Below are 55,226 nucleotides of genomic sequence, written 5' to 3'. Positions count from 1 at the left end.
GGCGCAGCGCCTGGTCCACCACGGCGTCGAGGTCGTCGCCGAGGCGGCCGGTCAGCCATTGCTGGGCGAGTTCGGCCATCGCCCCGGTGTACATCGCCGCGCCGACCCGCGCGGCCACCGGGTCGGTACCGGGCTGCAGCCGCCAGCCCTCGGTGAGCACTAGTTCCAGGAGCAGGTCGACGGCCGCCTCCCGGCGGGCGGCCAGTACCGGGTTGGCCCGCGCGTCGGTGAACAGCACCCGGCCGCGGCGCGGATCGGCCGACCCGAATCCCAGCACCGCGGCGATGCCCGCGCGGGTGCGGTCGCGCAGCGAGTCACCGGCGCGCGCCATCGCGGCCTCGACGTCGGCGGTGAGTTGTTCGCTCACCTTGTCGTACACGGCGCCGAGCAGATCATCGACGTCGCCGAAGCTCTCGTAGAAGTAGCGGGTGTTCAGCCCGCACTCGCGGCACACCGAGCGCACCGACACGGCCGCCTCACCGCCGTCGCCGAACAGCCGGAACGCCGCGTCGATCAGCAGGCCGCGACGCTCGGCGCGCCGGTCGGTCAGCGGCACACCGGCCCAGCGGGTGGGGCTCGACATCGGACCAGCGTACGACCGATCGGGCGAATCTGGTCACAACCGTGGCCAGAGGCTATTCTGGTCACACACGTGACCAGACCCGGAGGGCCGACCATGGACCTGCTGCCCCAACAGATCGTCGAGAACCGGCTCAAGCGCCAGTTCAACCAGGACGTCCGCAGGCATTTCTTCCGCGGAATGGAGTTCGCCGGACCGGCGGGCGATCCCGGCTGGTTCGGTCCCGGCAGCGCGGTGTGGCACGTGCACTCCCACCTCGAGGCGATGATCTTCGGCCTGCAGTGCGCCGCGTACATGGAGCGGCTCGACCCGTCGATCTACTGGATGGGGATGCACCACTCCCGGCTGGTCAAGCGCGACGCCGACGGGGTGGCGCGTCCCGAGATCGACCCGAAGGGCGCCTCGGTGCGCCTCGGCCACTCGGTGGCCTTCTTCATCGGCACCGCCTACGGCTCCACCGACACCGCAGAACGACTCGCCACCACCGTGCGGTCCATGCACCACACCATCAAGGGGGTCCGGCCCGACGGTCTCGCCTACGACGCCGACGACCCCGACTGGCTGCGCTGGAACTACGCCACCGTGGTCTGGGGCATCGCCACCGCCCACGAGCTCTACCACCCGAACCCGTTGCGCGGCAGGACGATCGACCGCTACTACGGCGAATTCGTGCGCGTCGGCCACGCCCTCGGCGGCACCGACCTGCCGTCGACCAAGGCCGAGACGCTCGACTGCCTGAAGTCCTACCTGCCCCGGCTCGCGGTCACCCACGGCACGGCACTGGCCACCGGCCCGAATTTGCCGATGCCGCAGAGCGCGCTGAACTGGGCGGTGCGCGACACCATGCCGCGGTGGGGGAAGGAGCTGATCCAGCACCGCGACCCGCACCCCGTCGAACGCGCCGCGCGGCGCGCCATGGTGTGGATGGTGATCAACGGCCTGCACACCGCCGCAGGCCCGGCGCCGGAGTTCGAACAGGCGCAGGAACGGGTCGCCGGCGGCGTCGATCCCGCGCTGGCGCCCCACACCGAGCCGGCCTACGTGCCGGGCAGCGACCCGCTGCGCAGCCGCGCCGAGGTCGAGCGCACCTTCGCCTGAGCTGTGACCCGCTGCACACGCTTTTTCGCCTGCCCGCCGATTTTGAGACACTGGCCGTTATGAGTGTCACGCGAAAGACCCAGCACCGCGAGGTCGCCAAGCTGGACCGGGTGCCGCTGCCCATGGAGGCCGCCCGCGTCGGCGTCACCGGTTGGCAGATCACCCGCACCGGCGCACGCGTCGTCAGCAAGCTGGCGGGTCGCGGTTCCCTGCAGGAGAAGATCGTCAAGCAGATCCCTCAGACGTTCGCCGACCTCGGGCCCACCTACGTCAAGTTCGGCCAGATCATCGCGTCGAGCCCCGGCGCGTTCGGCGAACCGCTGTCCCGGGAGTTCCGCAGCCTGCTCGACCGGGTGCCCCCGGCGAACGCCGAACAGGTGGCCACGCTGCTGCGCGAGGAACTCGGCGGCGACCCGGCCACGCTGTTCAAGTCCTTCGACACCACCCCGTTCGCCTCGGCCTCGATCGCCCAGGTGCACTACGCCACGCTGCACACCGGCGAGGAGGTCGTCGTCAAGGTCCAGCGGCCCGGCATCCGCCGCCGCGTCGCCGCCGACCTGCAGATCCTCAAGCGTGGCGCCCGCCTGGTCGAGTTCGCCAAGCTCGGTCAGCGGCTCAGCGCGCAGGACGTCGTCGCCGACTTCGCCGACAACCTCGCCGAGGAGCTCGACTTCCGGCTGGAGGCGCAGTCGATGGACGCGTGGGTGTCGCACATGCACGCCTCGCCGCTGGGCGAGAACATCCGGGTGCCCCAGGTGTACTGGGACCTCACCAGCGAGCGGGTGCTGACCATGGAACGGGTCACCGGCGTGCGCATCGACGACGCCGCGGCGATCCGCAAGAAGGGCTTCGACGGCACCGAGCTGGTCAAGGCCCTGATGTTCAGCCTCTTCGAGGGCGGCCTCAAGCACGGGCTGTTCCACGGGGACCTGCACGCAGGCAATCTCTTCGTCGACGACGACGGCAAGATCGTGTTCCTCGACTTCGGCATCATGGGCCGCATCGACCCGCGGACCCGCTGGCTGCTGCGCGAGCTCGTCTACGCGCTGCTGGTCACCAAGGACCACGCCGCCGCGGGCAAGATCGTCGTGCTGATGGGCGCCGTCGGCACCATGAAGCCCGAGGCGGAGGCCGCCAAGGACCTGGAGAAGCTCGCCACGCCGCTGACCATGAAGTCGCTCGGCGACATGAGCTACGCGGAGATCGGCAAGCAGCTGTCGACGCTGGCCGACGCCTACGACGTGAAACTGCCCCGTGAGCTGGTGCTGATCGGCAAGCAGTTCCTCTACGTCGAGCGCTACATGAAGCTGCTGGCACCGAAGTGGCAGATGATGAGCGACCCGCAGCTGACCGGGTATTTCGCCAACTTCATGGTCGACATCAGCCGCGAGCACAAAGAGAAGGCTGCCGACGAGCGCTTGCGCGAGGAGCCGACGACCGAAGGGGTCGAGGCGTAGTGGAGATCAGGTCCGGTAAGGCTGCCGTCGGCGGGCAGGAGCGAAGTGACTCGGGGATCAGTTCAGGTGAGCTGGAGATCTATTACGAGGACATGGGCGACCCGAACGATCCCGCCGTCCTGCTGATCATGGGCCTGGGCGCGCAGCTGATCTTCTGGCGCGAGGGGTTCTGCCAGAAGCTCGTCGACCAGGGTCTGCGGGTGATCCGGTTCGACAACCGCGACGTCGGGCTGTCCAGCCACCTCGACGGCCGGCGGACCAAGGGTTCGCAGGTCGGCAACATGGTGCGGTCGTTCCTGGGATTCCGCAGCCCGTCGGTCTACACGCTCGAGGACATGGCCGACGACGCCGCGGCACTCCTGGACCACCTGGACATCGACCGTGCGCACATCGTGGGCGGCTCGATGGGCGGCATGATCGCGCAGATCTTCGCCGCCCGGCATGCGGAGCGCACCAGGACGTTGGCCGTCATCTTCTCCAGCAACAATCAGGCGTGCCTGCCGCCGCCCGGGCCGCAGCAGCTGCTCGCGGTGATCACCGGCCCCTCGCCGAACTCCCCGCGCGACGTCATCATCGAGAACTCGATCCGTGTCAGCAAGATCATCGGCAGCCCTGGTTACCGCTCCTCCGACGAGGATCTGCGCGCCGACGCCGTCGCGTTCTACGACCGCGCGTTCTACCCGCAGGGCATCGCGCGGCAGTTCAACGCGATCACCGGCAGCGGCAGCCTGCGCCACTACGACCGGCAGATCACCGCGCCCACGGTCGTCATGCACGGCAAGGCCGACAAGCTGATGCGCCCGTACGGCGGCAAGGCCATCGCGCGGGCCATTCCGGGTGCCCGCCTGGTGCTGTTCGACGGCATGGGCCACGAGCTCCCGAAAGAGCTGTGGGACGACGTGGTGGGCGAGTTGAAGACCACCTTCGCCGAGAGTCCCTGACCAGCGGCGGCGCTTCTCGATTCGGCCCGCGACGGACCGATCGGATACGATTCCCTGTCGAGTGCAAGGGGTTGTTGCACCGTCATCGACGACGCCGGCAAACCCCAGAACGGCCAGAAAGGCACCACCATGTCCCCAGCGGGCAAACTGAAGCCGCACTTCGAGGACGTCCAGGCGCACTATGACCTGTCCGACGACTTCTTCCGGCTTTTCCTCGACCCGAGCCAGATGTACAGCTGCGCGTACTTCGAACGCGACGACATGACGCTCGAGCAGGCACAGCACGCCAAGGTGGATCTCGCGCTGGGCAAACTCGGCCTGCAGCCAGGCATGACGCTGCTCGACGTGGGCTGCGGCTGGGGCTACACGATGATGCGCGCCGTCGAGAAGTACGACGTCAACGTCATCGGCCTGACACTGAGCAAAAACCAGCACGCGCACGTCGAGCGGATCTTCGCCGAGTCCGACAGCCCGCGCACCAAGCAGGTGCTGCTGCAGGGCTGGGAGGACTTCGACCAGCCGGTGGACCGGATCGTGTCGATCGGCGCATTCGAGCACTTCGGCAAGGACCGCTGGGACGACTTCTTCACCAGGGCATACAGCGTGCTGCCCGACGACGGTGTGATGCTGCTGCACACGATCACCGCGCTGACCATCCCGCAGATGGTGGAACGCAAGATCCCGCTGACCTTCTCGGTCGCCCGGTTCATCAAGTTCATCCTCACCGAGATCTTCCCCGGCGGTTACCTGCCGACCATCGAACTCGTGGGCGAGCACGGCCAGAAGGCCGGCTTCGACCTGACCCGCACGCAGTCGCTGCAGCCGCACTACGCCAGGACGCTGGACTGCTGGGCCGAGGCGCTGCAGGCCCACCGGGACGAGGCGATCGCGATCCAGTCCGAAGAGGTCTACGACCGCTACATGCATTACCTCACCGGCTGCGCGGACGCGTTCCGGAAGGGTTACACCGACGTTTGCCAGTTCACGTTGGAGAAATGATCTCAAACAGCCAGCAAACTCCTGATTGCTAGCTGGTCGGCGGCTCCAGACACCGGGTCGTCGCCGGGTGTGCGACACGCTGTAGGTTCGCCAGTCGACGCCCGGAATCGGGAGTAGCGTGCGGTCACAACGCGACCGACGCGGGAGCAATGCAGACGACCTGTCGCGAGGAAGGCCACGCACGAACCATGCCTGAGAACACGAACACCGATACCGAGCTGCGGCCGCACTTCGAGGACATCCAGGCCCACTACGACCTGTCCGACGACTTCTTCGGCGTCTTCCAGGACCCCACACGCAAGTACAGCTGCGCGTACTTCACGGGTCCCGAGGTGTCGCTGTCCGAGGCGCAGATCAACAACGTCGACCAGCACCTCGACCGGCTGGACCTCAAGCCGGGAATGACGCTGCTGGAGGTGGGCTGCGGCTGGGGGCTGACGCTGCAGCGGGCGATGGAGAAGTACGACGTCAACGTCATCGGCCTGACCCTGAGCAAGAACCAGCAGGCCTACTGCGACCAGCTGCTGGGCAAGCTCGACACCAACCGGACCTTCGACGTCCGCCTGCAGGGCTGGGAGCAGTTCCACAGCCCGGTCGACCGCATCGTGTCGATCGAGGCCTTCGAGCACTTCGGGTTCGAGCGCTATGACGACTACTTCAAGACGTGTTTCGACATCATGCCCGACGACGGCCGGATGACGATCCAGAGCAGCGTCGGCTACCACCCCGACGACCTGCAGGCCCGTGGGAAGAAACTGACCTTCGAGCTGGCCCGCTACGTGAAGTTCATCCTCACCGAGATCTTCCCGGGCGGCCGGCTTCCGAGCACCCCGATGATGATCGAGCACGGCGAGAAGGCCGGCTTCGTCGTGCCCGAGGCGCTGTCGCTGCGCAACCACTACATCAAGACGCTCGGCATCTGGGCCGCCAAACTGGAGCAGCACAAGGACGAGGCCATCGCGGCGACCGACGAGGAGAACTACCTCCGCTACATGAAGTATCTGCGCGGCGCGCAGTACTACTTCGTCGACGAGAGCATCGACGTCAGCCTGGTGACCTACCTCAAGCCCGGCGCCGTGGCCTGACCCGGCCCGTCACCGCGAAATCCCCCGACCGATGTCGGGGGATTTTTGCGTGATGTGTCGGATCCCGGCGCGGGCGTTCGTCGACACAGTAGAGAGTGGAACCAGAAGGGTTGCACTCGCTACCGGAAAGGTCGTCACCGATGCACTACTTCACCCTGCTGCTGGGACCAGAGGCCACCGAGGAGCCCGACGCCGAGACCCAGGCCGCCATCATGGCCGCCTACACCGACTTCCACGCGAGCGCAGGTGCGGCGATCAAGGCGGGCGACGCGCTCGCAGGATCGGCCACGACGGTCCGCATCACCGGCGGACCCGATCACCCGGTGGTCACCGACGGTCCGTTCGCCGAGGGCGCGGAAGTGGCCGGCGGCTACTACGTGTTCGAGGCCGACAACCTCGACGATGCGCTGGGCATCGCCCGCCGGATCCCGGCCTGCCAGGAAGGCGCCGTCGAGGTGTGGCCGATGGTCGGCTGGGAGGCGCCCACCGAGCGCATCGGCAGCGACTGGTTCGCGCTGCTGCTGGAACCGGCGGACCAGCCGTGCACGCCCGGCACCGAGGAGTGGGAGAGCGGCGAGTGCAGGCACGCGGATTTCGGGCGGAACGCCGGTGAGCACATCCTCGGTGGGGCGCCGCTGCACCCGCCGAGCACGGCGACCACGGTGCGTGTGCGCGACGGCGAGGTGCTGCTGACCGACGGTCCGTACGCCGAGGGTGCCGAGGTGGCCAGCGGGTTCTACCTGCTGCGGGCCACCGATCGCGACGAGGCCGTCAAGATCGCTTCGATGATCCCCGCCACCACCGTCCATCTGCACCGCCTGGTCGGCGTCTCCGACCTCTGACACTGCATGACCGACCTGGACGGCGTCTTCCGGCGGGAATGGGGCCCTGCCGTCGCCGCGCTCGCGCGGTGGTCGGGAGACCTCGGCATCGCCGAGGACGCCGTCCAGGAGGCCTGCGCGGAGGCATTGCGGAGGTGGCCGGACGACGGCGTGCCCGACAACGCCGGGGCGTGGCTGACCACCGTGGCCCGCAACCGGGTGCTCGACCGGCTCCGCCGCGAATCGGCCCGCTCGGGGAAGGAGTTCGCCGCGGTGGTCGATGAGATGAACACCCGGTCGGACGCTCCTGCGCACCGGGTGCGCGACGACGAACTGCGGATGATGTTCACCTGTGCGCACCCGGCGCTGGACCGGCTGTCGCAACTGGCGCTGACGCTGCGGCTGATCTCGGGCCTCACGGTCGCCGAGATCGCCCGCGCCCTGTTGCAGTCCGAGGCCGCCGTCGGTCAGCGAATCACGCGTGCCAAGAACAAGATTCGCAGCGCGAACATCCCGCTGCGGGTGCCGCCTGCCGAACTGCTGGCCGAGCGCACCCCGCACGTACTGGCCTGCATCTACTCGGTGTTCACCGAGGGCTACTGGTCGACGGCGGGGCCGTCGGCGATCCGCGACGAACTCTGCGGCGAGGGTGTCCGCCTGGCCGCCGAGGTGTGCGACCTGATGCCCGCCGAGCGCGACGCCCAGGCGCTGGCCGCGCTGACGCTGCTGCACGATTCGCGGCGCCGCACCCGGGTGGACGCGGCGGGCGCGCTGGTGCCACTCGAGGAGCAGGACCGCAGCCGGTGGAACCGCGGCCAGATCGCGGCGGGTTTGGAGCGGCTGCGCCGCGCGGCCGGATCCGGCGGGCAGTATCTGCCGCAGGCGGTGATCGCCGGCCTGCACGCGACCGCGCCGACGTGGGAGCAGACCGACTGGGTGACGATCTGCACGGCCTACGACCGGTTGCTCGCCGTCGGCGACTCACCGGTGGTGCGGGCCAACCGCGCGCTGGCCATCGGCTTCCGGGACGGCTTCGCCGCGGGTCTCGCCGAACTGGACGCGGTGGCCGCCGATCCCCGGTGGACCCGCTCGAACACCCTCGCCGTGATCCGCGCCGACCTGCTGCGCCGGTGCGGGCGGACCGACGAGGCGCTGCACTGGTACCGCGCCGCGCTCGCCGCGAATGGCTCCGAGCCGGCACGGGCTTTCCTGCGCCGCCGCGTCGCCGAGTGCGGCGGCTGATGTTCTCGGCTTGACCAGCACGCCGGGGTGACGGACGGTATGAAGGCAGCACGCGATCGAGAAGGAGAATCATGGGCAGCACCATCCGCAAGGCGGTGATCCCCGCCGCCGGTCTCGGGTCCCGGCTGCTTCCGCTGACCAAGGCGATCCCCAAGGAGATGTTGCCCGTAGGCGACAAGCCGGTCATCGAGCACACGGTCCGCGAACTCGTCAGTTCCGGCATCACCGACATCACCATCGTGGTGTCGGGCGGGAAGTCGTTGATCCAGGACCATTTCCGGCCCAACCCGGCGCTGGTGGAGCAGTTGCGCAACGACGGCAAGACCGCCTACGCCGACGCCGTCGAGGAGGTCGGGCAGCTCTCGGCCGCCGGCCACATCACCTACCTCGACCAGCACGGGCCCTACGGCAACGGCACCCCGGTGCTCAACGCCGCGCGCGCGTTCGGCGACGAGCCGATCCTGGTGCTGTGGCCCGACGACGTGTTCGTCGCCGAGGTGCCGCGCGCCCAGCAGCTGATGCGGGCCTACGCGCAGACGTCGTGCCCGGTGCTGGCGTTGCTGCCGATGGCCGCCGAGGATTCACAGCGCTACGGCGTGCCGATCGTCAAGGAGGACCTCGACGACGGCCTGCTGCGGATCACCGGCCTGGTCGAGAAGCCCAAGCCCGAGGATGCGCCGTCTGAGTACGCCGCCATCGGCGGGTACGTCATCACTCCCGGCGTCATCGACGAATTGCGCCAGCAGACCAAGCGCTGGTACGAGCACCGGACCGGCGAGGTCTACCTGACCGACGCGATCAACGCCTACGCCAAGGACCGCGCGGTCTACGGGCAGGTCATCCAGGGCAGCTGGTATGACACCGGCAACCCGGGCGATTACCTGGTGGCCCAGTTCGCCTCCGCGCTCGCGCACCCGACCTACGGGCCGCTGCTGCGCGGGCTCGCCGAAGGCAACTAGCAGTTCTCTGCCGACAAGACGCAAATTGCCCCGACACGCCGAGCGTGCGGGGCAATTTGCGTCTTGTCGCGAGTGGGGCCTACGCCTCCGGGCCGATGGTCGGCTCCGGCTGGCGCCTACGCCTCCGCGAAGTTGCGGGTGACGCCCGGGTCGACCTGGATGCCGGGTCCGGTCGTCGTCGAGACGACGATCTTCCTCAGGTAGCGGCCCTTGGACGCCGACGGCTTGGCGCGCAGGATCTCGTCGAGCGCGGCGCCGTAGTTCTCGGCCAGCGACTTCTCGTCGAAGGACGCCTTGCCGATCACGAAGTGCAGGTTCGCCTGCTTGTCGACGCGGAAGTTGATCTTGCCGCCCTTGATGTCCTGCACGGCCTTGGTGACGTCGGGCGTCACGGTGCCGGTCTTGGGGTTGGGCATCAGGCCACGCGGGCCGAGCACGCGGGCGATGCGGCCGACCTTGGCCATCTGGTCGGGCGTGGCGATCGCCGCGTCGAAGTCGAGGAAGCCGCCCTGGATCTTCTCGATCAGGTCGTCGCTGCCCACCACGTCGGCGCCGGCGGCGATGGCCTGCTCGGCCTTCTCGCCGACCGCGAACACGGCGACGCGGGCGGTCTTGCCGGTGCCGTGCGGCAGGTTGACGGTGCCGCGCACCATCTGGTCGGCCTTACGCGGGTCGACGCCCAGCCGGATGGCCACCTCGACGGTGGCGTCCTGCTTCTTCGACGACGTCTCCTTGGCCAGCTTCGCGGCCTCGATCGGCGAATACAGCTTCTCGCGGTCGATCTTCTCCGCGGCTTCGCGGTATGCCTTGCTGTTCTTGCTCATTGGTGTCTCCTTGATTCAGAGGTCGTGGTTCACGAGCCGATGCCAGCTCTCCCACGCTTTCCTGCGTTGAGATTGCGCTCAGGGCGGAGCTCTCTCGAACTTTTGCGCCCTCAGTGCAGAATCAACGTCGAACTACTCGACGGTGATTCCCATCGACCGGGCGGTGCCGGCGATGATCTTGGCGGCCTGGTCGACGTCGTTGGCGTTGAGGTCGGCCTTCTTCGTCTCGGCGATCTCGCGCACCTGATCCCAGGTCACCTTGGCGACCTTGGTCTTGTGCGGCTCGGCCGAGCCCTTCTGCACACCGGCGGCCTTGAGCAGCAGCTTGGCGGCGGGCGGGGTCTTCAGCGCGAACGTGAAGCTGCGGTCCTCGTAGACGGTGATCTCCACGGGGATGACGTTGCCGCGCTGGCTCTCCGTCGCGGCGTTGTACGCCTTGCAGAACTCCATGATGTTGACGCCGTGCTGGCCGAGCGCAGGACCGACGGGCGGGGCGGGGTTGGCCTGCCCGGCCTGGATCTGCAGCTTGATCAGCCCGGTGACCTTCTTCTTCGGGGGCATGACTGTGCTGTCCTTTTCTTCTCTTCTGTGTGGTTCTTAGATCTTGGCGACCTGGGTGAAGGTCAGTTCGACGGGTGTCTCGCGGCCGAAGATGGACACCAGCACCTTGAGCTTCTGCTGTTCGGCGTTGACCTCGCTGATCGACGCGGGCAGCGTCGCGAAGGGGCCGTCCATCACGGTGACCGATTCGCCGACCTCGAAGTCGACCAGGATCTCGGGCCGCTCCATCGTGGCCTCCGACGAGGACGCACCCGCACCTGCGGTGGCCTTGCCGGGCTTCTTGGCCGCGGCGGGCGGCAGCAGGAACTTGACCACGTCGTTGAGCGACAGCGGCGAGGGCCGCGAGGTGGCGCCGACGAAGCCGGTGACACCGGGGGTGTTGCGCACCGCGCCCCACGACTCGTCGTTGAGCTCCATGCGCACCAGGATGTAGCCCGGCAGCACCTTGCGGTTGACCTGCTTGCGCTGGCCGTTCTTGATCTCGGTGACCTCTTCGGTGGGCACCTCGACCTGGAAGATGTAGTCGCCGACGTCGAGGTTCTGCACGCGCGTCTCGAGGTTGGCCTTCACCTTGTTCTCGTAGCCGGCGTAGGAGTGGATGACATACCAGTCGCCCGGCTGCAGCCGCAGCTCCTTCTTCAGCGCGACGGCCGGGTCCTCGTCCTCCTCGGGCTCCGCGGGAGCGGCTTCCTCGGCGGCGGGAACCTCTTCCGCGGTCGTGTCCTCTACAGCCTCGGCGGCGGTGGTCTGCTCGAGAGACTCGGCGGCCTCGTCTGCGATCACGGTCGCCGGGTCCGCAGCTTCGACGCGCGCCTCGGACACAGCCGAGGGCGTATCGCCTTCGAAGCTCGTCACGGTTGTCTTTCCTCTCTCGTACTTCAGTTCTTCGTGCCGGCGCGCGGCCCGGTCAGTCGGCGCCGAACACCAGTCCGATAAGCCGGCCGAGGCCGTAGTCCGCACCGGAGATCAGCGCGACCATGAACACCAGGAAGACCAGCACCACCGAGGTGTAGCTGACCATCTGCTTGCGGTTCGGCCAGATGACCTTGCGCAGCTCGGCGACGACCTGCTTCAGGTAGTTGAGGACGTAGAGGAAGGGGTTGCGTGAGCCACCCGGTTCCTTCTTCTTCCTGACGGTCTTCTTGCCGGGGCCGTTGCCGTCCTTGAGGTCGCCGGCGTCGGTCTCCGGAGCGGTGTCGGTGTCGGCGCCGTCGACGTCGCCGACCGGTCGCCGTGAACGCTTCCCGGTGGGCCGCAGCGGCCTGGTGGCCACCGCAGTCTGGCCGCGGGTGTCTGCGCTCTTCCCGCTGTCGTCGCCGGCGTCAAGGCCGGCGCCTGCGCCGTCGTCAGGGGAGCCGGCACTGTCGCGCTCGTCGCTCACCGCTCACTCCTCTTGTCCGGGTTGTCATCGAGGTGCACACCTACCAGTGTCCACACTTGTCGAGTATTCAGTTGAGCAGGGGCGACAGGACTTGAACCTGCAACCTGCGGTTTTGGAGACCGCTGCTCTGCCAGTTGAGCTACGCCCCTTCAGGCGACGACAGGGTTGACGTCGTCATCACCGTCCTGACCTGCGGGGCTCACACAATTTGCGCGCTCCCCGTTCGGTCGATCTGATACCGACGGACAGCGCGCTGGACTGGGAAAACCCCGAAGTCCGAGTGTAGCGTGCCGCCGGTCGCACTTACTAATCCGCTGTCGGCTCGGTGTCGGCCGTGCGAACCACCTGCCCGGTCTCCGGATCCCACTTCACGGAGATCGAGTTGTCGCCCTCGTGACCCATCAGCGTGGTGAACGACTCCTGGACGACCGCGCCGGTGGGGTCGGTCAGCACGTTGCGGGTGGTGACGATGTCGGCGCCGAACCGCTCGTCCACCGACACGACGTAGAGCTTCCCGCGCAACGCGTCGCCGGCCACGATCGGCCGGTGGAACAGGAACTTCTGGTCCACCTGGACGATCTGCATGGTCTCCATGCCGAGGTCGTTGTTCTGGAAGAAGTGCCGCTGGATCATCACCGCGAAGATCGACATGAAGGTCGGCGGCGCGATGAGCGCGTCGTGGCCGAGCTCGGCGGCCGCGGCCTCATCGTGCGAGGCCGGGTCGTCGGCCTTCACGGCGCCGGCGTACTGCCGGATCTGCTCGCGGCCGACGACGAAGGTGTCCGGGTACTCCCAGATCACTCCGCGGATGTCCTGTTTGAGTGCCATGACCGATACCGCCTACGCCAGCGTCGCCGTGGCGATGGCGCGGCCGAAGATCTTCTTGCCGCCGGACGTGGCCGAGAGTGCGATGGTCACCGACTTCGACTCGGGCTCAACGGATTTCACCCTTCCGCTGAAGGTGATCTCGGCACCCTTACCGTCGTTGGGCACCGGCACCACGGCGGTGAACCGCACGTTGTACTCCTTGACGGCCGCGGGGTCGCCGACCCACGAGGTGACGTAGCCGCCGCCCAGGCCCATCGTCAGCATGCCGTGCGCGATCGCGACGTCCAGCCCGACCTGCTTGGCGATCTCGTCGTCCCAGTGGATCGGGTTCAGGTCACCGGACACGCCGGCGTAGTTGACGAGGTCCCCGCGGGTCAGCGGGATCACCTTCTCCGGGAGTTGATCGCCGACGCTGACCGAACTGAACTCACGCAGTGCCATTGCTGAAGCCACTCTCTCCGTCTTCTTCGCTACGCCCCGCCAGGGTGGTGTAGCTCTCCTGAACGATGTCACCGTTGTCGTTGGTGATGATGTTCCTGGTGGTGATGATGTCGGTGCCGTGCGCTTTGCGGATCGAGTCGATGTACACGTCGCAGTAGAGCGTGTCGCCGGCCATGATGGGCCTGACGAACTTGAGCACCTGGTCGACCTGGACGATCTGGGCGTCGGTGATGCCGATCCCCGCGGCGGCGAACATGGCCGACTGCGCCTGGTAGCCGAACACCGAGATGAAGGTCAGCGGTGCGGGCAACGTGTCGTGGCCGAGGTCCGCGGCGGCCTTCTCGTCGAAGAAGGCGGGGTCCTCGTTCTTGACGGCGACGGCGTACTCGCGGATCTTCTCCCGGCCGACCACATAGGAGTCGGGGTACCGGAAATGGGTCCCGACGTAGTCGTCCAAGAAAGACACGAGTATTGAACCTACCTAGTGCGACTCACCGATGACGAATCAGTGAATCGGTCAGCGCGATTCCTTGTGTGCACGGTGGGTGCCACAGTTCGGGCAGAACTTCTTGATCTCCAGCCGATCGGGATCGTTGCGGCGGTTCTTCTTGGTGATGTAGTTGCGGTGCTTGCACACCTCGCAGGCCAAGGTGATCTTGGGCCGTACGTCGGTACTTGAGGCCACGTCAGTTGTCCTTCGTCGAAACGTCTCGTACTTGCTTGTAGCGGTGGGGGGGCTCGATCCCCCGACCTCACGATTATGAGTCGTGCGCTCTAACCAGCTGAGCTACACCGCCATCCGGCGAACCGGTCGACTGTCTGGCTCGCCCGGTGTCCACCGAGCCCCCTAACGGAATCGAACCGTTGACCTTTTCCTTACCATGGAAACGCTCTACCGACTGAGCTAAGGGGGCCTGTCCCCGGCAGTGAACAGCGTCGTGCCGCGGGCCTTAAAGAGAGTACAGTCTGGCCCGCGTCGTCGCCAAACCGCTGGTCACCGCCCGTCGTGAGGTCGGCTTTCCAGCCACCCTAATCTTGAGCGATGGGATCCGACCGGCTCTACTTCCGCCAGCTGCTGTCCGGGCGTGACTTCGCCGAGGGCGACATGATCGCGACGCAGATGCGCAACTTCGCCTACCTGATCGGTGACCGTGAGACCGGTGACTGCGTGGTCGTCGACCCCGCGTACGCCGCAGGCGACCTGGTCGACGCGCTCGAAGCCGACGGCATGCACCTGTCCGGGGTGCTGGTGACTCACCACCACCCCGACCATGTCGGCGGCACGATGATGGGCTTCACGCTCAAGGGCCTGGCCGAACTGATGGAACGGGTCAGCGTCCCGGTGCACGTCAACACCCACGAGGCGGACTGGGTCTCGCGCGTCACCGGCATCCCGAAGTCGGACCTCACCGCACACGAGCACGGCGACAAGGTGGGCGTCGGCGCCGTCGAGATCGAACTGCTGCACACCCCGGGCCACACGCCGGGCAGCCAGTGCTTCCTGCTCGACGGCCGCCTGGTCGCCGGCGACACCCTGGTCCTCGACGGCTGTGGCCGCACCGACTTCCCCGGGGGCAACGCCGACGACATGTTCCGTAGCCTGCAGGCACTCGCCGGGTTGTCCGGTGATCCCGTCGTGTTCCCCGGCCACTGGTACTCGGAGGAGCCCAGCGCGCCGCTGTCGGACGTCAAGCGGAGCAACTACGTCTACCGGGCGAGCGACCTCGACCAGTGGCGCATGCTGATGGGCGGCTGACGCCGGTCACCCCGCCGTCAGGCCCGGCGGGCCGGCTCCTCCCCGCCTCTTCTGATCGCCGCAACGCGACGCGTCCACGGCTGGTCGGCAAAACATGTCCGGCGCCGCTGCGCGGCGTGGCGCCTGCCGCGCCGCCGACCAATTCGGGGTCGCCGCCAGGTGCCCGCGGCCGGTATGGCACAGCGGTGCCGAACAGATTCGACAGCGAACTCCGCGGAACCGTCGCGGCCGTCCTGTGCTTGCGCTCGCAACGACGCTGGGCGGACCTCGATTTCGCGAGATCTCCCGGAATCCACCGTGGATACCGTGGTCGAGAGACTTGTCATCGCAAGAATCCGTAGATGAAAGCGAAGAAGTAGTGCAATACACGTGACACGGCGTGCTGGAGCGGGGCAAACTATTTGTCAGCAACGAAGACGCTAGGTCCGGGGGATCGACGTGAAGAACATCGTGCTCTGCTTCGACCACGCTCAGGAGCAGCTGCAACTGCGTGACGCCAGCAACGCCCGGGCGCTGTTCCGGCTGCTCGACGCCACGAGCGGCCAGCTCAACTGGTACCACCCGGGCACCGTCGCCGCGTCGACGCGCATCGGCGAGCGGCTGAGCCCCCGGCAACGGCGCCGACACGTCGCCGAGCAGGCCCGGGCAACCGTCGTGGAGGCCTACGAGTTCCTGGCAGGCACCTACGAACCCGGCGACGACGTCTACCTCTTCGGCGCGGGCCGAGGCGCCTCGTGCGCCCGCGAACTCGTCCGGCTGCTGGACGTGCTCGGCCTGCCCGAACACCATCACGAGGACCTGCTCGACTACCTGTTGGCCGCCTTCGCGCTGCCGCGCACCCGGCGCACCGGCGAGGAATGGCAGCGGGTGCGCGCGCTGGCCGCCGGGCTCGCCGGCGGTTCGGAGGTCGCGGTGCCGGTGCGCTTCGTCGGGCTCTTCGACATGGTCCGCGTGCCAGGCGTGGCAGCGACGACGGGGCCGCTGACCAACGTGGCCGCCGGCAGGCACGCCGTCGCGATCGACGGTGGACTGTCGGGCGAGCGCATCGACTCGCCCGGGGTCGACGAGGTGTGGTTCCGCGGCGCGCACTGCGACGTCGCGGGCGTGCAGGGCGCCTGCTGGCCGCTGGCCGACATCGCGCTCGACTGGGTGCTCGACGGCGCTGTGCATGCCGGCCTCGCGGTGCGGGACGGCGGACGCCATCGCGTCCCGGCACCCTGCGTCGCTGATCCTCTGGCGGGCAGCGCACACATGCTCTCACTGCGGCGGGTGCCGCTGGATGCGGACGTGCACGCCAGCGTCGAGGTCTACCTGCGATCGCATCCGCAGTACTGGCGCCGCCTGCCCGCCCGCCTCGCATGGGCGGATCGCGAATGGTTGGCGCGCGGTGAACGGCTCATGCCGATGGCGGCGCCGGCAGCCGCACCGGGGAAGGCCGCGGCCCCGGAGCCGGTCGACGCCGAACTCCTGACCGCCTGAGCCGCCCGTGGACCGGCGGTCGCCGGCTGGACAAACCGCACATCCGGGTCACTGCCGGGGTAACGTGATCATGACTCTCGGCCGTCGTTCAGCAACGGTTTGACCGGTTGCTGTGTTGGTGGCAGCGAAGCTGTATGGTCCGGGGCGTCGATGACGAACACCTGGGGGCACGGTGGAATGGATTGAGAACCGTTGGCGGGACCTCACCGGTCTCGGGTCCGCGGGCTGGCTGACCATCGCCGCGTGGGCCGCACTGGTGCTCGGCGTCGTCGCGCTCGTCTACCTGCACCGTCAGCTCCGGCAGCACCACCAGCGCAAGGCCGACCAGGTCAGGCCCCATGTCGCGGTGTTCATGGAGCAGCACCCCGCCGACTGGCACATCATCGAACTCGTCGTGCGCAACTTCGGCCAGACCGCCGCCCACGACGTCCGGTTCGAGTTCACCCACCCGCCCACCGTCGCCAAGTACGAGGAACGCTACGACGAGTCGCTGCCGGAGATCGTCGAACTGCAACTGCCCAGCGAACTGACAGTGCTCGCCCCCGGCCAGGAATGGCGAACGGTGTGGGACTCGGCTCGCGACCGGGCGGAGTTCGGCGGCTCGATCCGCTCCCGCTTCGACGGTGTGGTGACCTACCACGACCGCGCGCGGCCGGAGGGCGCCGACAAGGGCCGCGCCTGGCGCCGCAGACGCGAATTCCAGAACCGGGTGGTGCTGGACTGGGCGACGCTGCAGCCGGTGCCGCGACTGGAACTGATGACGACGCACGACCTGGCCCGCCAGGAACGGCAGAAGCTCGAACTGCTGCGCAGCGTGCTCAACTACCTGCACTACGCGTCGAAGGAAACCAGGGCCGACGTGCTGCGCGCCGAGATCGAACGCGTCAACCGCGCCGCGCAGGAGAACCAGGACCGGTGGCGCAACAAGCAGCTCGACGAGACCACGGTGCTGGACTTCCCGTGGATCGACCGGGACGGCGCGGCGGCGCGCGACAGGACACATGTCAACGACAGGGCACCTGTGAACGGCGGCGCACACGACCACGACGGGGCACCGGCGCATGACGGCGTGATGGTGCCCGCGCGCGATGCGGCCGGTCGCCACCACCGCAACGGCGGGTAGCCGGCTACTTCCAGACGGCGCCGATGCCGACCTCCCAGAGGCTCAGCGAGGGCACTCCTCGCCGGCTACGTGGGTTGCGGCGCTTGGTCGTCTCGCGCTCGGCCGCCTCGGCCTGACTGCGCTTCCGGTGTGATCGCATATTCCGGACGCTATGGCCGCGAGCCTCGACCGCCACGCGTAAGGAACTACCCCACCCGAGGTCAGGGCGCCCTGGCCTTTCGTAACATCGTTACGTAACATGCGTCCGATGACTACCGTGAACTACGACCTCAGCGATTCGGTGTCGACGATCGTCATGGACGACGGCAAGGCGAACGTGCTGTCGCCGGCGATGCAGCAGAACCTGAACGAGGCATTCGACCGCGCCGAGCAGGACGACTCGAAGGCCGTCGTGCTCGCGGGCAACCACAAGCTGTTCAGCGGCGGCTTCGACCTCGCCGTGTTCGCATCCGGCGACGCGCAGGCCGCCCTCGACATGCTGGCGGGCGGCTTCGAGCTGGCGGTGCGCTGCCTCACCTTCCCCAAGCCGGTGATCATGGCCGCGACCGGGCCGGCCATCGCGATGGGCTCGTTCCTGCTGCTGTCCGGCGACCACCGGATCGGATCCCCGCGCACGCGGTGCCAGGCCAACGAGGTGGCGATCGGCATGGTGCTGCCGATCGCGGCGATCGAACTGATGCGGCTGCGGTTGACCCGCGCGGCCTTCCAGCGCGGGATCTCGATGGCTGCGACCTTCGCCGGCGACGCGGCGATCGCGGGCGGCTGGCTCGACGAGATCGTCGAGCAGGACCAGGTGCTGCCCCGCGCCAGGGAGGTCGCGACCGAGGCGGCGGCGACGCTGCACCTGAAGGCCCACCTGGCCAGCAAGCTCAAGGCCCGCGAGGACGCGCTCGCCGCGGTCCGGGCCGGCATCGACGGGTTGGCCGCCGAGTTCGGCGGGTGAGTCGTGCCGAGGGCGAAGCAGCGCACGCCCGAACTGCGTGACCACCTGCTCGCGGTCGCCGTCGCGACGCTGAACGAGGAGGGCTTCACGCGGTTCACCACCCGCCGCGTCGCCGAACGCGCAGGCACGTCGGTGCCCGCGGTGTACGAACTCTTCACGGACAAGGCGGGACTCGTCCGGGCGATGTTCTTCGAAGGCTTCCGCGTGCTGGGCGCCGAACTGGCGAAGGTCCCGCCGAGCGTCGAACCGCTGGCCGACATCGAGCGGCTGGTGCCGGTGTTCCGGCTGTTCTGCCGGGCCTACCCGCGGCTGGCGCAGGTGATGTTCTCCCGGCCGTTCGCCGACTTCGAGCCAGGGCCCGACGAACTCGCCGCGGGCGCGTCGGTGCGCCACGAGTTCGTCGGCCGGATCCAGCGCGCGGTCGACGCCGGACTGCTCGCCGGCGACCCGACCGACATCGCGCACGTGCTGCTCGCCCTCGCGCAGGGCCTCGCCGTCCAGGAGGCCGGCCGCTGGCTCGGCCCGGCACCGTCGATCGAACGGCGGTGGCGGCTCGGGGTGCGCTCGCTGCTGGCCGGCTTCGCGGCCTAGCTCATTTCGCGCACGCTCGCGCCCACGCGTCAGCCGTCGACGGTCACCCGGATCAGCGCCCGCCGGCTGTGGCCGCGCCGGATCAGCCGCTCGATCCCCGTCACCACTCGGTACCCGAGTCCGTACTTGCGCCGGAACAGGCCCTCGACGCGCCGGACCTCGGCGGGGTCCTCGACCACTTCGCCGCGTCCGGCGACGGTCTGTTCGCCCGGGCTGACCTTGCCGCTCCGGCTGCAGGCCGCCATGGTGACGCGGGCGTCGCGGCGGAGCCGCTTGACCTTCCACGAGTCGGCCGGGGTCCAGAACACCAGCTGTCCGCCGTCGGTGACGAGCCACAGCGGCGTCGCCACCGCGTCCCCGTTGCGCTTGAACGTCGTCAGCGAGACGAACTTCTCCGCGCCGAGGCGGTCGAGGTGCTGGGCCATGGCGGCCATCGTAGGTGCGCGGATGAGAGGCCCTCGCCGTCGAGACTGCGCGCACGGTCGTCAAGCGCGCGGCTTCGCAGCCCTGCGCGCAGTTTCGGCGATCGGTCAGGCGGCCTTCGGGTGGTCGGCGTCGGCCTGCTTCGACAGCCAGAGGCGCTCGACGCGCAGCACCCGCCGGTGCTCCAGCGCGATGAGGCCGCCCCCGGCCGTCACCGCGGCGCCGGTGACCAATGCGAGCGGCAGCACCCACTGGGTGTTGCCGTAGGCGGCCGACGCCACGATCGCGGCCAGACCGACGACGCCGAGGGCGATCAACACCAGTCCGGGGAACCAGAGGGTGTCGATCATCGATTCGCCGGCATGGGGCTGACAGGTACGGGAATGATCCGCAGGATCCTGATGCGCATTTTTCATCGCATCTCCCTTCGAGAGATGTGATCCAGGTTACACCGCTACTCACAAGAGCCGAGGGTGCTCGCGGCGCACGACGGACATCGACCCGGCTGACATGATGAAACCGTGACCGACATCCGCGGCCGGTTGTGGCGGCAGGGCGAACCGCAGGACGGTTTCGAGTTCTCCGCCCTGTCGGACTACCTCGCCGACGAGGACATATTGGTCTGGGTGGACGTCTACGAACCCGATCATGACGACCTCGCGAAGCTCGCCGAGGAGCTGGGCCTCAATTCGTGGGCGGTGGAGGACGCTGTCGCCGAATCCGAGCGCACCAAGGCCAACGTCTATCCCAGCCACACCTTCTTCACGGTGTACGCGGTGTCGCGTGCCGAGCCCGACGACGACAGTGCCTCGACGCTGCAGACCCATCGCATCTCGGGTTTCGTGCTGCCCCGCGCGATGGTCACCATTCGGCTGCCCCCGGAGATCGACATCGACGCCGTCTCACTGCGGTTCGACGAGCTCGGCGGGCAGCAGCACGGCGTCGGCGCGCTCGTGCACGGGCTGCTCGACGTCGTGGTCGACGGGCACTTCGCCGCGGTGCAGGCGCTCGACGACGGCATCGAATCGCTCGAGGACGAGCTCTTCGACGAGGAAGGGCCGCGCCGTGGACTGCAGCAGCGGACGTTCCGGCTTCGTAAAGACCTGGTGGAACTGCGCCGCGTCGTGCTGCCCATGCGCGAGGTCGTCAACTCGATCCAGCACCGCAGGATCGACGCGAAGACCAGCCCCGAACTCGACCCGCTCTACGCCGACCTCTACGACCACGTGTTGCGGGCGTCGGAGTGGACGGAGTCGTTGCGCGACATGGTCACCACGGTGTTCGAGACGAATCTGTCCCTGCAGGACGCCCGCCTCAACGCGGTGATGAAGAAGCTGACCAGCTGGGCGGCGATCATCGCGGTACCGACCGCCATCACCGGGTTCTACGGTCAGAACGTGCAGTATCCGGGCATCGAGACGGTGCAGGGTTTCGTCGTCAGTTCGGCGATCATCGTAGTGCTGGTTTGCGTGCTTTACGTGATGTTCAAGCGGCGGGACTGGCTGTAGTTCACTACCCGTCGATGTGGGCGTGCGCGCGAACCAGCCCGGCCGCCTGCTGGTAGTCCTCGTCGGCGTTGAGGCTGAGCACGCCGACCGCCTCGCCGTCCGCCTCGTACCAGACGGTGAACCCATCGCGGTGGTCGACCAGCCGGCTGTGCTGGTAGCTGGTCCCCCAGCCACGGTACTTCAACGTGGAAGTGCCTATGGTGCAGGAGAATTCGGGCAAGTCGTCCCATGAGCGGGGATATCCGGCCGCGGTCTCGCCGGCGATCATGCCCTGCCGGGCGGCGTCGCGCCAGTGTTCGGCGGCGACGTGCCTGCGGGCGTCGACGTTGTAGGCCAGCGCGACGTCGCCCGCGGCGTACACATCCGAGGCCGAGGTGTGCATGTGCTCGTCGGTGACGATACGACCGCGGTCGGTGCGCAAGCCCGCCTCGACGGCCAGGCTGATGTCGGGCCGCACGCCGGTGGCCGCGACGACGACGTCGCCGTCGACGGCCTCACCGGTCGCCAAGGTGACGCCGCGGTCGTCGATCTCGGCCACCTCGGCGGAGCCGATGAACCGGACACCGTTGTCGGACAGGATCTTCGCGACACGTTCCCCGGCGTCCACGCCGAAGCGCCGCAGCAGGGGCACCGGTTCGCCGGCGACGACTGTGGTGGCGATGCCGTCGCTCGCCAGGCAGGCCGCCGCCTCACAACCGATCAGGCCGCCGCCGATCACCACTGCCGACCGGGCGCTCAGTGCCGCCATCCGCAGCGCCACGGCGTCGGCGAACGATCGCAGGTGCAGGGCGTTCCCGGCGCCGGGCACGTCGAGTGGCACCGGGCTCGAGCCGCAGGCCAGGACGCAGTGCCAGTACGGATAGCGCCGGCCGCCGCGGGTGACCACCTCGCGGTTGTCGACGTCGAGGCGCTCGACGGTGATACCGAGCACGAGGTCCAGATCGTGGCGGGCGAACCAGTCGGCCGGCCTCAGGTCGATATCTGAGCGGCGGCCGCAGAGGAATTCCTTGCTCAGCGGCGGCTTCTCATAGGGCATCGCCGGGTCGGCGGTGAGGATCGTGACGGGCACGCGGGGATGGCGGGCGCGAAAGGCCGAGGCGGCGTTGAGTCCGGCCGGACCACTTCCGACGGCGATCAACCCTGATGCCCGCACCACGTCGGAGTACCCGCGGCGGGCTTTGCTACGCATCGAGTTCCGCGAACGTCATTTCTGCAGCGGCGGCCGCGCCGGTGGTTGAGGCGTCGTAGCGGCCCTCCTGCGGCGCGAGCCCCGGCTTCTCTCGATAAATATGTATGTGCTATGCATATTAAATGGCTCAGTCGCGCTACGACCACCTCGACGAGCTGCTGACGCGCATCCACGTGGTTCGCCAGCGGCCGGAATGGCGCCGCCTGCTGCTCAGCGACGCCGACCCGGTGTCGGTGTCGAGCCTGCGGGTGCTGCGCGCCGTCGAACAACGCGACCTCGCGGGTCAGCCCGCATCGATCGGTGACATCGCCGACTACCTGGCCGTTGAGCACTCCACCGCGAGCCGCACCGTCGCATCCGTGGTCGCGGCCGGCCTGTTGACCAAAACCGTTGCCGCTGAAGATCAACGTCGATCCTCCCTGGCGCTGACCGACGTCGGCCGCAAAGCCCTCGCTCAGGTCACCGACCGCAGGCGCGAACTGGTCACCGATGTCATCGCGCACTGGCCCGACGACGACGTCGACGCGCTCGTGGGGCTGCTGGACCGGCTCGCGGTCGACTTCGAGGGCCGGGTGCGTCGATGACGGCCGAAGCCACCGCCGCCGCTCCCCCGCAACCACGCCGCGCACTGCGGCTGATGTTCGACCCGACGTTCGGGACGCTGTTCTGGGGCAAGATGTTCGCCGTCGTCGCCGTATACATCCACGGGATGGTGTCGGCCATCGTCATCTACCAGGCGACCGGATCGGCGCTGATGGTCGGACTGGTCGGCGTGGTGCAGTTCGGCCCCCAGCTGATCCTGAGCCCGACCAGCGGCAAGTGGGCCGACCTCGGCGATCCGGCCAAGCAGATCCTGTGGGGGCGGGTGATGTGTGTGCTCGGTTCCGGGTCGACCGCCCTCTGGTACGCCCTCGACCCCGGGCTGACGGGCAACGCCGCGGCGGTGCCGATCCTGGCCGGCACTCTGCTGGTGGGCATCGGATTCGTGATCGGCGGGCCCGCCATGCAGTCGATCGTGCCGAGGCTCATCCGCGACGGCGAACTGTCCACCGCGATGGCGCTGAACAGCTTTCCGATGACGGTGGGACGGGTCTTCGGGCCGGTCATCGGCGCGTATCTGGCGGCGCACCTCGGCGCGGCGACGGGCTTCGCGGTCAGCGCCGGACTGCACTTCGTCTTCGCCCTGTTGCTGCTCCTGGTGCACTTCCCCAAGCCGCCGAAGCGGCTGGCGGGCACCGATTACCGGGTCCGCGCGGCGGTGAAGTACGTGTGGCGGGACCGCCCGCTGTTCCTCGCACTGGTGGCCGTGTCGGCGGTCGGGTTCGCGGCCGATCCGTCGATCACCCTCACCCCGTCGCTGGCCGCCGAACTCGGAGGCGGCACCCAACTCGTCGGCCTGCTCTCAGCGGCCTTCGGGGTCGGCGCCGCGGTCGGGATGGCCGCGCTGGCGATCCTGCAGAACCGTGTCGCGTCGGCGCCGGTGTCCTCGCTCGGCCTGTGGCTGATGGCGGCAGGCACCGCGATGCTCGCGGTCGAGGTGAACACCGCCGTCGCTCTGGCAGGGTTCACCATCGCAGGTGTCGGATTCGGCTGCGCGATGACGGGTCTGAGCACGGTGGTGCAGGAGCGCGCGCCCGAGGAGTTGCGCGGCCGGATCATGGCGCTCTGGCTCGTCGGATTCATCGGCTCGCGCCCGCTGGCCGCGGCACTGCTCGGCGGTACCGCCGACGCCGCGAACGTCTACGTCGCGTTCATCGTCACCGCCGTGGTGACCGTGGTCGTCGCGCTGCTGTGCCGGCCCAAGGCGTTGAGCGGCCCGCTGCCCGGGCTCTGAACGCCTGCACTACCGGAGGACGATCGGATCCTCGATCAACTTCATCCGGATGGGTGTCACGGGATCGAGATAAGAGGCGTCGGGCCGCATATCACCGTGGTTGACGGTCCAGCCGCGGCAGGTTCGGTCGATTGCAATCGGATACACCGTCACCTTGTCGGCGCCGACGTGGATCCGCAGGAAGTTCTTGTGGCCCTCGTAGCGGAACGCCGAGAACGTCTCGGTGGCGTGGCTTTTGAGTGCGAAGAACGCGGCCAGCAGGTACGCGCCGAACACCACCGTCCCCACCACAGCGCCCAGCACGAAGACGACGGCGTAGGCGAGAATCCCCCCGCCCTGCGCGATCTGCAGCGCGGTCCAGGCGACACCGGCCTGCGCGCACATGTGTGCGCCGGTGTGGAGCGCTCCGACCGTGAACCGCAACAGGTATCGCAGTGGTTCCCACTTCATGGCGGGGGCATCGAAGAACGCGGACAGCAACAACCACAGCATCAGGATGAGGATGACGCTCGTGACGTCACGGTCGACCAGCAGCGCGACGAAAGACGTGGCGCCGGCCACCCCGGATGCCGACCCAGTCAACCAGAACAGCGCCAGGTAGAGCACTCCGATCAGGGCGGCGAACGAGGGGTTGTACCAGCCGAGCAACAGCGCGCGAAGGGCAAGCAGGCGAGATCTTCCCTTGCCCGGGTAGCACGTGCCCAATGTCAGTTGCTCTTTTCCACAGAGCTTCAGCGACTCGTTGCCGCCGGAGGAACGGGGCTCGGGCACGCGCACATGGTCGCTCAGCGTGTTGGTGGACGAGAGGAACGCACCACCGCCACCCGCGGTGATCCTCGCCCGGTCGGCGCCGCCGAGCGCCGGAGCGTCGTACCGCGCGTAATGGTGCTTGTCGCCGGAGAGCATGAGCACGGTGACCACCCGGTCGGGCACGAGATGCTTCTCGACGTACGCGAGATTGTCGTAGGCGTTTGCTTCGCGCGGGACGTCGGCCCAGCTGGGTTTCGCCGTGCACAGGATCAACCGGTCGCCGTCGGCCATCTGCTTCGCCACGGTCTGGAAGTATTCGATCTGCGCTGCGTCCAGGTAGGCGCCTGACTGGATGTCGATGCCCCACAGCCAGAACCGGCCGGGCAGGCGTTCGGCGAAATAACTGCGGGTCTGCGCCCGCTCACGACCGCCGACCCAGCCCTTCTGTGCGAACACCCGCATGAAGCCCGTCAGCCCGTCGTACCAGTCGTGGTTGCCGGGAATGGCCACGATGCGTGGCGCTTTCCCGGCACACCACGGCAGCGCCGCCTCGTAGGGCCCGCGGAACCGGTCCTCGTACTCCTGGGCGGTCGCATAGGGATACACCTGGTCGCCGCCGAGCACCAACAGGTCGGCGCGGGGCAACTCGTGCCCGGAGACGGTGATCTCCGGCTGGGAAAGGCACCAGGCCACCGTGTAGGTGGGGTTGAAACCGTCGGCGGTGTCGGCGACGAAGTCCACCCACATGTCCTTGTCCGTGCTCTTCTCCGGCGGAATCCTCGGCGGAAGAGACTGCTGCAGCTCGCGCTTGTCGAGGTACTCGCCGAGGACCACCGACAGGATCACCTTGATACCGGACCTTGCGAGCGTCGAGGGGCTGAACCACCGCACCGGTCTCCGCGGCTGGAATTCCAGCTCTTCGAGGTTCTCTGGCCGACGCGGTGGGGTTCCGTTACGCTCCGCGGTCTCCGGTGTCGCATTGGCACTGGTGGTTTCACGATCAGTCACTGACATCTCCCGATCACCTCCCTGTGTCGGACGCTACCCGGATCGGCGCGGTGATCTCGGGTAACGCAGTACCCCACCTCGCGCGGGTAGTCGACTACTCGTGACCAGGACAGCATCGGAGCTGACGCTCGGGGAATGACGCAATCTCCGACCACGCCGGCCGCCACGGGTGATCCGGCCGGCCTGCGTGACGACATGCGCTCCGAGTACGGCAAGCTGATCGAGATCGTCAACGGTTTCGACCAGAGGCTGCTGACGATCAAGGGCTGGGGCGTGACGTTGAGCCTTGCCAGCCTGGGACTGGCGTTCCAGCAGGGCCACGCCGGCCTGTTCCTGGTCGCCTCGACCAGCGGCTTGGCGTTCTGGGCGCTCGAAGCCTCCACGAAGAGCCATCAGGTGCACTACTACCTGCGCATGCGCGACATCGAGATTGCCTGCTACGAACTCTTCGGCGTGGCCACACCGGAGGGCACCACCACCTCCTCGCCCCTGATCGACTGGTCCTGGTCGCTCTCCGAGCGCCAGCGAAAGAGCGGGCAGCGTGACCGCGCGGCCCCGCCGAGACTCTCTGTCCCCGGACGGAATCCGTGGTTCCACGTCCACGTGATGCTGCCGCATCTCGTCGCCGTCATCCTCGGCGCTGTGCTGTTCGTCCTCGAGCTGCGGGGCGTGATCAACGATTGGTGACGGAGACGCTCGGCATTGCGGCAGCCCAGGCGGCGTGGCCCTGATACCTGTGATCCGCAGCGGCCGTGCGGTACCCGTCGAGCAGATCGACGTACCGGGCATCGTCGCCGCGTGCCCGTGCGATCAGCGCACGACACCGCAGCACGACGGTGTGCCGCATTGCCAGCCCGGCGTGCCTCGGACCTGCCTCCAGGCGGTCGACGGCGATCTCCGCCTCCCGGAGGTCGGCCTCGGTGCCACGGGACACGAGGGTCTCGACCAGGATCCGGGTGGTGGGATTGCACCATCCCACGACACCGGTCCGGAACACGTCGTCGAACGCAGCGCGCATCACGGTGAGCGCTCCGTCGACATCGCCGGCCCTGGCCCATTCACGTGCCCGGAACACGTCGATGACCGGGAGTTCGGTGAGGGTGTAGCTGCCCTCCACACACATCTGCCGGACGTCACCGAGCACCTCGAAACCGCGTTGCCGCTCGATGGCGTCGTCCCGGTTGACCAGTGCGAATCCGAGCGAGCACTTGACCATCGCCAGGCCGAAGTCGTCCCCGGTGCGCTGCACGATCTGCAGTGCCTCGTCGATGTCGTGGAGCACCTTGTCGGTCGGCAGGAGCACGCCGGCGACGATGGTGGCCAGGTAGTTGTATCCGATGACGATCGAATGGGACAGCGCATCGGCTTCCCGCGCGATCTCCAGCGCATGGTCGAAATCATCGCGCCACTGCGGATCCCCCTGGCCCCACCGGGCGAATCCGCGGGCGGCCATCGCGGTGGCGAGTGGCGAGCCGATCACGATGTTGCCCCTGGTCGGGTCGCCTTCGGCGAGGTCGATCACCGTGTCGGCCCACCGGATGAGGTCGCTCAGCTCGTCGGTCTCCGCCTTGGTCTGGATGGCGGCGAAGGACAGTCCGACCGTTAGGTTCGGATCGCCGATCGAGTCGATCACCGCCATGTACTCCGCGACGAGTGCGGAGGCGTCCCTCAGCTGTGCGCGATTGGCATGTTCCATCACCAGGCCCGCCATGCCCATGGCGAGGGACGCCTTGTCATCGTCCTTCTCACACAGCTGCCGCAGTTCGTCGAACGGGACGCCGAAGATGCTGACGTGCACCCGCCACGCGGTCAGACACAGCAGGGTTCGCGGCGCGATCTGCATCGACGTCCGCGCCGGGTCGTCGGCCGGCAGCGCATCGGCTGCCGCGCAGGCGCTTTCCCAGCTGAGGCGGGCGGCGAGGATATCCCGGTTGAGCGACCACCACCCGGCCCGCATGTGCCAGCCGTAGGCCGCATGCAGATCACCCGCCGCCTCGAGATGCTCAGCGACGACTGCCGCGTTCTTGTCCAGCGACTCCGGCCAGCGGCGCTCGATCGCCGCCGCGAGCCGGCGGTGCAGATCGGCGCGACCGGACTTCAGCTGCGACTCGTAGGCCACCGCCCGGATCAGCGGATGGTGAAAGACGTACTCCTCCGGTTGCGTGAACTGGACCTGCTCGAGGAGTTCGGCCGACAACAGGTCGGCCACCTCCGGCTCGGCGATCAGGTCGGCGAGAAGCAGTGTGCTGAATCGCAATCCGATCACCGCGGCAGCGCTGAGGGTCTGCTTGGCGGCCGGATCCAGGCGGTCGATCCTGGCGGCGATGGTGGTCTGCAGGGTGGCCGGTACGCTCACCTCCGCGGCGTCCTCGACGGACCGGTACGCCCCGCGCTGACCGTGCAAAACGTCGCGCTCGATGAAGTCCCGCACGATCTCTTGGGCGAAGAACGGGTTGCCGCTGGAGCGCGAGACGATGGCGCGCTGCAGGCCCTGCACCGACGGATCCACGCCGAGGAGATCCGTGATCAGCACTGAGATCTCCGAATCGTGAAGCGGTAGAAGGGAGATGATCTGCGCACCAGCTATCGAAGTGATGCGCCCGCGGTACTCCGGCCGGTAGGTCACCAGGACGAGCGTGGGCGTCCGGGGCACCACCGCCAGGAAATCGGCCAGCATCGAATCGCTGACGTCGTCGATCCAGTGCACGTCCTCGATGACGTACACCGCGGGGCGCGACCGCTTCAGTTGTGACGCGTTCACGAGCGCGGTGAGTCGACGGCGGCGGGCACCTGGGTCGATCTTGGGCAGTTCGACGGCGGGGTCGGCGATTCCGAGCAGATCGTCGAACAGCAGGAGGTCCTGCTCGTCGGCGTCGGGCGCGCGGGCGCGCAGTTGCAGCCTGGCCGCCTGATCGTCGAGTTCGGTCAGGGCGAACGCCGACCGCAACAGGCGGGTGACGAGATGGAACGGGACATCGCCGGCATGCGAATCGCAGAATCCCCAGAAGACGTCCACGCCCCGCTCCGCAGCGGACGCCGCGGCCTCGCGCACCAGCCTGCTCTTGCCGATTCCCGGTGGTCCGACCACACACGCGACGCTGCCCTGCCCCTGCACGGCACGGTCGAGCAGGCCGTCCATGGCGCCGACCTCCCAGTGCCTGCCGACGAACTTCGACTCCACCCGGGTGGTCGGTCGGCGGTCGGGGTCGATGCGGTCGAGGCGTCGTGCCGGCACCGGTTCGTCGACGTTCTTGACGTGCACCAGTTCCGGTGGACCGAGCACCGCCGCGTGCTCCACCAGCCGGGCGGTGGACTCGCTGATCATCACCCCGCCGGGTGGCGCCGCCGCCTCCATCCGCTGAGCCATGCCGACGTGCCGGCCGACGGCGGTATAGGTCAGCAGGTCCGATCCGAACCTGCCCGCGATCACCTGTCCGGAGTTCAGGCCGACGCGGATCTGGAGACGGACGTCGTCGCGCTGTTCGGTCTCCTCGGACAATCGGCTCGCCGCTCGCTGGATGTCCTGGGCGGCCAGGCACGCCCGTAGCGCGTGGTCCTCCATGGCGATGGGCGCACCGAACAGCGCCATCAGACCGTCGCCGGTGAACTTGTCGACCGTCCCGCCGTAGCGCTGCACCACGTGCCCGGCCCGGTCGACGAGTTGGGTCAGGACTTCACGCAGCCGCTCGGCGCCGAGCTGGTCGGCCATCTGCATCGATCTGACGAGGTCGAGGAAGAGGACTGTCACGTGCTTGTACTCGGCCACGTCCGGCGTGCGGGCAACAGCCGATCCGCAGGCGTCGCAGAAGCGAGCCGACGCTCGAAGTTCCGTGCCGCACCTGTGGCACGCAGTCGCCGTCATTCGGTTACCCGTCGTCTCGGCAGTTCGAGTACCGCGCCCGGTCAGGATATGCCCTGCCGGCCGCTGCGAGGGGTGATTGTGCCGGCCAGCGGTCTCACATCGTTGCCAGCGCTGCATCACACGTGCGTTCGGCGAGTGCCGATATCGTCATGGCCGGATGGAAGCCGATCGACGCAGGCACCACCGACCCGTCGGCGATGAAGAGTCCGGGATAGGAGTGCACTTCGCCGGCAGCGTTCACGACACCGGTGGTGGGGCTGTCCGACATCCGGCAGCCGCCGAGCGGGTGCACGGTGACGGTGCGGCGGAACGCATTCCAGAAGATCAGCGGTGCGAAGGTGCCGCCGTAGTAGTCGGTGAGGCTGTGCATCGCCTGTTGCTGCCGTTCGATGAGTTCGGCGTTCTCGGTCCCGTAGTCCCACGTCATGTCGAGACCGCGCGTCGTCAGATGCAGCCGGCCGTTGGCGTTGTCGCGGCCGATCCCGAACAGATTGGTCGACCGGCGCCAGTCCAACCTGCCGGGCGCCAAGTACTTCAGCGGCCTGGACAGTAGGCCGTGGGCGAACATCTGCGGCACCGCCCACGGCAGCAGTCGCCACAGCAGCGGCGCGAACGGCCGCAGGATGCGCGCCGAGGGCTGGCCGAGATTCGCCAGCGCCTTCATCACGGCCTCGTTGAACGTCGGTGCCGCCAGGGTGAACTCGGGCGCCTGGTCGAAGAAGTGCATCACCGACGTGACGTCCGGGCCGAAGTTCGGCGACAGGTCGACATCGGCCCGGTGGATGGACCCGAGGAAGTCACCGTTCGCCGAGAATCCCTGCCCAAGAGCGTGACTGAGCAACGGCAGCGTCTTGTCGACATCACGGCACCGCAGCAGCAGTTCGGTGGTGCCCAGTGTGCCCGCCGCCAGGACCACCCGCCGCGCGACCGTGACCTCTTGGGTTCCCGTGACGACGTCGCGATGGGTGACGGCGTAGCCGTCGGTCACCGCGCGCAGTCCGACGACCACGCGCCCCGGCCGCACCACGGCGCCACGGGCGCGCGCCTCGGCGAGGTAGGTGCTGTCGGCCGTGTGCTTGGCGCCGACCTGGCAGCCGAACTCGCATTCGGCGCAGTAGACGCAGGGTTGACGGCGCGGCGAGGCCAGTAGCGCTGTCCGGGCCGGCCAACGCACCGATTCGTCGGGATCGACGACGGGCCTGCCCATCTGTTCCCCGGCGTACCGGAAGACCTCGCGTTTCGGCACCCGCTCACCGACCGGTAGCGGCGCCACCTCGAGCATCTTCGCAACCCGGTCGTAGTAAGGATCGAGACTGTGACGGCTGGTCCCCGCCGGCCACCGCGGGTCGTCGAACACCTTCTGCACCGGGCGCACGTTGACGCCGGCATACACCAGGGAACCACCGCCGACGCCTGCCGCGACGACACAGCCACCGCCGGAAAAGAACCGCAGGTCGTAGAGGCCGGTGGCCTGCTTCCGGCGGCGCTGTCGCCAGAACAGCGCATCGATGTCGGTGACGTCACGGGGGAACTGGCCGGGCCGGTAGTGCCTGCCGCGCTCGAGGACCATGACGGAGTGACCGGCTTCGGCCATCCGGTGCGCGGCTATCGATCCGCCGAAGCCCGACCCCACCACGACGGCGTCGAAGCGCGGCGGCGAGTCCCCGTTCATCGCGCTCCCGCGGTGGGCTCGAGACCACCGACGATGTACGGGAACACGTCTGCGGCAGCGTTCCTGCCGAAGATGCAGTCGATGTGGCCGTAGTCCGGGATCAGGTGGCGCCGGTAGAAGCCGTCACCGTTGGCCTCGGTCAGAGCCTGCATGGTCTTCTCCGTGCTGCTCGGCTTGAAGCACGCGTTCTTCGCCCCGTGGATGAACGTCAGGGGCAGCGCGAGCCGGCGCAGGTGGGGCATGTAGCGGTCGGACCCGTCGGCGCCCACCACGGTCCGGTGCCGCACCATCGTCGCCAGGTGATCGAGCGCCGATGTGCTCGTGATGCCGAACATCTCGGGCAGCCCGTCCTGATGGGTCAGTGTGTTGAGCTGATCGTGCTCGTAGAGCAGCGCGTAGATGAACGAGATCCGGTGGCACGTCGCGCTGGTGCACCGTTCGTCACCCATCGGCCACAGGTTCAGCGCCTGGTCGAACAGCTTCTCCCGCAGCTTCTCGTCGTCATACGCGCGTGCGGTCATCGTGTCGATGCCGAACCGCTCGAGCAGCCGCGGCACCCGCAGCCCAGACTTGAGCCGGGTGACGAACGGGGCGTCGATGTGGGTGGCGATCTGACTGCACACCGCGGCGCGGACGTCCTGCAGTCCCGCGAGCATGGCGCACATGAACGCGGTCGACCCGAAGCAGTGCGCCACCACCTGAACGGTGTTCTTGCCCTTGGTGTTCCGTAGTACGTAGTCGACGGCGGCGGGGTAGTCGTGTTCCGCGATGTCGTCGGCGGTGTACTCCGTCCTGGAGGCCGGGAGGTCGATGCTGGACCGGTAGTCGAGCAGCCAGACGTCGTAGCCGCGGGCGCACAGGTACTCGACGAGGTTGGTGTCTATGGTGTCGATCGTGAAGATGGTGCTGGACACCCCGAGGCCGTGCGTCACCAGCACCGGTCCCTTGTCGCCGCTGTGGTAGCGGGTCAGCAGCAGGTCGACACCGTCGGGCGTGGTGAACGGATGGCGTTGCGGCGCCGGCACGCGCAGCGCGCGCGCCTTCCTGGGCGGGACGCCGGTGCGTATCAGCCGCGCCGGCGACGCGACACCGCCGTAGACGCCCGCGAGTTCGGTCGCGAAGCATCTGCCGAACCTGGCCTTCGCCGCGACGATCTCCTTGACGTCGTGGGTGCCGGTGACCCGCATGCTGCGCAGCTGGTTGGCGAACGCCTCAGGGGTGATCGTCAGGACGCCGCGGGCGAGCAGGTCACCGGTGTCGTCGGCCCCGGCGTAGAGGTCGACGTAGAGCGTCGTGGTGTCGGACCAGACGTCGAGGCCGCGGTCGTCGCGGATGTCCTTGCGGCCGCGGAGGAAGAACGTCTGCTCCTTGGTGCCCTCCAGCGTGGCGGTGTAGATCATGTTGACCATGCCGACACGGTCGGGGTTGGGGACGAGCAGGTTGAAGGTGCCGTCCTTGACCTGCAGTCGATCGCTCGAGACCGCGGGGACGTCCACTGTCCCGAACAGTTCCGCGCGACGGTACGGATTCCTCAGGAACGCGTCGAGGTCGTCGGCGGTGATCGTGAAGAGGAACGACATCGGACTGTGCGCGGCCTTCCCTCGCTCAGCGGCGGTGGCGGGGTCGTTCGGGATCCCGTCGCCGGTCATCACCCAGCCGGCCATCCGTTCGGTGAAGCCGATCCCGACGGTCGTGGGTCGCTGCGGGAGTGCCGGTGTCTGCCCCTCGTAGACGATGGTCCAGCCTCGTTCTGCGGCAAGGATGTTCACGTTGCGTTCGGCGATCGCGGTGATGGTCAGCAGCGGATTGGCGCCGAGCGACGTGGGAATCACCGAGCCGTCCGCCACGTAGAGTCCCGGGTGCACCGATGTCGCCGACCGGCCGTCGAAGACCTGGCCCTTGTGGTTGACGACGCCCGTGTCGACGTCCTGTCCCATCGGGCAGCCACCCAGCGGGTGCACGGTGATGAGCCGTTGCCGCTGCTCGTCGAACTGCAGCGGATTCTTGAGGTAGGTCCCGCGCAGTGGCGTGGCGACCGCTTCGAGCCGGTCGTTGATGACGTCGAAGACCTTCTTGTCGTCGAGCTCCGGCCACCGCACCCGCACCCGGTCGTCGTCGTCGAGTTCCAGCGTGCCGTCGGCGCCGTCGTGCGCCATCACCAGATACGTCATGGTGTTGTTCAGGGCGCCGCGGTACGGCCCGGCGAGCAGGCTCTGCAGCTCTCGGCCCAGCTCCTCCGGCTCGTCGACCCATCGCCGGTCGGTGTCCACCCCGCCGAGCCGATTCGCGATGCCGAAGAAGGCGGCCAGTTGCGCACCGAGGCCGCCGGGGATGGCGCCCTCCTCGATGACCATGTGCTGGTCGAGCGGCCCGTCCTGCACCTCGATCAGGCCGGTGATGCAGGGCCCGACCGGGTGACGGTCATCGCCATGGATGCCCCACCCGATGCCGTTGACCGGCTCGGGACCGTTGTAGGAGAAGGCGAGCACATCGGCGTTCCCGCTGAACCTTTCGCCGAGCCGGTCCGACCGGCCGATCTCGTCGCTCCTCAGCAGGATCTCGGTGGAGCCGAGGGTGCCCGCGGCCAGCACGACGATGTCGGCGGTGACGGTCATCGGCTCCGCGTCGAACAGTTCGCGGCCGATGTCCTGCGGCCGGTAGTGGACCTTCCAGCGGTCCCCGTCGCGGCTGAGGTGGTGGACGGCGACCTTCGTGAAGATCTTCGCGCCATGGGCCACCGCGTCGGGCAGATAGTTCATCAGCACCGTGTTCTTCGCGCCGACGTTGCACCCGGACACGCAGTCGCCGCACATCGAGCATTTCTGCTGTTCGATGCCTGCGGCGTTGGGGCCGTCGGCGAAGCGGACGTTGAGGAAGGGCAGCGAGAAGTGCGCGGACGGCAGCGCCGCCGATCCCTTCTCGAGCAGCCGCAGTTTCGGCAGATCCCGGTGGGACTCCGGCAGCTGCTGCGGCTGCAGCATCGCCCTGGCCAGCCGGTAGCCCTCGTCGAGTGCGTCTGCGCTGCGCAGTTCTTCTGGCCAGCAGTCCTGTTCGAAGACCGCGGGCTCTGCTCGCAGCGACACGTTCGCGTTGATCAGCGACGTCCCGCCCAGACCGCACCCGACGAGAACGCCGATGTCGTCGTACTGCCGCATGTCCAGCAGGCCGGTGGGGCTGCCGATGCGGGTGCCGTTGATCGTGAGCTGACCGTTGGCCATGGCCTCGGGCAGCGTGTCGGGGAATTCGCCGGGGTGCAGCTCGCGGCCGCGCTCCAGCACCCAGACCTGCTGTCCGGCGCGTGCGAGCCGGCTGGCGGTGACGGCGCCGCCATAGCCGGATCCGATCACGATCACCGACGCATGGCCGTCGAGCTCGGTGAGCGGTGACGACAACCGGCTCAGCGGTTGACCCTGACTCTGTTCTGGAGCGTGGCGTTGCGGCATGGTCCACCCCTCGGACCGACGGAACATTGACGCTGGCTGACACTGCCACCGCTCGCCGCCGCCGCCTGAGGTAGTCGACTACCCCAATCGGGCTCTGATCAGACCGTCGCCGCGACGGGCGGGCCGATCTCCTCGCCGAGGTCGTGCACCACTCGCGCGAGTTCGTCGACCAGCCAGCTGTCGCTGCGCTTGCGGTACACCTCGAGGAGCGAGCGGTAGTACCAGAGGTGGTCCTGCGGGTCGGCGGTGCTGAACCGGTTCCACAGCGCCGGGCCGTGCCTGCGCAGGTCGCGCAGGATGGCCCGGGCGTTCTCCAGCTTGTCGGCGACGGACACCAGGACGGTGGCGTCCTTCGCCGCGCCGAGGTGGGCGATGTAGTCCTCTTTGCGCTGGCGCCACGGCGGTTTCGGCTCGACCATGGTGTCGCTGCACTCCTCGACGATGTCGGCCACCTCGTCGCCGAACCGGTCGCGGATCTCGGCAAGGGTCGCCTCGCCGCCCTGATCCTCGGCGGCGTCGTGCAGCAGCGCGGCGATGGCCTCGGTCTCGCTGCCACCGGCCTCGATCACCAGCCCCGCGGCCGACAGCAGATGGCCGACGTACGGCACGTCACCGCCCTTGCGGACCTGTCTGCGGTGCAGGTTGCTCGCGTAGCCGAGCGCTTCGTCGAACTTCGTCGTCAGCTTCGGTCTCGTCGTCTCTTCCGGCATCACGTCCTCTTTTCGGTCAGCCACAGGTATGACACCGATACCGGGCAGGCAAACGTCTGCCTGCCTGTCACACCGACCGCCTAGGGTGGGCAGGCGATGGCCCTCCATCTCCACCGCGCTGAGCGCACCGACCTGCTCGCCGACGGTCTCGGCACACTGCTGGCCACCCCGCAGTCCGACCCGTTCGCCGAGGAACTGGTCATCGTCCCTGCCAAGGGCGTCGAACGGTGGCTGAGCCAGCGGCTGTCCCACGTCCTCGGCCGAGGCGCCGGCCAGGACGGCATCTGCGCAGGCGTCACCTTCCGCAACCCGGGCTCGCTGATCGCCGAGCTCACCGGCACCCGCCACACCGACCCCTGGGCGCCCGACGCGATGGTCTGGCCCCTGCTCGATGCCATCGACAGCTCACTCGACCAGCCGTGGTGCCGAACGCTGGCGACGCACCTCGGCCACTTCGAGGACGGCGACGAGAAGGAACTGCGGCAGGGCCGCAGATATGCGGTGGCCCGCCGCCTGGCCGGGCTGTTCGCCTCCTACGCCCGGCAACGCCCGCAGCTGCTCGTCGACTGGCTCGATGGCGACACCGACAACGTCGAGGACGATCTGCGGTGGCAACCCGCACTGTGGCGGGCACTGTTCGACCGGGTCGACGCCGATCCGCCGCACGTCCGGCACGCGAAAACAGTTGCCCGGCTGCAGGAATCGACAACCGATCTGCCGCCGAGGCTGTCGTTGTTCGGCCACACCCGGCTGCCCGGCACCGAGATCGAACTGCTCAGCGCGCTGTCCACCCATCACGATCTGCACCTGTGGTTGCCGCACCCCAGCGACGAACTGTGGACCGCACTGGCCGGGCGGCACGGTGCCATCCCCCGCCGTGAGGACACCAGCCACCGGGTCGTCGACCACCCGCTGCTGTCCACGCTGGGGCGCGACCTCCGCGAACTCCAGCGCAGCCTGCCCGTTGACCCGCGGACCGACGAGCATCTCGGCGAGGCGGACCACCCCGACACGCTGCTCGGCTGGCTGCAGTCCGACATCACCGCGAACGCGGTCCGCCCGGGCGGGCGGCGCCTGCGCCCCGACGATCGCTCCGTCCAAGTGCACAGCAGCCACGGCCCGGCGCGGCAGATCGACGTGCTGCGCGAGGTGCTGTTGGGTTTGCTCGCGGACGACCCGACGCTGGAACCGCGCGACATCCTCGTGATGTGCCCCGACATCGAGGCCTACGCCCCCCTGATCGTCGCGGGCTTCGGCCTCGGCGACGTCGTCCACGGTGCCCATCCCGCCCACCGGCTGCGGGTCCGGCTCGCCGACCGCGCCCTGGTCCAGACGAACGCGCTGCTCGGCGTGGCGGCTCAGGTGCTGGCGTTGGCCGGCAATCGGGCCACCGCCAGCGAGGTGCTCAACCTGGCCGAGGCCGCCCCGGTGCGGCAGCGGTTCGGGTTCAGCGACGACGACATCGACGCCATCGGGAACTGGGTGCGCGAAGCCAACATCCGCTGGGGCTTCGACTCGGCGCACCGCAGGCCCTACGGCGTCGACTTCGTGCAGAACACGTGGCGATTCGGCATCGACCGGGTGCTGGCCGGGGTCGCGATGTCGGACGATTCGCACGCGTGGCTGGAGAACACGCTGCCGCTCGACGACGTCGGCAGCAATCGCGTCGAGTTGGCGGGCCGGCTCGCCGACTTCGTCGACCGGCTCAGCGCCACCGTCGAATCCCTCAGCGGCGTCCGACCACTCGACCAATGGCTGCAGGCACTCGCCGACGGCATCGGTGGACTCACCGCGGTGCCCGATGACGACGCCTGGCAGACCAGCCAGGTGGAGCGCGAATTCGCCGACGTCCTCGCCGCCGCGGGTGAGCACAGCGGCACCGTGCTGCGCCTGCCCGACGTCCGGGCACTGCTGGACCGGCACCTCGCGGGCCGGCCGACGCGGGCGAACTTCCGCACCGGCACCCTGACGGTCTGCACGATGGTGCCGATGCGTTCGGTGCCACACCGGGTGGTGTGCCTGATCGGACTGGACGACGGGGTGTTCCCGCGCCTCGGCGTGGTCGACGGGGACGACGCGCTGGCCCGCGATCCGATGACCGGTGAACGCGACATTCGTTCCGAGGACCGGCAATTGCTGCTCGACGCCATCGGTGCGGCGACCGAGAAGCTCGTGATCACCTACACCGGCTCCAACGAGTTCTCCGGCCAGCGCCGGCCGCCCGCGGTGCCGTTGATGGAGTTGCTCGACACCCTGGACATCACCACCGAGGACGCCACCCGCCGTCAAGTGCTGACCGAACACCCGTTGCAGCCGTTCGACATTCGCAACGTCATACCGGGCATGCTCAACATGCCCGCGGCTGAACCCTTCACCTTCGATTCGACGGCTCTGACCGCCGCACGGGTCGCCGCGGGCGAACGCGCGGAACGGCCCTCGCTGCTCGGGACGCCGCTGCCTGCGCCGCCGCCCGACGACGTCGCACTCGACGATCTGATCGGCTTCTTCCGGGACCCGGTGAAGGGCTTCTTCAGGGCCCTGGACTTCACGCTGCCGTGGGACGTCGACGCCATCGACGATGCGATGCCCGTCGAGATCGATGCACTGCAGGAGTGGAAGATCGGCGCGCGGATGCTCGACGACATGGCGCGGGGGATGCGACCGGAACTCGCCCAGCAGGCTGAGTGGCGGCGCGGTTCGCTGCCGCCGGGCCGACTCGGCTGGCGCAAGGCCCAGGAGATCCGCGATCAGGCTGCCGCACTGGCCATCGCGGCTCATCAGCACCGCCGACAGACTCCGCAGGCGCACGACGTCGACATCGACGTGGGCGGCGGCCGTAGGGTCACCGGCACGGTGCCGCACGTCTACGGTGACCGGCTGGTCTCGGTGACCTACTCGAAGCTCGACGGCCGCCATCTACTGACGTCGTGGATCCAGTTGCTGGCGTTGAGTGCCCGCCACCCCGGGCGGGAGTGGTCGGCGGTGTGCATCGGCCGACCGAAGCGCAGCGGCCCACCGCGTGAGCGGATCCTCGGGGCGCCGCACGTGCCTGCGGTCGACGTGGTCAAAGACCTGGTGGCGATCTACGACGCGGGCCGACGCGAGCCGATCCCGCTACCCCTGAAGACGTCCTACGCGTGGGCAGAAGCCCGACATACCCGTGGCCAACCCGAACGCCAGGCGGGCTTCAAATGGAACAGCGGCAGGTTCCCCGGTGAGAACGAGGAACCCGCACATCTGCGCGTGTGGGGGTACTCGAAACTCGGCGTCCTGCTCGACCCGGTACGTCCCGGCGAGGAACACGGCGGCGAGACCACCCGACTGGGCGCCTACGCCACCCGGCTGTGGGCGCCGATGCTGCAGGCGGAGTCGTACGACTCATGAAGACATTCGACCTCCTGGGGCCGCTGCCCGTGCCGAACACCACCACGGTGCTGGAAGCCAGTGCGGGAACGGGCAAGACGTTCGCGCTCGCCGGTCTGGTGACGCGCTACCTCGCCGACGGCGTGGCGACACTCGATCAGATGCTGCTCATCACGTTCAGCAAGGCGGCCAGCCAGGAACTGCGGGAGCGCGTCCGCGGGCAGATCCTCGCCGCCGTCGTCGCGTTCGGCGACCCGTCGACCGTCGGCGACAACCAGTTGGTGGCCCGCCTGCTCGAGGGCACCGAAGAAGAACTCCGCGACCGCCGGCAACGCCTGCGGGACGCGCTGGCCGGATTCGACGCCGCGACCATCGCCACCACGCACCAGTTCTGCCACCTGGTCCTCAAATCGCTCGGGGTGGCCGGTGACACCGATGCCGGTGTGACACTGGCCGAAAGCCTCGATGACCTGGTGACCGAGATCGTCGACGACCTCTACCTCGCCCACTTCGGGAAGGATCGCAACGACCCGCCGATGTCCCGCGGCGACGCACTCGAACTCGCGCGCGCCGTGGTGGCGAATCCGAGCGCCGAACTCCGTCCGATCGATCCGCCGCCGGCCACTGAAGCCGCGATCCGCGTCGAGTTCGCGAAAGCGGTGTGCGCGGCGCTCGAACAGCGCAAGCGCAGGCGCGGCATCCTCGGCTACGACGACCTGCTGAGCCGCCTCGCCACCGCGCTCGAATCCGCCGACTCCCCCGCCCGCCTCCGGATGCACCGACGCTGGTCGATCGTGATGGTCGACGAATTCCAGGACACCGACCCGGTGCAGTGGCAGGTGATCGACCGCGCGTTCGGGGGACGCTCGACGCTGATCCTCATCGGGGACCCGAAGCAGGCCATCTACGCGTTCCGCGGCGGCGACATCGACACCTACCTGCACGCGGCCTCCACCGCCGGGGAACGTCAGACGCTGGGCACCAACTGGCGCAGCGACGCGGTCCTTGTCGACGCCCTGCAGGCCGTCCTGCGCGACGCCGAACTCGGCAACAGCGAGATCGTGGTGCGCCCGGTCACGGCCTCCCATCAGGGACACCGGCTCACGGGCGCCCCGCACAACGACCCGTTCCGGCTGCGGGTGGTGTCCCGCGACACCATCAGGACGCGCCAGGACAAGACCATCTCGATCGATCAACTGCGCAACCACATCCCGGCCGATCTGGCCGCCGACATCAGCGCCCTGCTCAACAGCGGCGCCACCTACGACGGCCGGCCGATCCAGGCCGGCGACATCGCGGTCATCGTCGAGGTGCACAAGGACGGGCGGCGCTGCTTCGACGCGCTCACCACGGCGGGCATCCCCGCGGTGTACACCGGCGACTCCGACGTCTTCCGGTCGGACGCCGCCGACGACTGGCTGTGTCTGCTGGAGGCGTTCGACCAGCCGCATCGCAGCGGGCTGGTCCGGGCCGCGGCCACCACGATGTTCTTCGGCTACACCGCCGAAGACCTGGCGACCCAGGGCGACGCCCTCACCGACCGCGTCGCCGACAAGGTCCGCGAATGGGCCGACCACGTCCGGGAGCGGGGTATCGCGGCGGTGTTCGAGGCCGCCCAACTCGCCGGGATGGGCCGTCGGGTGCTGGCCTGGACCGACGGCGAACGACGCATGACAGACCTGGCCCACATCACCCAGCTGCTGCACGAGACCTCCCACCGCGAGCATTTCGGCCTGCCCGCCCTGCGTGACTGGCTTCGCACGCAACGCGAAGAGCGAAGCGGCGCAAGCGAACGCGGCCGGCGGCTCGACAGCGATGCCGCAGCGGTGCAGATCATGACCGTGTTCGCCAGTAAGGGCCTGCAGTATCCGGTGGTGTATCTGCCGTTCGCGTTCACCCGCAACATCCGGACCGACGAGGCGGTGCTGTTCCATGACGGCCCGCAGCGCTGCCTGCACATCGGCGGTGAGACGAGCCCGGACTGCGCCGAGGTGACCAAGCTGGGGCGGGCGGAGGCGGCCTCCGATGACGTCCGGCGCACCTACGTCGCACTCACCCGGGCGCAGTCGCAGGTGGTGGCGTGGTGGGCGCCGTCTTGGGACGAGCCCAACGGCGGACTGTCCCGGCTGCTGCGCGGCCGCCGGCCCGGCGAGAACACCGTGCCCGGTCGCTGCGACCCGGCGATCGTCGACGACGCCGAAGCGATGGCGGCACTGCGGGCGTGGTCGGACATCGGCGGCCCGGTGCTCGAGGAGTCGGCCATCGCCCCGGCTGCGGAAGTCGAACGACCAGATGCGCCAACGAATCTCAGTGTCCGCCACTTCCACCGCCACATCGACACCCTGTGGCGGCGCACGTCGTACTCGGGTCTGCTGCGGTCCGCCGAGAACACCACCGGGGTGTCCAGCGAACCGGAGGTCGTCGAACTCGACGACGAGGTCGCCGACGTCCCGGTGCACGATCCCGGCCCGGCAGGCCCACCGGTGCCCGCGGTCGCCTCGCCGATGGCCGATCTGCCGATGGGCGCGAAGTTCGGCACGCTGGTGCATGCGGTGCTGGAGACCGCCGATCCCTTCGCAGCCGACCTGGCCACCGAACTGGAGCAGCAGGTCCGCGAGCACTCCGTGTGGTGGCCGGTCGACGTGGCGCCCGGCGAGCTCGCGGCCGCGCTGCTGCCGCTGCACGACACGCCGCTGGGCCCGCTGGCCACCGGGGTCACACTGCGTCAGATCGGTCTGCGGGACCGGTTGCGGGAATTGGACTTCGAGTTCCCGCTCGCCGGCGGCGACATCCGCGGCGACCCCGCTGCGATCACGCTGGCCGACGTCGGTGCGCTGTTCGCCGCACACGTCCCGGCCGACGACGTGCTCGCCTCCTACGCCGACCGGCTGTCCACCGGCGCGCTGGCCGTGCAGCCGCTCAAGGGCTATCTGACCGGATCGGTGGACGCGGTGCTGCGCATCCCCGACGGCGGGGAGCACCGCTACCTGGTGGTCGACTACAAGACGAACTGGCTCGGCGAACCCGACCGGCCGCTCACCTCCGCCGACTACACGAGGGCCAGGATGGCCGAGGCGATGCTGCACTCGGACTATCCGCTGCAGGCGCTGCTGTACTGCGTTGTCTTGCATCGCCTCCTGCGCTGGCGACAGCCCGGGTACGACCCACAGCGTCACCTCGGCGGCGTGCTGTACCTGTTCCTGCGGGGCATGTGCGGCGCCGGCACCCCGACCGAGGACGGGCATCCGGCGGGCGTGTTCAGCTGGCAGCCGCCCACGGCGCTGATCCTCGCGGTGTCCGATCTGCTGGGCTCATGACACGACACTCGTTTCGTATTGACGAAACCGACGAATTGAGCGGGAAAACACACTGACCGCCGAATCGGACGCATGTTCGAGGTAAGCTCAACACAGGTTGAAATCCCAGCCGCAATCCGTCGCAGAATCCGGAGCCTGAAAGTTCCGTGTGCGATGTGCGTCCGACGCCAAGCCGTTACACACCATACGCAGAACTGCGCAGCGACTTTCGGAGTTGATTTCCCATCACCGCTTCCACCGCACCCATCCGGCACCGATCATTCTCGGCGACCGTCATCACCTCGTCGATCGCCGAGCCCATCGCCCGGTTCTCCGCTGTCGAACCAGCGGTCGGACGCCTGTCGATGACCACCGAGGAGCTCAACCCCGAGGCGGTCCGGATCGCCGTCGCCGGTGACCTGGACGCCTCGAACCACGACCAGTTCGCCGATTACGTGTGGCGGCGCACCGCCGACTGTCGCCGCCTGGTCCTCGATCTGCGCGGCCTCGAGTTCTTCAGCACCGCCGGCATCAACGCGATCGCCGCGATCGACGGTTGGTGCGCCGAAGCGGGCATCGAGTGGACGGTGCTGGCCAACCCGATGGTGACGAGGGTGCTCCAGATCTGCGACGAGCACCCCGGGACGGCCGCCGCCTCGGTGTGACGCGCCGCCACAGTTGCGGGGATCGCGGCTGGACGTGCCGTCGATGGCCCACACTGATCGGATGACGGAACCGGCCAACCCGCGCGTCGCGGTCTACCTCGACTTCGACAACATCGTCATCTCGCGCTACGACCAGGTCAACGGCCGCAACTCCTATCAGCGCGACAAGACCAAGGACGCCGGCGAGTTCGCGGACAAGCTGCAGCGGGCCAAGGTGGACGTCGGCGCGGTCATCGACTTCGCGTCGTCCTTCGGCACGCTGGTGCTCACCCGCGCCTACGCGGACTGGTCGTCGGACGTCAACGCCAACTACCGCGATCAACTGGTGGGCCGCGCCGTCGACCTGGTGCAGCTGTTCCCCGCCGCGGCCTACGGCAAGAACGGCGCCGACATCCGCCTCGCCGTCGACGCGGTCGAGGACATGTTCCGGCTGCCGGACCTCACCCACGTGGTCATCGTCGGCGGCGACTCGGACTACATCGCGCTCGCGCAACGCTGCAAGCGCCTCGGCCGCTACGTCGTCGGCATCGGCGTGGCCGGCTCGTCGGCCCGCTCCCTGGCCGCGGCGTGCGACGAGTTCGTCACCTACGACGCGCTGCCCGGCGTACCGGTGTTCGAGCCCGACCCCGAACCCGCAGAGGCCGCCGCGCCGAAGCGCCGCAGGAGCACCCGCAAGGCCGACAATTCCGGTGACGGCGACGAGCCCGATCCCCAGACACGCTCCACCGCACTGCTCACCAGGGCGCTGCAGATCGGCCTGGAGAAGGACGACGTCGACTGGCTGCACAACTCGGCGGTCAAGGCGCAGATGAAGCGGATGGACCCGTCGTTCAGCGAGAAGTCGCTCGGCTTCAAGTCGTTCAGTGACTTCCTGCGGTCGCGTTCGGATCTCGTGGAGCTCGACGAGAGCTCGACCGCGCGCATGGTCCGGTTGAAGAACGGTGGCGCTCCGGTATGACGGTCGCCGCCGCGGGCACGCTCGGCGAGTTCACCGATGCGGGGGTGTTCGAGGCCGCCGACGTCCATGTGGCGCGGCGCCTCACCGTGCTCGGCAAGGAGCCCGACGAGTCGGTGGCGCTGGCCGTGGCGTTCGCGGTGCGGGCACTGCGCGGCGGGTCGGTGTGCGTGGACCTGCGGTCGGTGCCCGACCAGGTCGGCGTGCCCGACCTGCCGTGGCCGGCGCCCGGCGCCTGGCTGGCCGCGGTGCGCGCGAGCCCGTTGGTCGCCGACCCGCCGGTGCTGCGCCTGAACTCCGACGCCGCGGCCGACCTCCTGTACCTGGACCGGTACTGGCGCGAGGAGCAGCAGGTCCGTGACGACGTGCTGGCACTGCTGGCGCCGTCGGACACCGCGCCGCTGCCCGACCTGACGCGGCTGTTCCCCGATTCCGAGGAGCAGCGCCGCGCCGCGCACGTCGCGCTGACGCAGCCGTTGACCGTCCTCACCGGCGGGCCGGGCACCGGCAAGACGACGACGGTCGCGCGCCTGCTGGCGCTGCTGGCCGAGCAGGCGGCCCTGGCGGGCAGGCCCCCGCTGCGGATCGCGCTGGCCGCGCCGACCGGCAAGGCCGCCGCGCGGCTGCTGGAGGCGGTGCTCCTCGAGGTCGGCAGGCTCGACCAGGCCGACCGCGACCGGCTGCCGAAACTCTCGGCGTCCACGCTGCACCGGCTGCTGCGGTCGCGGCCGGACAACTCGTCGCGGTTCCGTCACCACCGGGAGAACCGGCTGCCGCACGACGTCATCGTCGTCGACGAGACGTCGATGGTGTCGCTGACGCTGATGGCCCGGCTGCTGGAGGCGGTGCGGCCGGACAGCCGCCTGCTTCTGGTCGGCGACCCCGACCAACTGGCGTCAGTGGAGGCGGGCGCCGTGCTCGCCGACCTGGTCGACGGACTGGGCGGTCGCGGAGACGCGCGCATCGCGACGCTGGTCACGTCGTGGCGGTTCGGCGAGACGATCGGCGGGCTGGCCACCGCGATCCGCGACGGCGACGCCGACCGGGTGGTCGAGGTGTTGCGCGCCGGCGGTGAGCACATCGCCTGGCTCGACACCGACGATCCGGGCGAGCGCCTTCGCACCGTGCTCCTGCCGCAGGCACTTCGACTGCGCGAGGCGGCGATCCTCGGCAACGCGCCGGTCGCACTGCAGACGCTCGACGAGCACCGGCTGCTGTGCGCGCACCGACGCGGCCCGTACGGCGTGCAGCACTGGAACCGCCAGGTGCAGCGGTGGCTGACCGACGCGACGGGTGAAGCCATCTGGACGGACTGGTACGCCGGGCGGCCCGTGCTGGTGACGGCCAACGACTACGGCCTCGGCCTGTACAACGGCGACACCGGCGTGGCCATCGCCGACGGCGACGGGCTCAGCGTGGCTGTCGGATCGCAGACGTTCGCGGCGAGCCGGCTGTCCGAGGTCGACACGATGCACGCGATGACCATCCACAAGAGCCAGGGCAGCCAGGCCGAGGAGATCACCGTGCTGCTGCCGCCGGAAGAGTCGAGGCTGCTGACGCGGGAGCTGTTCTACACGGCGGTGACACGGGCCAGGCAGCGCGTCCGGGTGGTGGGATCGGAGCGGGCGGTGCGCGCGGCGATCGGCAGGCGGGTGGTGCGGGCGTCGGGCCTGCGACAGCGACTGCACGGCTGAGCCGGCCTTCGGAGCGAGCCGGGCAAACACTTCATCCGCGGTTCGAATTCCATTCCGGGGGGTCGCGCTGTACCGTCGGACGCGGTTGACAACCCAGCCAAGCGGAACGTCACGGTGGCGAGTGCGGAAAACGCTCCCCGCCGCGAGGGTCCTCACGACGTGACCGCGGCCGTCTTACGGTGCCCGAGAGGCTGGGGAGTCTCTTGCCAGGGGGGTTCAATCGTTATCACGACGACACGCGAGGGTGCTCGTTCGATGGCGCATGACTCCGTACAGTCAGACCGTCTGACACGCATAGCACCGTGCCTCTACCGGGGCGACGGACCATCCGAAGTGAACGCGAAGGGTTCACCCACCGACGAGTTTCCGTCACCACCCACAACTCACCTACCTGAGCCGAACGGGCGCCTTTGCCCTGCTCATGGCGGGATGTCACCGATGCCGCCTCCTACGGCGCAACAACCGGAGGGACTGTCGTGAGCAGATTCACCGAGACCATGTACCGCAACGCCCAGTGGAGCCTGAAGGGCCTCAACACCGGCGAGCCGCACGCACCCATCCGGCAGACCTGGGCGGAGGTGCACCAGCGCGCCCGTCAGGTGGCCGGTGGCCTGGCCGCGGCCGGTATCGGTCACGGCGACGCCGTCGCGGTGCTGGCAGGCGCCCCGGTGGAGATCGCGCCGACCGCGCAGGGCGCCTGGATGCGCGGCGCCAGCGTGACCATGCTGCACCAGCCCACACCGCGGACCGACCTGGTGCGCTGGGCCGAGGAGACCACCGCGGTCATCGACATGATCGCGGCCAAGGCCGTGGTGGTGTCCGACCCGTTCATGGCCGCCGCGCCGGTCCTGGAGAGCATCGGGATCACGGTGCTGACCATCGAGAACCTGCTGCAGAGCGCACCGATCGACCCGATCGACACCGACGACGACGATGTCGCGCTCATGCAGCTGACGTCAGGCTCGACGGGATCGCCCAAGGCGGTGCTGATCACCCACGCCAACATCGTGGCCAACGCCGAGGCGATGATCGTCGGCTGCGACTTCGACATCGACACCGACGTGATCGTGAGCTGGCTGCCGTGCTTCCACGACATGGGCATGACCGGCTACCTGACCGTTCCGATGTACTTCGGCGCGGAGCTGGTGAAGGTCACGCCGATCGACTTCCTGCGCGACACGCTGCTGTGGGCCAAGCTCATCGACAAGTACAAGGGCACCATGACGGCCGCCCCGAACTTCGCCTACAACTTGTTTGCCAAGCGGTTGCGGAGCCAGGCCAAGCCGGGTGACTTCGATCTGTCATCGCTGCGCTGGGCACTGTCCGGGGCCGAGCAGGTCGATCCGGCCGACGTTGAGGACCTCTGCGATGCCGGCGCGCCCTTCGGGCTGCGCCGCGAAGCGATCATCCCGGCCTACGGCATGGCCGAGACCACGGTGGCGGTGTCGTTCTCCGAGTGCGGCGGCGGCATGGTGGTCGACGAGGTCGACGCCGATCTGCTGTCCGTCCTGCACCGCGCGGTGCCGTCGAACAAGGGCCACACCCGCCGGCTGGTGTCCCTCGGTAAGCCGCTGAAGGGCCTCGAGGTGCGCGTCGTCGACGAGGACGGGGCGGAGATGCGGCCCAGGGCCGTCGGCGTCATCGAGACCCGCGGCACGCCGGTGACCAGGGGCTACATGACGGTGGGTGGCTTCATCGCCGCGCAGGACGAGCGGGGCTGGTACGACACCGGTGACCTCGGCTACCTGACCGAGACCGGCGAGGTCGTGGTCTGCGGGCGGATCAAGGACGTCATCATCATGGCCGGCCGCAACATCTACCCCACCGACATCGAGCGCGCCGCGGCGCGGGTCGACGGAGTGCGGCCCGGTTGCGCGGTGGCGGTGCGGCTCGACGCCGGACGGTCCAGGGAGACGTTCGCCGTCGCCGTGGAGTCCAAGAGCTACCAGGACCCCGACGAGGTGCGCCGCATCGAACGCCAGGTGGCGCACGAGGTCGTCGCCGAGGTGAACGCGCGGCCCCGCAACGTCGTGGTCCTCGAACCGGGCACGATCCCGAAGACGCCTTCGGGCAAGCTGCGGCGCGCACACGCGCTGACCCTCGTCACCTGAGCGAGGTTCCCGCCCCAGTGGCCGGCGTTGGGTAGATTCACCCCAAATGCACGACTACGAATGCCAGCCAGGCCGGGCGGTCCCACCCGAGCCCGAGTTGTCGCGCGCCGAACTGGACGAGCACGAGGCCGATCTGTACGCCGGGCTCAGTGGCGTGGCGGGCATCGTGGCCGGTGCGAAGCCGGTGAACGAGCTGATGCAGGAGGTCGCCGAGTTCGCCGTGCAGGCGATTCCCGGCATGCAGGGCGCAGGCCTGACCGTGGTCGACAACGTCGGCGACACCCCGCGCATCGAGAGCTGGGCCGTCACCGCGGACTTCGTCCGTGAGATCGACAGCGTGCAGTACGAGACCACCGGCGAGGGGCCGTGCATCACCAGCATGCGGTCGCGTTGCCCGGTGGTCAGCGGGTCGCTGGGCTGCGACCCGCGCTGGCCGCACTTCGGCGGGCGCGTCGCCCGAATGGGCGTGCATTCGGCGCTGTCGCTGCCGCTGATCGTCGGTGACGAGGTGATCGGCGCCATCAACGGTTATGCGTTCGAGCGCGACGCGTTCGCCGAGCATGCCGTGACGCTGGGTGCGCAGTTCGCCGGGCCCGCGGCGGTGTCGGTGTACAACGCGAGGCTGCTGGCCAGGGCGCAGAAGCGCACCGATCAACTGCGCCGGGCGCTGGAGAGCCGTGCCGTCATCGATCAGGCGATCGGGATCCTGCGCAGCCGCACCGGCGGCACGGCGGAGGAGGCCTTCGACCGGTTGATCAGGATCAGCCAGACCGAGAACGCCAAACTCCGCGACGTCGCCGACAGGATGGTCGAGGAGGCTGTCCGACGGGCCCGCGCCCGGATCCGGGGCTGATCAGCCCGGCGGGTGCACGCGCAGGGCAGCGATGCCCGACAGCAGCGCCTGGCGCTCGGCGCGCTGGGTCACCAGTCGTCGCGCGATGTCGGTGAGGTGCTCGTTGTGGGCCCGCGCGTAGGACCGCAGCAGGGTGAACGCCTCGTCCATGGACACGTCGAGGGTCTCACGCAGGAACCCCTTGGCCTGCTCGACGACGACCCGGCTGCTCAGCGCGGCCCGTAGCCTGCCGAACACCGTCGACGGGTTGGCCGGATGTTCCTGCAGGAGCGCCACGCAGGCGACGTGCGCGAGGGTCTGTCCGACCAGCCGGTCGGCCTCGTTCAGTTCGCCGCGGTGGGTGCCGAACAGTCCGAGCGCCCCGAGCACGATGCCGGCGGCCCGCATCGGGACCGCGTGCACCGCGACGAAGCCCGCGTCCACCGCCGCGGGCACGAAGTGCGGCCAGCGGGGGCTCTCAGTCTGGAGATCGGCAATCGAGACGGGCTGACCCGATGCGTAGCAGTCGACGCACGGTCCTTCGTCGGCCTGAAGCTGGAACAGCTCGAGCTCGCGGGCCTGCTCGGACGTCGCGGCCACCAATCGCAGTTGGTCCAGGGGGTCGGCGAGCAAGATTCCGGCGGCGGTCACATCGAGGAGCTGGGCGCATTGCTTGGTGAGCTCGGTGAGCAGGTCGACGACGTCGAAGTCGTCGAGCAGGCTGTCCACGAGTTTGACCACCGCCTCCAGGACGCGGGTCTCGCGAGGCGTGTCGGTCATGTGGCCTCCTTTGTCGCGATCGTGGTCGCAGGCATGTCAGTCGGCGTCCAGCCGTAGGCGGCGGTCGAGGATGTCGCGCGCCACGTCGGTGGCGCTACGGCCGGTGGCGAACGCATGCGCTCTCAGCCGCACCAGCGCCTCGGTGGGGTCCACGTCGAGCTGCGCCACGAGCATGCCGGTGGCCTGGCTGACTTCGGCCCGAGACAGCGCGTTGAGCTCGGCCCAGGCGTCGCTACCGGGGTCGTTGGCAGCGGCTTGCAGGTCCCCGTCCAGCAGGTCGAGCAGCGGGATGCCGGCCACCTCGGCGGCGACGAAGGCGCCGGAGAGTTCCTCCGCCTGCAGCGGGCCTGGTCGTTGACGAAACAGGTCGAGTGCCCCGACGTATTCACCGGCGATGACGACGGGCATCGCGAACACGCCCCGGATGCTTTGGGACAGCAGCGCCGGTGCGTAGGCGGGCCACCGCACCTCCTCGGGGTGCGCCAGGTCGGACGCCAAGACCGGGGCCCGGCGGGCGATCGAGTCGAGACAGGGCCCCTCGCCGAAGGTGAACTGCAGGTCGTCGTACTGCCGGGCCAGGTCACTGCTGCTGCCCAAGGTCGCGCTGTTGGCACCGCTGAAGATCAGCGAGATGGCCGCGGCGTCGATGTCGAGCAGCGCCACGCACGCTTCGCAGAGGTTGTTCGCCGCCGCCGTGCCGCGCCTGCCGTCGACCGCGGCGCGCAGCTGCCCATGTCCGGCCACGTCAGGCCGACGATTGCCGGGCGCCGGACGCTCCCGGGTGTCGTGGTGCGGAGGTCATCAGTCCAGCCTCCTCTACGTCGGAGTATTTGACGAGCACATCGGGGCCGTGCGTCACGATCGCCGCCGGCCGATCTGAGAAGATCGGTGCATCATGCGGGTCGACGGGCGGGAAATCACCGTATCGGGCAGCCTTCTCCAGCCGCTGACCCGACGGACGAACGACATCCTGCGCCTGGCCGTCGCGACCGTGGTGCTGGCCGTGGTGGTGACCAGTTCGCTGATCACCCGCTACGAGTGGGACGCACTCGAACGGTCGATCTCGGAGATCGTCAGCTTCCTGACGCCCACCCAGTCGAATCTGGTCTATCTGGTCTACGGCCTGGCGATCCTGGCCCTGCCGTTCATGATCCTGTTCGGGCTGTTGGTCGGCAGGCAGTGGCGGCTGCTCGGCGCCTACGCCGCCGCGGCGTTCATCGCGGGCCTGGCGCTGTCCATCACCGGAAACGGGATCGCCGCTCCGCAATGGCATTTCGATCTGAACGACCGGCTCGACACCCAGCTCTCGCAGTTCCTCGACGATCCGCGCTGGATCGCGATGCTGGCGGCGGTGCTCACGGTGTCGGGGCCGTGGCTGCCTGCGAAATGGCGGCGATGGTGGTGGACGCTGCTGCTGGCGTTCGTGCCGATCCACCTGGTGGTCTCGGCCGTCGTGCCTGCCCGGTCGGTGCTGGGGCTGGCGGCGGGCTGGTTCGTCGGCGCGCTGGTGGTGCTCGTGGTCGGCACACCGGCGCTGGAGGTGCCACTGGACAGTGCGCTGCGCAGGATGGCGCGGCGCGGGTTCGTGGTGACCGCGCTGACGGTGACCCGCCCGGCGGGCCGGGGGCCGCTGCTGCTGACGGCGACCGCCGAGTCCGGCGCCCGGCTGACCGTCGAGATGTACGGGCCCAATCAGCGCAGCGGCGGCGCGTTGCGCCAGATCTGGCGCAAGCTGCGGCTGCGGTCGAGCGAGCCCGCTCCCCTGCACGCGTCGATGCACCGCACGGTCGAACACCGAGCGCTGATGGCGATCGCGATCGGCGATCTCGGCGTCGCCAACACCGCCACGGTGGCGATCGCCACGCTCGAACGCGGCTGGACGCTGTACACGCATTCGCCGGTGCGCGGCCACCCACTCGACGCCGACACCCCGCTGTCGAAGGTGTGGGGAGCGCTGCGGGTGCTGCACGAGCACCAGATCGCGCACGGCGACCTGCGGGCGAGCGAGATCACCGTCGACGAGGGCACAGTGCTGTTCGGCGGGTTCGGTTACGCGGAGTACGGCGCCACCGACGCCCAGCTCCAGTCCGACATCGCCCAGCTGCTGACAACGACGGCCGGCGTCTACGACCCGAAATCCGCAGTCGAGGCGGCGATCGAGGCCTTCGGCAGGGACGAGGTGCTGGCCGCATCCGGCCGGTTGACCAAATCCGCTGTCCCGCAGCGTATCCGAACCGCAGTGGCCGACGGCAAGGCGGTCATCGAGTCCGCGCGCGAGGAGGTGATGCGCCAGACCGGGGCCGACAAGATCCAGGCGGAGAACATCACCCGGTTCACCCGCAGGCAAATCATCCAACTGGTGCTGCTCGGCGCTCTGGTCTACGTCGCGTATCCGTTCCTCGCGACGGTGCCGACCTTCGCCGCCGAGCTGCGCACAGCGAACTGGTGGTGGGCGCTGCTCGGGCTGGCGGTGTCGGCGCTCAAGTACCTCGGGGCGGCGGCGGCCCTGTGGGCGTGTTCGGACGGGTTGATCAGGTTCCGGTACCTGACTGTCATGCAGGTGGCCAACACCTTCGCCGCGACGACGACGCCTGCGGGAGTCGGCGGGCTTGCGCTGTCGACGCGGTTCCTGCAGAAGGGCGGGCTGGGGGCGTTGCGCGCGACCACCGCGGTGGCGCTGCAGCAGTCGGTACAGGTGATCACGCACGTCTCGCTGCTCATCCTGTTCAGCGCCGTGGCGGGCGCGTCTGCCGACCTGTCGAAGTTCGTGCCGTCGGCGACGCTGCTGTATCTCGTCGGCGGGGTGGCACTCGGCCTGCTCGGGACGTTCCTGTTCGTGCCGAAGTTGCGGCGCTGGCTGGCGACGGCGGTGCGGCCACGGCTGCAGGAACTGCTCGGTGACCTGGCAGCGCTGGCGCGGGAGCCGTGGCGGTTGGCGCTGATCGTCCTCGGTTGTGCGGCAACGACACTCGGTGCGGCGTTCGCGTTGTGGGCCAGCATCTCGGCGTTCGGCGGCGACGTGTCGTTGGTCACGGTCACGGTGGTGACGATGGTGGGCGGCACGCTCGCGTCGGCGGCGCCGACCCCCGGCGGTGTCGGCGCCGTGGAGGCAGCCTTGATCGGCGGCCTGGCCGCCTTCGGCGTGCCCGCCGCGGTGGCGGTGCCGTCGGTGCTGCTCTACCGGGTGCTGACGTGCTGGCTGCCGGTGTTCCTTGGCTGGCCGATCCTGCGATGGCTGACGCGCAGGGAGATGATCTAGCGCTCCCCCGGCGCGGCCGCCACGCGCAGGTGCCGGCGCTGCGCCAGCTCCTCCTCGCCGACCAGCTCGAGCATCGGCTGCCCCGGCACGCACAGCATGGTGACCGTGAAGCGGACCTTCACGTCGTCGCGGTTGTTGCCGTCCTGGTAGTGGATGACGTCACCGCCGGGCTCCCAGAACGCCTCGCCCGCCCGCACGACCCGGGGCGCCGCGCCCTCCAACTCGAACAGCATCTCGCCTTCGAGCACGTAGCCGAACGCGGGGCCGCCGGGGTGCCGGTGCGGCGGGGTGCCGCGGTTGGCCGGCGGGTACTCGATGTGCACCGTCATCGCATGCGCGCCGGCCGGGATGAATGGCGGCTGTACTTCCTGCAGCACCGTCAGGGCGGTGTGCCAGGCGTCGTCGTATTCCTTGTTCTGCGGCATCGGTCTTCTCGCTTCCTCAGGCGGCTTGGTGGTCGGCGGCGGCGTCGACGCGCTTGGCGCGGTGGGCCAGCGCGACACGCAACCGCTCGCGGCCCCGGTAGATCCGCGACATGACGGTCCCGATCGGGACGCCCATCAGCGCGGCGGTCTCGGCGTAGGTGTAACCCTCGATGTCGGCGTAGTACACCGCGGCACGGAAGCCCTCGGGCAGGCTCTGCACAGCCGCCCTGATGTCGTTGTCCGGCAGTCGATTCAACACCTCGTCCTCGGCCGACCACAGGCCGGCCGATTCGTGCGACGCGCTGGCGGCCAGGTCCCAGTCGTGGATCTCGTCGAACGCGGTCTCGGTGACCCGCGACTGCTTGCTGCGGTACGTGCTGACCCAGCGGTTGTACTGGATCCGGAACAGCCACGCCCGCAGGTTGGTGCCGGGCCGGAAGTTGTGGAATCCCGCGAAGCCGTGCAGCAGGGTGTCCTGCAGCAGGTCCTCGGCGTCGGCGTCATTGCGCGTCAACCTCCGTGCGCCGCGCAGCAGGACGTCGAGAAGCGGCTCGACGCCGCGGGCGAAGTGGGCGGCGAGCTCGGCGTCGGGCCGGGCCGTCGCGGTGGTGCCGGTTGCTACGACCTTCACGGTGAACCTCCGAGTGAGTGGGCTGTCGATGTCCTACTCAGACTCGCGGCTGCGGGGCCCGGGGGGACCCTTGGAAACCCGTGGTCCGTGGTCAGTGGTCCGTGGTGGACACCCCGGGGTCAGGGGTCAGACGGCCCACGAGACCGTGCGCAGCTGCCGGCGCGAGGTGACGCCGAGCTTGACGAACACCTTGCGCAGGTGCCACTCGACGGTGTGGGTGCTGATGAACAGCTGCGCGCCGATCTCCTGGTTGGTCAGGCCCTCACCGGCCAGCTTGGCGATCTGCGCCTCCTGGGCGGTCAGCCGGTCACCGGAGGCCATCGGCTGTTTGCGCACCTTCTCACCGGTGGCCAGGAGTTCGCGGCGCGACCGCTCGGCGAACGCCTGGGCGCCCATCCGGCTGAACAGGTCGTGCGCGGCGTTGAGCTGCCTGCGCGCGTCGATGCGACGGTTGATGCGGCGCAACCATTCCCCGTAGCGCAGCTGGGCCCGCGCCACGTGCACGACGACCTTCGTGCGTGTGAGCCGTTCGACGGCTTCGGTGTGCAGGGCGTCGACAGTGTGCTCGTCCGCGGAGTCGGTCAACAGGGCCCGCGTGCTGGCCAGCACCCCGAGTCCCCAGTCGGTCCCCGCGGCGAGGGTGCGCTCCTCCAGTGCGGCCAGCGCCCTGACCGCGGCCGCCCGCTCACCGGTGTGCACGGCCGCCTCGACCAGTTCGAACAGTGCCCAGCCGTGGATTCCGAGGTCCTCGTGCGCGGCCGCGTCGCTGACCGCGGCGTACGCCTCCTCGTAGCGGCCCAGCCCGTTGTAGAGCACGGCGGCGGCGTGGCCGACGACGCCGAGCAGCCGGCCTTCGCCGCGGGCACCGGCTTCGGCGGTGGTGGCGTCGAACATGTCGACGGCATCGGCCGGCACTCCCCGCGACGCGGCGAGCAGCATGGACTGATGGGTGATCGGCGAGTAGTAGCCGGTCGACCCGATGATCGACTGCGCCTCCTCGATGAGCGTTGCGGCCGTGTTGAATTCGCCGGTCAGCAGGTGGAAGCCGGCCCGGTATCCGAGCGTCTGCGGCAGCCCGGCCAGCGCACCGGCCTCGCGCGCGCGGCGCACCGCGGCGGCGGACAGTTCGTCGAGCAGCCCCTCGTCCCACAGTTCGAGTGCCGCGGACTCCTGCAGCACCGGAAACGCGGGCACCAGCCAGCGCAGCACGTGTACGTCGTCGGACCGGGCCTGGACGCGCATGTGGTCCAGCCCCGCCCGCAGCGCCGGGCTGCCCGCCCGCACGCCGTCGGTGATGCGGATCGCCCACCCCCGCAGGAGATAGTCGACTGCCCGCGCGAAGTCCTCGGCGTCACCGATCGCGGTGCGGGCGGCCGCGGCGGCATCGGTGAGCGCACCGGGATCACCGAGCCGCCCGGCGAAGATGATCGCGGCGATGGCCTCGAGATAGCTTTCGCGCGAGGAGAAGTCGTCGACACCCGTCAGCTGCTTCGCGGCGTCGAGCAGCGCGGGTGCGGTGTCGGCGAGCCGCTTGGCGCGGGTATCGCCGCCGCGGGCGCGGACGAACTCCATCTGCGCGCGCAGCCGGGCGACCTGCGCGTGCTGCAGATCGGTCAGTGGTCCGACTTCGGCGATGGACAGCAGTTCGTGTGCGGCGGCGGGTGCTGCGGCGTCGCGTTTGGCGCGGGCGGCGGCCAGCGCTCTGGC

48 protein-coding genes and 3 tRNA genes are annotated in these 55,226 nt (G+C 69.0%); 25 read left to right on the top strand and 26 right to left on the bottom strand.

The annotated features are described in order from the left end of the window. Positions 1 to 583: TetR/AcrR family transcriptional regulator (locus Q2100_RS02705; protein WP_302912769.1), on the bottom strand; the 583-nt coding region annotated here is incomplete at its 3' end. Positions 584 to 676: 93 nt separating this feature from the next. Between Q2100_RS02705 and Q2100_RS02700 the strand changes: the two genes are divergently transcribed. The 8 genes from Q2100_RS02700 (at position 677) to Q2100_RS02665 (ending at position 9,182) form a co-directional block, all read left to right on the top strand. Continuing rightward, positions 677 to 1,678 (top strand): oxygenase MpaB family protein, encoded by a 1,002-nt coding sequence (locus tag Q2100_RS02700; RefSeq protein WP_302912770.1) that lies wholly within the window; start codon positions 677 to 679, stop codon positions 1,676 to 1,678. Positions 1,679 to 1,737: 59 nt separating this feature from the next. Further along, entirely contained in the window at positions 1,738 to 3,135 is a 1,398-nt protein-coding gene (locus Q2100_RS02695) for an ABC1 kinase family protein (RefSeq protein ID WP_302912768.1), read from the top strand. Further along, positions 3,135 to 4,076 carry an alpha/beta fold hydrolase gene (locus Q2100_RS02690; protein WP_407667567.1) on the top strand — a complete coding sequence of 314 codons (942 nt, stop codon included), beginning with the start codon at positions 3,135 to 3,137 and terminating at the stop codon, positions 4,074 to 4,076. The genes Q2100_RS02695 and Q2100_RS02690 overlap by 1 nt, the downstream gene beginning before the upstream one ends. 129 nt (positions 4,077 to 4,205) lie before the next feature. Continuing rightward, positions 4,206 to 5,075: a cyclopropane mycolic acid synthase family methyltransferase gene (locus Q2100_RS02685; RefSeq protein ID WP_302912767.1), complete on the top strand. Its 870-nt coding sequence runs from the start codon at positions 4,206 to 4,208 to the stop codon at positions 5,073 to 5,075. Between the two features lie 188 nt (positions 5,076 to 5,263). Then, positions 5,264 to 6,160, top strand: coding sequence for a cyclopropane mycolic acid synthase family methyltransferase (locus Q2100_RS02680; RefSeq protein WP_302912766.1), 897 nt, complete (start codon positions 5,264 to 5,266; stop codon positions 6,158 to 6,160). Positions 6,161 to 6,300: 140 nt separating this feature from the next. Beyond that, entirely contained in the window at positions 6,301 to 7,002 is a 702-nt protein-coding gene (locus Q2100_RS02675) for a YciI family protein (RefSeq protein WP_302912765.1), read from the top strand. Positions 7,003 to 7,008: 6 nt separating this feature from the next. Next, the gene (locus Q2100_RS02670; protein WP_302912764.1) at positions 7,009 to 8,223 is read left to right on the top strand and encodes an RNA polymerase sigma factor; all 1,215 of its coding nucleotides are present in this window, start codon (positions 7,009 to 7,011) and stop codon (positions 8,221 to 8,223) included. Positions 8,224 to 8,294: 71 nt separating this feature from the next. Next, positions 8,295 to 9,182 (top strand): UTP--glucose-1-phosphate uridylyltransferase, encoded by an 888-nt coding sequence (locus Q2100_RS02665; RefSeq protein WP_302912763.1) that lies wholly within the window; start codon positions 8,295 to 8,297, stop codon positions 9,180 to 9,182. Between the two features lie 116 nt (positions 9,183 to 9,298). Here the strand turns inward: Q2100_RS02665 and rplA are convergent, their stop codons facing one another. The 11 genes from rplA to Q2100_RS02610 all read right to left on the bottom strand — a co-directional run bounded on the left by rplA (position 9,299) and on the right by Q2100_RS02610 (position 14,131). Beyond that, complete coding sequence (gene rplA, locus Q2100_RS02660; RefSeq protein ID WP_264011687.1) at positions 9,299 to 10,006, bottom strand: 50S ribosomal protein L1; 708 nt, start codon at positions 10,004 to 10,006, stop codon at positions 9,299 to 9,301. Between the two features lie 132 nt (positions 10,007 to 10,138). After that, positions 10,139 to 10,567 carry a 50S ribosomal protein L11 gene (gene rplK / locus Q2100_RS02655; protein WP_264011688.1) on the bottom strand — a complete coding sequence of 143 codons (429 nt, stop codon included), beginning with the start codon at positions 10,565 to 10,567 and terminating at the stop codon, positions 10,139 to 10,141. A gap of 36 nt (positions 10,568 to 10,603) precedes the next feature. Then, complete coding sequence (gene nusG, locus Q2100_RS02650) at positions 10,604 to 11,422, bottom strand: transcription termination/antitermination protein NusG (RefSeq protein ID WP_302912762.1); 819 nt, start codon at positions 11,420 to 11,422, stop codon at positions 10,604 to 10,606. 52 nt (positions 11,423 to 11,474) lie between these two features. Next, positions 11,475 to 11,948 carry a preprotein translocase subunit SecE gene (secE, locus tag Q2100_RS02645; RefSeq protein ID WP_302912761.1) on the bottom strand — a complete coding sequence of 158 codons (474 nt, stop codon included), beginning with the start codon at positions 11,946 to 11,948 and terminating at the stop codon, positions 11,475 to 11,477. Positions 11,949 to 12,024: 76 nt separating this feature from the next. Beyond that, positions 12,025 to 12,097, bottom strand: a tRNA-Trp gene (locus Q2100_RS02640). Positions 12,098 to 12,254: 157 nt separating this feature from the next. Beyond that, positions 12,255 to 12,776 (bottom strand): (3R)-hydroxyacyl-ACP dehydratase subunit HadC, encoded by a 522-nt coding sequence (hadC, locus tag Q2100_RS02635; protein ID WP_302912760.1) that lies wholly within the window; start codon positions 12,774 to 12,776, stop codon positions 12,255 to 12,257. Positions 12,777 to 12,788: 12 nt separating this feature from the next. Then, positions 12,789 to 13,217, bottom strand: a complete 429-nt coding sequence (hadB, locus tag Q2100_RS02630) for a (3R)-hydroxyacyl-ACP dehydratase subunit HadB (RefSeq protein WP_264011691.1) — start codon at positions 13,215 to 13,217, stop codon at positions 12,789 to 12,791. Further along, positions 13,204 to 13,683, bottom strand: a complete 480-nt coding sequence (gene hadA / locus Q2100_RS02625; RefSeq protein WP_264011692.1) for a (3R)-hydroxyacyl-ACP dehydratase subunit HadA — start codon at positions 13,681 to 13,683, stop codon at positions 13,204 to 13,206. Before hadA ends, hadB begins: the two co-directional genes overlap by 14 nt. A gap of 51 nt (positions 13,684 to 13,734) precedes the next feature. After that, complete coding sequence (rpmG, locus tag Q2100_RS02620; RefSeq protein ID WP_163733413.1) at positions 13,735 to 13,902, bottom strand: 50S ribosomal protein L33; 168 nt, start codon at positions 13,900 to 13,902, stop codon at positions 13,735 to 13,737. 38 nt (positions 13,903 to 13,940) lie between these two features. Continuing rightward, positions 13,941 to 14,014 (bottom strand) — tRNA-Met (locus tag Q2100_RS02615). A gap of 44 nt (positions 14,015 to 14,058) precedes the next feature. Further along, positions 14,059 to 14,131: transfer RNA gene (locus tag Q2100_RS02610), tRNA-Thr, on the bottom strand. A 128-nt stretch (positions 14,132 to 14,259) separates the two neighbouring features. Here Q2100_RS02610 and Q2100_RS02605 point away from each other — a divergent pair. The 3 genes from Q2100_RS02605 to Q2100_RS02595 all read left to right on the top strand — a co-directional run bounded on the left by Q2100_RS02605 (position 14,260) and on the right by Q2100_RS02595 (position 17,575). Then, positions 14,260 to 14,973 (top strand): MBL fold metallo-hydrolase, encoded by a 714-nt coding sequence (locus Q2100_RS02605; protein ID WP_302912759.1) that lies wholly within the window; start codon positions 14,260 to 14,262, stop codon positions 14,971 to 14,973. 438 nt (positions 14,974 to 15,411) lie between these two features. Continuing rightward, complete coding sequence (locus tag Q2100_RS02600; RefSeq protein ID WP_302912758.1) at positions 15,412 to 16,452, top strand: phospholipase effector Tle1 domain-containing protein; 1,041 nt, start codon at positions 15,412 to 15,414, stop codon at positions 16,450 to 16,452. 172 nt (positions 16,453 to 16,624) lie between these two features. Further along, positions 16,625 to 17,575 carry a DUF8453 domain-containing protein gene (locus Q2100_RS02595; RefSeq protein WP_302912757.1) on the top strand — a complete coding sequence of 317 codons (951 nt, stop codon included), beginning with the start codon at positions 16,625 to 16,627 and terminating at the stop codon, positions 17,573 to 17,575. 4 nt (positions 17,576 to 17,579) lie between these two features. Here Q2100_RS02595 and Q2100_RS02590 read toward each other — a convergent pair whose 3' ends face one another. Further along, positions 17,580 to 17,714 carry a hypothetical protein gene (locus tag Q2100_RS02590; protein ID WP_302912756.1) on the bottom strand — a complete coding sequence of 45 codons (135 nt, stop codon included), beginning with the start codon at positions 17,712 to 17,714 and terminating at the stop codon, positions 17,580 to 17,582. A gap of 108 nt (positions 17,715 to 17,822) precedes the next feature. Here Q2100_RS02590 and Q2100_RS02585 point away from each other — a divergent pair, with 108 nt between their 5' ends. Together Q2100_RS02585 and Q2100_RS02580 are read left to right on the top strand one after the other, a co-directional pair. Next, on the top strand, positions 17,823 to 18,518 hold the full coding sequence (locus Q2100_RS02585) for a crotonase/enoyl-CoA hydratase family protein (RefSeq protein ID WP_302912755.1): 696 nt from the start codon (positions 17,823 to 17,825) through the stop codon (positions 18,516 to 18,518). Positions 18,519 to 18,521: 3 nt separating this feature from the next. Then, complete coding sequence (locus Q2100_RS02580; protein WP_264011698.1) at positions 18,522 to 19,109, top strand: TetR/AcrR family transcriptional regulator; 588 nt, start codon at positions 18,522 to 18,524, stop codon at positions 19,107 to 19,109. A gap of 29 nt (positions 19,110 to 19,138) precedes the next feature. Here the strand turns inward: Q2100_RS02580 and Q2100_RS02575 are convergent, their stop codons facing one another. Then, positions 19,139 to 19,534 (bottom strand): PPOX class F420-dependent oxidoreductase, encoded by a 396-nt coding sequence (locus Q2100_RS02575; RefSeq protein WP_302912754.1) that lies wholly within the window; start codon positions 19,532 to 19,534, stop codon positions 19,139 to 19,141. Positions 19,535 to 19,639: 105 nt separating this feature from the next. Continuing rightward, positions 19,640 to 19,948 carry a protein UsfY gene (gene usfY / locus Q2100_RS02570; RefSeq protein ID WP_302912753.1) on the bottom strand — a complete coding sequence of 103 codons (309 nt, stop codon included), beginning with the start codon at positions 19,946 to 19,948 and terminating at the stop codon, positions 19,640 to 19,642. A gap of 105 nt (positions 19,949 to 20,053) precedes the next feature. Between usfY and Q2100_RS02565 the strand changes: the two genes are divergently transcribed. After that, positions 20,054 to 21,040, top strand: a complete 987-nt coding sequence (locus Q2100_RS02565) for a magnesium transporter CorA family protein (protein ID WP_302912752.1) — start codon at positions 20,054 to 20,056, stop codon at positions 21,038 to 21,040. Positions 21,041 to 21,044: 4 nt separating this feature from the next. Here the strand turns inward: Q2100_RS02565 and Q2100_RS02560 are convergent, their stop codons facing one another. Next, positions 21,045 to 22,229, bottom strand: coding sequence for an NAD(P)/FAD-dependent oxidoreductase (locus Q2100_RS02560; RefSeq protein WP_302912751.1), 1,185 nt, complete (start codon positions 22,227 to 22,229; stop codon positions 21,045 to 21,047). Between the two features lie 122 nt (positions 22,230 to 22,351). Between Q2100_RS02560 and Q2100_RS02555 the strand changes: the two genes are divergently transcribed. Then, positions 22,352 to 22,813 carry a MarR family winged helix-turn-helix transcriptional regulator gene (locus Q2100_RS02555; RefSeq protein ID WP_264011703.1) on the top strand — a complete coding sequence of 154 codons (462 nt, stop codon included), beginning with the start codon at positions 22,352 to 22,354 and terminating at the stop codon, positions 22,811 to 22,813. Continuing rightward, positions 22,810 to 24,063 carry an MFS transporter gene (locus tag Q2100_RS02550; protein ID WP_302912750.1) on the top strand — a complete coding sequence of 418 codons (1,254 nt, stop codon included), beginning with the start codon at positions 22,810 to 22,812 and terminating at the stop codon, positions 24,061 to 24,063. Before Q2100_RS02555 ends, Q2100_RS02550 begins: the two co-directional genes overlap by 4 nt. Before the next feature lie 9 nt (positions 24,064 to 24,072). Here the strand turns inward: Q2100_RS02550 and Q2100_RS02545 are convergent, their stop codons facing one another. Continuing rightward, entirely contained in the window at positions 24,073 to 25,659 is a 1,587-nt protein-coding gene (locus tag Q2100_RS02545) for a metallophosphoesterase family protein (RefSeq protein WP_302912749.1), read from the bottom strand. A 297-nt stretch (positions 25,660 to 25,956) separates the two neighbouring features. Between Q2100_RS02545 and Q2100_RS02540 the strand changes: the two genes are divergently transcribed. Next, a complete protein-coding gene (locus Q2100_RS02540; protein ID WP_302912748.1) occupies positions 25,957 to 26,508 on the top strand; it encodes a hypothetical protein in 552 nt (183 codons plus the stop codon). On the opposite strand, the gene Q2100_RS02535 is transcribed toward Q2100_RS02540, so the two are convergent. From Q2100_RS02535 to Q2100_RS02520, 4 genes are all read right to left on the bottom strand, one after another. After that, complete coding sequence (locus Q2100_RS02535) at positions 26,495 to 29,683, bottom strand: ATP-binding protein (RefSeq protein ID WP_302912747.1); 3,189 nt, start codon at positions 29,681 to 29,683, stop codon at positions 26,495 to 26,497. The genes Q2100_RS02540 and Q2100_RS02535 overlap by 14 nt on opposite strands. 94 nt (positions 29,684 to 29,777) lie before the next feature. Continuing rightward, the gene (locus Q2100_RS02530; protein ID WP_302912746.1) at positions 29,778 to 31,355 is read right to left on the bottom strand and encodes a GMC oxidoreductase; all 1,578 of its coding nucleotides are present in this window, start codon (positions 31,353 to 31,355) and stop codon (positions 29,778 to 29,780) included. Continuing rightward, entirely contained in the window at positions 31,352 to 34,798 is a 3,447-nt protein-coding gene (locus Q2100_RS02525; RefSeq protein WP_302912745.1) for an alpha/beta fold hydrolase, read from the bottom strand. Before Q2100_RS02525 ends, Q2100_RS02530 begins: the two co-directional genes overlap by 4 nt. A 98-nt stretch (positions 34,799 to 34,896) precedes the next feature. Beyond that, entirely contained in the window at positions 34,897 to 35,508 is a 612-nt protein-coding gene (locus Q2100_RS02520) for an HD domain-containing protein (RefSeq protein ID WP_302912744.1), read from the bottom strand. A 96-nt stretch (positions 35,509 to 35,604) separates the two neighbouring features. Between Q2100_RS02520 and recC the strand changes: the two genes are divergently transcribed. The 7 genes from recC (at position 35,605) to Q2100_RS02485 (ending at position 48,445) form a co-directional block, all read left to right on the top strand. Continuing rightward, positions 35,605 to 38,892, top strand: coding sequence for an exodeoxyribonuclease V subunit gamma (recC, locus tag Q2100_RS02515; protein ID WP_302912743.1), 3,288 nt, complete (start codon positions 35,605 to 35,607; stop codon positions 38,890 to 38,892). Continuing rightward, on the top strand, positions 38,889 to 42,188 hold the full coding sequence (recB, locus tag Q2100_RS02510) for an exodeoxyribonuclease V subunit beta (protein ID WP_302912742.1): 3,300 nt from the start codon (positions 38,889 to 38,891) through the stop codon (positions 42,186 to 42,188). Before recC ends, recB begins: the two co-directional genes overlap by 4 nt. 344 nt (positions 42,189 to 42,532) lie before the next feature. Beyond that, complete coding sequence (locus Q2100_RS02505) at positions 42,533 to 42,832, top strand: STAS domain-containing protein (protein ID WP_302912741.1); 300 nt, start codon at positions 42,533 to 42,535, stop codon at positions 42,830 to 42,832. A 61-nt stretch (positions 42,833 to 42,893) separates the two neighbouring features. Next, entirely contained in the window at positions 42,894 to 43,790 is an 897-nt protein-coding gene (locus Q2100_RS02500; protein ID WP_264011714.1) for an NYN domain-containing protein, read from the top strand. After that, complete coding sequence (gene recD, locus Q2100_RS02495) at positions 43,787 to 45,481, top strand: exodeoxyribonuclease V subunit alpha (protein WP_302912740.1); 1,695 nt, start codon at positions 43,787 to 43,789, stop codon at positions 45,479 to 45,481. Before Q2100_RS02500 ends, recD begins: the two co-directional genes overlap by 4 nt. Positions 45,482 to 45,957: 476 nt before the next feature. Further along, positions 45,958 to 47,592 (top strand): fatty acyl-AMP ligase, encoded by a 1,635-nt coding sequence (locus Q2100_RS02490; protein ID WP_302912739.1) that lies wholly within the window; start codon positions 45,958 to 45,960, stop codon positions 47,590 to 47,592. Between the two features lie 46 nt (positions 47,593 to 47,638). Beyond that, positions 47,639 to 48,445 carry a GAF and ANTAR domain-containing protein gene (locus Q2100_RS02485; protein WP_302912738.1) on the top strand — a complete coding sequence of 269 codons (807 nt, stop codon included), beginning with the start codon at positions 47,639 to 47,641 and terminating at the stop codon, positions 48,443 to 48,445. Here the strand turns inward: Q2100_RS02485 and Q2100_RS02480 are convergent, their stop codons facing one another. Next, positions 48,446 to 49,204, bottom strand: a complete 759-nt coding sequence (locus tag Q2100_RS02480; RefSeq protein ID WP_302912737.1) for a GAF and ANTAR domain-containing protein — start codon at positions 49,202 to 49,204, stop codon at positions 48,446 to 48,448. 36 nt (positions 49,205 to 49,240) lie between these two features. Beyond that, on the bottom strand, positions 49,241 to 49,948 hold the full coding sequence (locus Q2100_RS02475) for a GAF and ANTAR domain-containing protein (protein ID WP_302912736.1): 708 nt from the start codon (positions 49,946 to 49,948) through the stop codon (positions 49,241 to 49,243). A gap of 151 nt (positions 49,949 to 50,099) precedes the next feature. Between Q2100_RS02475 and Q2100_RS02470 the strand changes: the two genes are divergently transcribed. Beyond that, a complete protein-coding gene (locus Q2100_RS02470) occupies positions 50,100 to 52,463 on the top strand; it encodes a lysylphosphatidylglycerol synthase transmembrane domain-containing protein (protein ID WP_302912735.1) in 2,364 nt (787 codons plus the stop codon). On the opposite strand, the gene Q2100_RS02465 is transcribed toward Q2100_RS02470, so the two are convergent. The 3 genes from Q2100_RS02465 to Q2100_RS02455 all read right to left on the bottom strand — a co-directional run. Next, entirely contained in the window at positions 52,460 to 52,888 is a 429-nt protein-coding gene (locus tag Q2100_RS02465) for a cupin domain-containing protein (RefSeq protein WP_302912734.1), read from the bottom strand. The two genes, Q2100_RS02470 and Q2100_RS02465, sit on opposite strands and share 4 nt — an antisense overlap. A 16-nt stretch (positions 52,889 to 52,904) precedes the next feature. Next, positions 52,905 to 53,519: a sigma-70 family RNA polymerase sigma factor gene (locus tag Q2100_RS02460; protein WP_302912733.1), complete on the bottom strand. Its 615-nt coding sequence runs from the start codon at positions 53,517 to 53,519 to the stop codon at positions 52,905 to 52,907. A gap of 126 nt (positions 53,520 to 53,645) precedes the next feature. Next, the coding region (locus Q2100_RS02455; protein ID WP_302912732.1) for a helix-turn-helix transcriptional regulator at positions 53,646 to 55,226 on the bottom strand (1,581 nt) is incomplete at its 5' end.

The organism is Mycolicibacterium arseniciresistens, from assembly GCF_030519285.1.
Lineage (GTDB): Bacteria > Actinomycetota > Actinomycetes > Mycobacteriales > Mycobacteriaceae > Mycobacterium > Mycobacterium arseniciresistens.
The sequence above is the reverse complement of the archived record's forward strand: the minus strand, read 5'-3'. Positions and strand labels throughout refer to the sequence as shown.

What these genes read in the sequence shown, in the direction of transcription:
- Q2100_RS02540 (WP_302912748.1), top strand. Translation starts at nt 25,957, where the DNA reads ATGACGCAATCTCCGACCACGCCGGCCGCCACGGGTGATCCGGCCGGC.
- recD (WP_302912740.1), top strand. Translation starts at nt 43,787, where the DNA reads ATGACGGTCGCCGCCGCGGGCACGCTCGGCGAGTTCACCGATGCGGGG.
- Q2100_RS02485 (WP_302912738.1), top strand. Translation starts at nt 47,639, where the DNA reads ATGCACGACTACGAATGCCAGCCAGGCCGGGCGGTCCCACCCGAGCCC.
- usfY (WP_302912753.1), bottom strand. Translation starts at nt 19,948, where the DNA reads ATGAAAAATGCGCATCAGGATCCTGCGGATCATTCCCGTACCTGTCAG.
- Q2100_RS02520 (WP_302912744.1), bottom strand. Translation starts at nt 35,508, where the DNA reads ATGCCGGAAGAGACGACGAGACCGAAGCTGACGACGAAGTTCGACGAA.
- recC (WP_302912743.1), top strand. Translation starts at nt 35,605, where the DNA reads ATGGCCCTCCATCTCCACCGCGCTGAGCGCACCGACCTGCTCGCCGAC.
- recB (WP_302912742.1), top strand. Translation starts at nt 38,889, where the DNA reads ATGAAGACATTCGACCTCCTGGGGCCGCTGCCCGTGCCGAACACCACC.
- Q2100_RS02680 (WP_302912766.1), top strand. Translation starts at nt 5,264, where the DNA reads ATGCCTGAGAACACGAACACCGATACCGAGCTGCGGCCGCACTTCGAG.
- Q2100_RS02670 (WP_302912764.1), top strand. Translation starts at nt 7,009, where the DNA reads ATGACCGACCTGGACGGCGTCTTCCGGCGGGAATGGGGCCCTGCCGTC.
- Q2100_RS02685 (WP_302912767.1), top strand. Translation starts at nt 4,206, where the DNA reads ATGTCCCCAGCGGGCAAACTGAAGCCGCACTTCGAGGACGTCCAGGCG.
- hadC (WP_302912760.1), bottom strand. Translation starts at nt 12,776, where the DNA reads ATGGCACTCAAACAGGACATCCGCGGAGTGATCTGGGAGTACCCGGAC.
- Q2100_RS02480 (WP_302912737.1), bottom strand. Translation starts at nt 49,204, where the DNA reads ATGACCGACACGCCTCGCGAGACCCGCGTCCTGGAGGCGGTGGTCAAA.
- hadB (WP_264011691.1), bottom strand. Translation starts at nt 13,217, where the DNA reads ATGGCACTGCGTGAGTTCAGTTCGGTCAGCGTCGGCGATCAACTCCCG.
- Q2100_RS02665 (WP_302912763.1), top strand. Translation starts at nt 8,295, where the DNA reads ATGGGCAGCACCATCCGCAAGGCGGTGATCCCCGCCGCCGGTCTCGGG.
- Q2100_RS02500 (WP_264011714.1), top strand. Translation starts at nt 42,894, where the DNA reads ATGACGGAACCGGCCAACCCGCGCGTCGCGGTCTACCTCGACTTCGAC.
- Q2100_RS02585 (WP_302912755.1), top strand. Translation starts at nt 17,823, where the DNA reads ATGACTACCGTGAACTACGACCTCAGCGATTCGGTGTCGACGATCGTC.
- Q2100_RS02530 (WP_302912746.1), bottom strand. Translation starts at nt 31,355, where the DNA reads ATGAACGGGGACTCGCCGCCGCGCTTCGACGCCGTCGTGGTGGGGTCG.
- Q2100_RS02470 (WP_302912735.1), top strand. Translation starts at nt 50,100, where the DNA reads ATGCGGGTCGACGGGCGGGAAATCACCGTATCGGGCAGCCTTCTCCAG.
- Q2100_RS02465 (WP_302912734.1), bottom strand. Translation starts at nt 52,888, where the DNA reads ATGCCGCAGAACAAGGAATACGACGACGCCTGGCACACCGCCCTGACG.
- Q2100_RS02535 (WP_302912747.1), bottom strand. Translation starts at nt 29,683, where the DNA reads ATGACGGCGACTGCGTGCCACAGGTGCGGCACGGAACTTCGAGCGTCG.
- Q2100_RS02550 (WP_302912750.1), top strand. Translation starts at nt 22,810, where the DNA reads ATGACGGCCGAAGCCACCGCCGCCGCTCCCCCGCAACCACGCCGCGCA.
- Q2100_RS02675 (WP_302912765.1), top strand. Translation starts at nt 6,301, where the DNA reads ATGCACTACTTCACCCTGCTGCTGGGACCAGAGGCCACCGAGGAGCCC.
- Q2100_RS02695 (WP_302912768.1), top strand. Translation starts at nt 1,738, where the DNA reads ATGAGTGTCACGCGAAAGACCCAGCACCGCGAGGTCGCCAAGCTGGAC.
- Q2100_RS02605 (WP_302912759.1), top strand. Translation starts at nt 14,260, where the DNA reads ATGGGATCCGACCGGCTCTACTTCCGCCAGCTGCTGTCCGGGCGTGAC.
- Q2100_RS02560 (WP_302912751.1), bottom strand. Translation starts at nt 22,229, where the DNA reads ATGCGTAGCAAAGCCCGCCGCGGGTACTCCGACGTGGTGCGGGCATCA.
- rplK (WP_264011688.1), bottom strand. Translation starts at nt 10,567, where the DNA reads ATGCCCCCGAAGAAGAAGGTCACCGGGCTGATCAAGCTGCAGATCCAG.
- Q2100_RS02525 (WP_302912745.1), bottom strand. Translation starts at nt 34,798, where the DNA reads ATGCCGCAACGCCACGCTCCAGAACAGAGTCAGGGTCAACCGCTGAGC.
- rplA (WP_264011687.1), bottom strand. Translation starts at nt 10,006, where the DNA reads ATGAGCAAGAACAGCAAGGCATACCGCGAAGCCGCGGAGAAGATCGAC.
- Q2100_RS02575 (WP_302912754.1), bottom strand. Translation starts at nt 19,534, where the DNA reads ATGGCCCAGCACCTCGACCGCCTCGGCGCGGAGAAGTTCGTCTCGCTG.
- Q2100_RS02505 (WP_302912741.1), top strand. Translation starts at nt 42,533, where the DNA reads ATGACCACCGAGGAGCTCAACCCCGAGGCGGTCCGGATCGCCGTCGCC.
- Q2100_RS02590 (WP_302912756.1), bottom strand. Translation starts at nt 17,714, where the DNA reads ATGCGATCACACCGGAAGCGCAGTCAGGCCGAGGCGGCCGAGCGCGAG.
- Q2100_RS02700 (WP_302912770.1), top strand. Translation starts at nt 677, where the DNA reads ATGGACCTGCTGCCCCAACAGATCGTCGAGAACCGGCTCAAGCGCCAG.
- Q2100_RS02555 (WP_264011703.1), top strand. Translation starts at nt 22,352, where the DNA reads ATGGCTCAGTCGCGCTACGACCACCTCGACGAGCTGCTGACGCGCATC.